The sequence below is a fragment of the Streptomyces sp. NBC_00223 genome (assembly GCF_036199905.1).
Classification (GTDB): domain Bacteria; phylum Actinomycetota; class Actinomycetes; order Streptomycetales; family Streptomycetaceae; genus Actinacidiphila.
Genome location: NZ_CP108109.1, coordinates 2410677 through 2468347, shown reverse-complemented (window position 1 = coordinate 2468347; position 57671 = coordinate 2410677). Strand labels below are relative to the sequence as shown.

Here is a 57671-nt window from a genome sequence, read left to right as displayed (position 1 = left end):
GCGCACGACCACCCCTTCCTCCTGACCAGCCGTTACGCCACGGACCACGCCGAGATCCGCTACTGGGAGGAGGCCCGCGACCTGCACGACGCCGCCGCCATCGCGCTGCGGCTGTGGGGCGAGCACCGCTCGACCGCGGGGCTGCCGCCGTGGGAGACGGTCGGCCTGGAGGTCATCGACCGCGTCACGTACCACCAGCGGCTGGCCGAGGGGTACGGTCACCCGCCCGCGGTCCCGGTGGGCGTCCACCCGTTCTGACCGAAGGCGGCCGAAGGCCCTGGGCCCGCCCGGTACCCTGCACCCTATGGACATCCCTTCGCCGCTCCCCAAGTCCCCCGTGCTGCTCGCGGCCTACCGTGCGCGGGCCGCCGCCGCGGAGCTGGCCCCGCAGCCCAGGTCGGCCAAGGACGACGCCCTGCTGGCCATCGCGGACGCCCTCATCGTCCGCACCCAGGAGATCGTCGCGGCGAACGGCGAGGACGTGGCCAAGGCCCGGGCCGCCGGCACCAGCGAGGCCATCATCGACCGGCTGACCCTCACCCGGGAGCGGGTCGCCGCGATCGCCGCCGACGTCCGGCACGTCGCGGGCCTGCCCGACCCGGTCGGCGAGGTGCTGCGCGGCTCGACCCTCCCCAACGGCCTGGACCTGCGTCAGGTCCGGGTGCCGCTGGGCGTCGTCGGCATCATCTACGAGGCCCGGCCGAATGTCACCGTGGACGCCGCCGCCCTGTGCCTGAAGTCCGGCAACGCGGTGCTGCTGCGCGGCTCGGCCTCCGCCTACGCCTCGAACACCGCGCTGGTCACCGTGCTGCGCGACGCGGTCGGCGGCGCCGGGCTGCCCGCCGACGCCGTACAGCTCGTCCCCGGCGAGAGCCGTGAGTCGGTCACCGAGCTGATGCGCGCCCGCGGCCTGGTGGACGTCCTGATCCCGCGCGGCGGCGCCTCCCTGATCCGTACGGTCGTCGAGGGCTCCACCGTCCCGGTGATCGAGACCGGCACCGGCAACTGCCATGTGTACGTGGACGCGGAGGCCGACCTGGACATGGCCGTCGCCATCCTGGTCAACTCCAAGGCCCAGCGGCCCAGCGTGTGCAACGCGGCCGAGACCCTGCTGGTCCACCGCGACATCGCGGACCGCTTCCTGCCCCGCGCGCTGGACGCGCTGGCCGAGGCCGGCGTCACCGTGCACGGCGACCCGCGGGTGGTGTCGCTCGCCGAGTCCTCCGGCAGCAAGGCCACCGTCGTCGCGGTCACCGCCGAGGACTGGGAGACCGAGTATCTGTCGTACGACATCGCCGCCGGGGTGGTCGACTCGCTGGAGGCGGCCGTCGCCCACATCAGGCTCTGGTCGTCGGGACACACCGAGGCCATCGTGACCACCTCGCAGCCCGCGGCGCGCCGCTTCACCCAACTGGTCGACGCGGCGGCGGTGATGGTGAACGCCTCCACCCGCTTCACCGACGGCGGCCAGTTCGGCTTCGGCGCGGAGATCGGCATCTCCACCCAGAAGCTGCACGCCCGCGGTCCCATGGGCCTGCCCGAGCTGACCTCCACCAAGTACGTGGTCACCGGAGACGGCCACATCCGCTGACCCACCCCTTCACCCGGGCACCGCACGGCACCCGGATGCGCACAGCCGGTCCACAGTCAGGCCGGAATCCCCTGCCCAAAGGGCCAACTTCCGCATTACTCTGGACGGATGCCGGACGATGACGAGTTCTCCTCCGTAGTCCTCGACGAAGCTTTCGTACGGTCGGCACTGTTCCATGAGCCCACGGCCAGGGAACGGTCGCTCGCCGTCGCCGAAGGTCCCGCGCTACCGCCCGGCAGGCCCGGACGGCACAGAAGAGAGTTGGCCCACGTCCCCGAACTGGACGACGGACCGGCCTTCACCACCGACGAGCTGTACGCGGCCGGGCATCCGTACCGCGGCAGCAACACCCGCTGGCACCGGCCGGTCGCCTGGGCGATGGCCGTGGTCATGGGCATCGGCGTGGTCGCCCTGACCTTCGCCGCGGTCTACCGCGGGGCGGGCGGCGGACGGCAGCCGGTGGTGCCCCCGACCACCGGCCCGGTCGGCACCAGGACCATGCAGCCCGTCGTCACCACTCCATTGCCCTGATCTGCCGTCAAGTTGACCGGTACGGAGACGTTTATTCACGTGTCCGGAGACTTAACCTTGTGATATGAGCGGGCCTGGAGAACCTCCTGAGGGCACGCCCGAGGGCGCCCCCGGCGGCGGTGACGACGAGTACCGATCCGTCGTGTTCGACGAGTCGTTCGTCCGGGCTGCCCGTATCCAGGAGTTCTCCGCCCGTGAGCGGCTCGACGACGCCGCCCGGCCGGTCCGCATCCGCCATGTGCTGCCGCGCGGCCTGGCCCGGCAGGCGATGGCGCTCGTCGTGCTGATCGCGACGGCCTTCGGCTTCGCGATCTACATGGGTGTACGGCACCCCTACCAGGCAGGGGACCCGGCGGCCGATCAGCAACTGCGGATCACTGTGATACCGCTGGTGCCGGCCGGCCGGGTGCCCGCCGTGTCCGCCGCCTCGCCCTTCGCCGGCGGCACCGCCGAGCACTACCCGGTCGGCGCCGCCGGCCTCACCCTGCCCCGGGGTGTCCAGCGGGTCGGCGGCTACGCGCAGAGCGAGGTGATGAACGCGCTCAAGACCGCGCGGGAATACCTCAAGGACTCCTCGATCAACCCCAGAACGGTGACCGGCGGCGATGTCGGGGCGGTGCGCAGCCTGATCGACCCCGGGCAGCTGGAGCAGTTCGACTCCAGCCTGAGCAACCCGGCCGCCGACGGCAGCCACGAGGCCACCGGCTGGCTGGTGCGCTTCGACCCCTCCGCGCAGGTGGCGCTGGTGCGCGGCGGCATCCGGGTGCACGGCACCCTCGACGTCACCGAGACCGGCGACAACGCGCTGGAGATCTCCTCCGACCACACCTTCGTCTACGCGCTGCGCGGCACCGGCGCGAACGCCACCGCCGTGTCGCTGTTCACCGTCCGGCGCCAGCTGCGCTTCCGCTTCGACCACGAGGACCTGCGGGAACATCACATCGAGATCGTCCAGGCCGATGTGGCCGCCGGGCCGCTGTCCTGCACCGCCTCGGTGGACGCGTACTTCGAGCCGATACTGGCCGGGCGCGCGGCGACCGGCACGGTCACCGGCGCGGACCCGTACGACCACGACCACCCGGTCGGCGCGGTCTGCGCGCCGCTGGGCAGCCGCGCGCAGCCGACCGCCGGGGTCAGCGGCTCCCCGGCGGCCGCCCCTCCGTCGGCCCGGACGACGCCGGTCCTCAATCCTCCGCTGCTTCTCCCGACGCCTGACCCGGCCCTGTGAAGCGGTCGCGCAGCTTGCCGCCGAGGTCCCCGGCGCCGTTCGACAGATCGCGTATCAGGCCCATCAGCGGGTCCTTGCTCTGCTTCACCGTGTCGGCGTAGTGGCTCGCGGACTCCTTGAAGGAGTCGTAGACCGAGGTGTCCTTGTCCTCGGTGCGCCGCGGGTAGTGGCCGTCCATCAGCCGCTGGTAGTCCCGCGAGGCGGCCCACGTGCGCAGCTCGGCGGCGCGCACGGTGGTGAAGGGGTGCGAGCGCGGCAGCACATTGAGGATCTTGAGCACCGAGTCGCGCAGATCGCCGGCCGCCTCGTACTCGTCGGCCTGCTTGAGGAACGCGTCCACGTTCATCTCGTGCAGATGGTTGCCGCCCGCGATCTTCATCAGGCCGCGCATCGACGCCTGGAGGTCCTGGCCGACCAGCAGCCCGGCCCGGTCCGCGGACAGCTCCGACTTGCGGAACCACTCGCGCAGCGCCGTGACGATTCCCAGCACCGCCAGATTGCCCAGCGGAATCCAGGCGACCCGCAGGGCCAGATTCGTCAGGAACAGCAGTATCGTCCGGTAGACCGAGTGACCGGACAGCGCGTGGCCCACCTCGTGGCCGACGACGGCCCGCATCTCCTCCTCGTCCAGGAGTTCCACCAGACCGGTGGTGACGACGATGATCGGCTCGTCCATGCCGACGCACATCGCGTTCGGCTTCGGGTCCTGCGTGACGTACATGTCCGGGACCTTCTCCAGGTCCAGGATGGAGCAGGCGTCCCGCAGCATCGCGTACAGATGCGCGAACTGCTCGTCGCCCACCCGCACCGAGTCCGACAGGAACAGCAGCCGCAGGCTCCGCTCGGGCAGCAGCCCGCTCAACGCCTTGAAGACGGTGTCGAATCCGCTCAGCTTGCGCAGCGCCACCAGCGCCGACCGGTCCGCCGGGTGCTCGTAGGCCCGCGACGAGATGTCGGGGAAGCTCCTGCGGGTGCGCCCGGGCAGCTTCTCGCCCGAGCTGCCTCCCGCGCCTTGTGCGTCGTTCGGTTCGTTCGGCTCGGACATACTGGCCCAACCCCCTGCTAGCCGTTCGGTACATAGACCTGGACGCGCGGAGCCTGCGCGAAGTTCCCTTCCGGCCGCCCGTACGATGTGCCGAGAGTCTTACCGCCCGTCCCCGAGTAAGCAAAGGGTCCTGCTGACCATGACGACTGCCGCAGCCTCCGCCCTGACCGCTCTCGCCGAGTCCGGCGGCGGTCACCACCACAGCCTGAGCCCCTACCTCACCGGTTTCGGCGCCCTGGGCGCGCTGTTGCTCCTGCTCTGGCTCGTCACCCGCTTCAACCGCGACTAACATGACCGCCGCGAAGCAGCGCATCGGTGTGATGGGCGGTACGTTCGACCCCGTCCATCACGGGCACCTGGTGGCCGCGAGCGAGGTGGCGAGCCTTTTCCACCTCGACGAGGTCGTCTTCGTGCCCACCGGCCAGCCCTGGCAGAAGGACCACCGCAAGGTCTCCCCGGCCGAGGACCGCTATTTGATGACGGTGATCGCCACCGCCTCCAACCCGCAGTTCTCGGTCAGCCGCAGCGACATCGACCGCGGTGGTCTGACGTACACCATCGACACCCTCCGGGACCTGCGCGCGGAGCACCCGGCGGCGGAGCTGTTCTTCATCACCGGTGCCGACGCGCTGTCGCAGATCCTGTCCTGGCGGGATGTCGGCGAACTTTTCTCCCTCGCGCATTTCATCGGGGTGACACGTCCTGGGCATACGCTGTCGGACCCGGGACTCCCCGAGGGCGGTGTGTCGCTGGTGGAGGTCCCGGCACTGGCCATCTCCTCGACCGGCTGCCGCGAGCGGGTGGCCAAGGGTGAACCGGTCTGGTACTTGGTTCCGGACGGTGTGGTGCGCTACATCGACAAACGCGCGCTGTACCGGAACGCGACCGGGTAGCGGCGAACGAAATACGTGAAGGGGTTCCTCGTGAACGACGCAAACCCCCGCGGGCACTACGCCCAGGGAGGTCCAGACGACGAGAGAGACCCCTACGCGCAGGAGCCCTACTACCAGCAGCAGCACTACGGTTACGACGCGTACGGCAGGCCGCTGCCGCCCCCGCAGCCCCAGGTCCCCCAGCAGGCACCGCCGCCGCAGCAGCAGACCTACACGGACCCGTACTACGCCGACCCCGCGCAGGGCTACGGCGGCCAGCAGCAGGGCTGGATCCCGCAGCAGCCCCAGCAGCCGTACTACGAGCAGCCCCCGCAGCCCCAGGGCTACGACACGGGTCAACAACCGGTCTACGGGACCGGTCAGCAGCCCCTGTACGACACCGGTCAGCAGCCGGTCTACGACACGGGCCAGCAGCCGGTCTACGGGACCGGGCAGCAGCCCCTGTACGAGACGGGACAGCAGCCGGTCTACGGCACGGGCTACGGCACCGGGCAGCAGCCGGTGTACGACACCGGACAGCAACCCCTGTACGACACCGGACAGCAGCCGGTCCACGAGACGGGTCAGCAGCCCGTCTACGGGACCGGGCAGCAGCCGCCCGTATACGACACCGGGCAGCAGCGGGCCGTCCCCGAGGAGCCGGCCGCAGGGCCGGAGTCCGCGCCCGGCCCCGGTGAACCCGGTTACCAGACCGAGCAGTTCGCCTTCGTCGACGAGGAGTCGGAGGAGTCCGACGAGGTCATCGACTGGCTGAAGTTCTCCGAGTCGCGCACCGAGCGCCGCGAGGAGGCCAAGCGCCGCAGCCACAACCGCAAGGTGGGCCTCGTGGTGCTGCTGGTGCTCGCCATGCTGGGCGGCGCGGGCTATCTGTGGCGCGCGGGCAAGATCCCCGGGCTCGGCAAGGACGCCGCCGTCACGGCCGCGCCCGGCGGCTCCCAGAAGCGCGATGTGATCGTCGTCCATCTGCTCCCGGTGCAGGGCGGCGCCAGCTCCACCGCGCTGCTGGTCGACAACGAGAGCAAGGGCCGCGGCACCTCCGTGCTGATCCCCAACTCCCTCCAGCTGAGCGGCGACGACGGTTCCGCGAGCACGCTCGACGCGTCCGTCTCCGACGGCGTCGGCCCGACCAGGGACGCGCTCAACGGGCTGCTGGGCACGAACATCAGCGGCAGCTGGCGGCTCGACTCGCCGTATCTGGAACTGCTGGTCGACGCGCTCGGCGATGTGATCGTCGACACCAACGCCGCCGTGAAGGGCACCGGCAAGGACCGCGACAAGACGCTCGTGAACAAGGGCGAGCAGCAGGACCTCAGCGGTCAGGCCGCCGTCGCCTACGCCACGTACCAGGGGCCTGGCGAGACGCAGACCGACCAGCTCGGCCGGTTCGGGCAGGTCATGGTGGCGGTGCTGAAGAAGATGCCGAGCGACCCGGACGACGCCACCAGGACCGTGCAGTCGCTCGGCCAGATCCTCGACCCGTCGCTGACCGACAGCCAACTCGGCGCATCGCTCGCGAAGTTGTCGGACCTGGCCAAGACCGGCGCCTACGACACGACGACGCTGCCCGTGCAGAAGGACGGCACGCTCAGCACGCAGGCCACCGACAGCGTGGTCAAGGACGTGCTCGGCGGCTCGGTCAAGCAGTCCACCGGCGCCTCCGCCCAGCCCCGGGTCCAGATCAAGGACGCCACAGGCAACGACAAGGCCGCCCCGATGGCGCAGGCCGCGATCGTCAACGGCGGCACGTACGTCTATGTGCCCGGCGGCAAGGCGGGCAGCACCCAGGCCGCTTCGGTCGTGTACTACGCCGACCCGGCCCGGGAGGCCGCGGCCCGGGACGTGGCCGCCACGCTGGGGCTCCCGGCGACCGAGGTCAAGAAGGGCACGGTGCCGGCGAACGCGGACATCACGGTGGTGCTCGGCCAGGACTACAAGCTGCCGAAGTCGGACTGAGCGGTTCGCCGGGCGCCCCGGGCGCCCACCGGGCCGGTACGGGCCCGCGGTCCTTCCCGGACCGCGGGCCCGCCGTCGTACCGGGGGCGGGTCCACGGCCGTACCCGGGCGGGCGGGTCCACGGCCGGGCGAAATCCGGTCGGGGGCTGTCGGAGGGTCGTGAGACCCTTGGGGGAGACCAGCCCCCGACCGGAAAGCCGCTTCTGTGACCGCCACTGACCGTTCCACCGAGCTGACCCGCGCCGCCGCACAGGCGGCCGCCGACAAGCTCGCGCACGACATCATCGCCTACGACGTCAGCGACGTGCTCTCGATCACCGACGTCTTCCTGGTCGCCTCCGCGCCCAACGACCGGCAGGTCAAGGCCATCGTCGACGGCATCGAGGAGGCCCTGTCCAAGGAGCTGGACGCCAAGCCGGTGCGGCGCGAGGGCGAGCGGGACGGCCGCTGGGTGCTGCTCGACTACATCGACATCGTCGTGCACGTCCAGCACTCCGAGGAGCGGGTCTTCTACGCTCTGGAGCGGCTGTGGAAGGACTGCCCGGAGATCGGGCTGCCCGCGGACGCGGTGGCCACCCGCGGCAAGGGGGCCGAGCACGCGCGGGCGAACGCGGCGGCCGAGGACGAGGGAGCCTGAGCTGAACGGGACGAGGAGTGGCCGGGGCCGCCGGATCGTACTCTGGCGGCACGGCCAGACCGCGTGGAATCTGGAGCAGCGCTTCCAGGGCAACACCGACATCGAGCTGACCGAGACCGGTGTGGCCCAGGCCCGCCGCGCGGCCCGGCTGCTGGCCGCGCTGTCCCCCGACGCGATCGTCGCCTCGGACCTGTCCCGCGCCGCCGACACCGCCGCCGAGCTGGCCGAGCTCACCGGCCTGCCGGTCACCCACTACGAGGGCCTGCGCGAGACCTACGCGGGCCTGTGGCAGGGGCTGACCCACGCCGAGATCCTGGAGCGGTACGGCGAGCAGTACCGGGCGTGGAAGCGCGGTGAGCCGGTGCGGCGCGGCGGCGGCGAGCTGGAGACCGAGGTCGCCGACCGGGCCGCGCCCGTCGTGCTCACCGCGGCCGACAAGCTGGCCGAGGACGGGGTGCTGGTCGTGGTCAGCCACGGCGGCACCATCCGTACGACCATCGGCCGGCTGCTCGGCCTCCACCCGGAGAGCTGGGAGGCGCTCGGCGGCCTGTCCAACTGCTGCTGGTCGGTGCTGGGCGAGGGCGCGCGCGGCTGGCGGCTCACCGAGCACAACGCCGGCACGCTCCCGGAAGCGGTCCTCGGCGACGACGCGTAGCCCTCGCGGGCGGCGGTTCGCCGTGCCGTCCCGGTGGCGGTTGCCGGGCTCCCGCCGGGCTCCCACCTGGCCGTCGGGCCGATTTCGTTTCCGGTCCGCTGACCGGCTATGCTTCTTCACGTCGCCGGGACATCCCGGGCGGACGCGGGGCTGTAGCTCAGTTGGTAGAGCGCTTGCATGGCATGCAAGAGGTCCGGGGTTCAATTCCCCGTAGCTCCACAAGCGAGAGGGCGAGATCTGTCCGCAAAAGGCGCGGACGGGTCCCGCCTTCTCCTTTTTGTGAGGCTTCGTCTCGCGCGGCGGGGGCTTCGCCATCGGCTGGCGGCCGGTCTTCCTGGTCAACGTGCCGATCGGCCTGGCCATGCTGGTGATCGCCCCGCGCGTCCTGCCCGCCGAAGAGCGCGGCGCGACCGGGCGGCGGCGCCGACCGGACCTGCCGGGGCTGACCGTACTGGCCGCGGCCGTCACGCTGTTCACCGTGCCGCTGGTGCTCGGGCAGGCGGAGGGCCGGCCGCTGTGGGGATGGGTGTGTCTGGCGCTGAGCGCGGTGTTCTTCGCGCTGTTCACGGTCATCGAGTCACGGATCGCGCGGCGCGGCGGCGCGCCGCTGGTGACCGGGCGGGTGCTGCGCGCGCCGGGGATGGCGAGCGCGATCACCGTGATCATCGTGACCATGGCGGTCAACGCGGGCTTTCTCTTCGCGGTCGCGCTGCACCTCCAGTCGGGGCTCGGGTACAGCGCGCTGCGCACCGGGCTGACCTTTGTGACCTGCGCGGTGACCTTCGGCGGCATCGGACTGACCTGGCGGCGGCTGCCGGTCTCCTGGCGGCCGTGGATGGCCGTGACCGGGCTGCTGCTCTCGGCGCTGTCCTTCGCGGGCCTCGGTCTGGCGCTGCGCGGCGGCGGGGACGGCGGCCCCTGGCTCTACGCGACGCTGCTGATGCTGGGCCTCGGGCTGGGGCTCGCGTTCAGCCCCACCTTCACCCTGGCGCTGTCCCGGGTCGCGCCGGGGGACGCGGCGGACGCGAGCGGGCTGCTGGCCACGGTCACGCAGCTCGGCCGGCTGGTCGGGGTCGCGACGATCGGCACGTTCTTCCTCAACCGGCTGGCCGGGGGCGGCGGCGCGCACGCCTCGGCGCACGCGTACGCGGTCACGGCGGTGGCGCTGACGGCGGTGTCGCTGGCCGGCGCGGGGTGCGCGGTGCGGTGGCGGGCGCGGCGGGCCTGAGCTTCAGGGCGGCCGGCGGCCTCTCGCGGCTCACCCGTCCAGGGCGCTCACTCGTCCAGGGCCGGGTAGTCGATGTAGCCGCGGTCGCCGCCGCCGTAGTACGTCGCCCGGTCGGGGGTGTTGAACGGTCCGCCCGCGCGGAGCCTGCGCGGCAGATCGGGGTTGGCGAGGAAGAGGGCGCCGTACGACACGATGTCGGCGGTGCCGTCCTCGATCAGCGCGAGTTCGGCCGGGCCCGACCAGGTGCCCGCCCGCTGGACGTTGAGGATCAGCACGCCGCCGAACCGCTTGCGCAGCTCCAGGGTCAGCGGGCGGTTGCCGTTCTCCACGACGTGCAGATAGGCGGGGCCGATCGGCTCCAGGGCGCGTACCAGGGCCAGATACGTGGCGTCCGGCTCGGGCTCGTCGATGTCGCCGAGGGTGTGGCCGGGGGAGACCCGCAGCCCCGTGCGCTCCGGGCCGATCGCCTCGGCCACCGCGCGCACCACCTCCACCGCGAGGCGGATACGGCCGTGCTCGTCGCCGCCCCACGCGTCGGTGCGGAGGTTGGCGTTCGGGGCCAGGAACTGGTGGACGAGATAGCCGTTGGCGCCGTGCACCTCGACGCCGTCGAACCCGGCGGCGACCGCGTTGCGGGCGGCGGACACATGGTCCTCGACGGTCTGCCGTATGCCGTCCTCGGTCAGCGGCTCGGGGACGACGTACTCCTTCGCGCCCTGCGCGGTGTACGCCTTGCCGCGGGCGGCGACGGGGGAGGGGCCGACCGGGATCAGCCCGTCGGGCAGCATCGAGGGGTGGCCGATCCGGCCGGTGTGCATCAGCTGGGCGAAGATCCGGCCGCCGGCCGTGTGCACGGCGTCGGTCACCTTGCGCCAGGCGGCGATCTGCTCGTCGCTGTGCAGCCCCGGGGTGTCGGGGTAGCCCTGGCCCACGACGGAGGGCTGGACGCCCTCGGTGACGATCAGTCCGGCCGAGGCGCGCTGCGCGTAGTACACGGCGGTGGCGTCGGTGGGGCTGAGCCCGGGCCCGTGCGCGCGGCTGCGGGTCATGGGCGCCATCGCGATGCGGTTGGGAAGGGCGAGTCCGGCCAGGTCGATGGGGTCGAACGCGGTGGTCAAGGGGCTCTCCAGGCTCGTCGTCCGGCCGTTTGCGGCGATAAGTCGACCTCACCGTAACCCCGCGCGGACCCGCGGAATGTTGAGGATTCATGAACACTGCAAGGTGGCCCCTTACAGCAGGGGAACCCCGAGGTCGCGGCGCCGCGGCGGCCCGGATACGAGTTGGCGGAGGGCCCCCGCGGCCGTGTAATGTAGCGCGGGTCGCCGGGCCTCACCGCCCGCCGAGGGGCTGTAGCTCAGTTGGTAGAGCGCTTGCATGGCATGCAAGAGGTCCGGGGTTCAATTCCCCGTAGCTCCACAAGCAAGAGGGCGAGACCGGTCCGCGAAAAACGCGGACCGGTCTCGCCCTCTCTTTTGCGCTCGGCCTCGCCTCGCGCGGCGGGGGTTCCGCTGGCCGCACCCCCCTTGAGGTCCCTCCGGCCGGACACCGGGGTCGGAGTACCCGGGGACAGCCTCCACGTTCGCGGTCGCGTCCTTCCGGACGGGACCGTCTCCGTATGGCCCGGGACCGTTTTCGTGCGGCCGGACGCGGGCGGGGCCGGCCGGGCGCGGCCACCGTGCAGCATCGCCCCCCTTCTCGCGGCGATCACCGCAGCGGCCGTCCCGCCGTCCCGCCGAAAGCCCCGGTGCGCGAGTGCCGGGCCCAACTCCGTGTGCACCGCGGGTGGTTTGGGTCGGATGGGGCCCTCTGGTCCCGTGTGCCGCACGCTGCTAGCGTCGAATCGTGCCCCCGCGAACCGGAGTACGCCCCTCCACGGACGGCTCAACTCCCCGTCGGAGAAGGTTCCTTGACCTTTTCTTGGGGAAACCATATCCCTGACATGAACCGATCAGCGAAAGAGTATCGCTCTGCGGTACGGCGTGTACGCATAGCGGCGACACCGCATCCGCGACAACTCGCTTCGCATGGGGGTTTCATGAGATTTGAGCGCAAAAGAACGCGTACGGGACTGGTGGCCGCCGCGGCGCTGCCCCTGATCGCCGGCGCGCTCGCGCTGAGCGCCCCGTCCGCCACGGCCGATCAGGCCGCCGGACGCCAGGCGTTGGCCGGCACCAAGCCGCAGTGGGCCACCGCCCAGGCGGACAAGGGCGCCACGTCCGACTCGAGCAAGGTGACCGTCCGGGTCTACCTGGCGGGCAAGGACGCCAAGGGCCTCGCGGCCTACGCCCAGTCCGTCTCCGACCCGAACTCGGCCGACTACGGGCACTATCTGACGGCCGCCCAGGCCAAGTCCCGCTACGGCGCCACCAAGGCCCAGGCCGACGCGGTGACCGGCTGGCTGACGTCGGCCGGCCTCAAGGTCGTCGGCTCCAACCAGCACTACCTCACCGTCACCGGTGAAGTGGCCGCGGCGGAGAAGGCCTTCGGAACCCAACTGCACAACTACGCCAAGGGCGGCCACACCTACCACGCCCCGGCGACCACGGCCTCCGCGCCCACCTCGCTCAAGGGCGCGGTCCTCACCGTCACCGGCCTGGACAACTCGCCGAAGAAGTCCAGCCACGACGACACGCTGCCGCCCCCGGACGACGCCTTCGTCAACTCCGGGCCGTTCTCCACGTACTACGGCTCCAACGTCGACAAGAAGCTGCCCTCGGCCTACGGCACCAAGGCGCCGTACACGATCAAGGGCTACACCGGCCAGCAGCTGCGGGCCGCGTACGGCGCGGGCAAGTACACCGGCAAGGGCGTCACGGTGGCGATCACCGACGCGTACGCCTCCCCGACCATCGACCAGGACGCCAAGAAGTACGCCAAGCGCAACGGCGACCAGAAGTACCGCAAGGGCCAGCTCACCCAGGTCCTGCCGGGCGCGTACACCGACACCGACGAGTGCGGCGCGGCCGGCTGGTATGGCGAGGAGAGCCTTGACGTCGAGGCCGTGCACGCGCTCGCGCCCGACGCGAACATCGTCTACGTCGGCGGCGCCTCCTGCTACGACGACGACCTGCTCGACGCCCTGAACAAGGTCGTCGACGGCCGGCTCGCCGACATCGTCTCCAACTCGTGGGGCGACATCGAGGAGAACTCGACCCCCGACCTGGCCGCGGCCTACGACCAGGTCTTCCAGAACGGCGCGGTCGAGGGCATCGGCTTCTACTTCTCCTCCGGTGACGCCGGTGACAATGTCGCCTCCTCCGGTGTGAAGCAGGTCGACACCCCCGCGAACTCCAGCTGGGTCACCTCCGTCGGCGGCACCTCGCTGGCGGTCGGCAAGAACGACAAGTACCAGTGGGAGACCGGCTGGGGCACGCAGAAGTCCGTGCTGTCCGCAGACGGCAAGACCTGGACGAACTTCCCCGGCGCCTACACCGGCGGCGCGGGCGGCGGCACCAGCAAGCTCTACGCGCAGCCGTACTACCAGCGCGGCGTCGTGCCCGACTCGCTGGCCCTGGCCAACGGCGGCAAGGTCAAGCAGCGGGTCGAGCCGGACATCGCCGCGGTGGCCGACCCGAACACCGGCTTCCTGATCGGCCAGACCCAGACGTTCCCGAACGGGTCGCAGAAGTACAGCGAGTACCGGATCGGCGGCACCTCGCTCGCCGCACCGGTGATCGCCGGCGTCCAGGCGCTCGCCCAGCAGGCCCGCCACGGCATCGCGATCGGCTTCGCCAACCCGCTGATCTACAACAAGTACGGCACCTCGGTGTTCCACGACGTCACCGACCACCCGCTGGGCCAGGGTCAGGGCCTCGCGGTCGTGCGCGTGGACTACGCGAACTCCGTGGACGCCTCCGGCGGTCTGATCACGTCGCTGCGCACGCTCGGCGTCGACGCGTCGCTGCACGCGACGGTCGGCTACGACGACGTCACCGGCGTGGGCACGCCCGCCAAGGGCTATGTGACCTCGTCGCTGCCGCAGAAGAACCGGCGCTAGACACCAAGCCGCCGGGTTTGCCGGGCCGCGAGGCAGCCCGGCCCGGGGTCAGGCCCGGGCCGGGCGCGGCACCACGTACGAACGGGCGGGGCCCGTACCGGGGAGCGGTCTCCGGTACGGGCCCCGGCGCGTCGGCGCGTCGGGGCGCCGGGTGCGCCGTACGGGTCCCGGGCCGCCCCGGGGACCCCGGCCGTCCCGGGCGCGGGTGTCGTACGGCCGCCGGGGCCGGTCCTCGGTGCGGGTGCCGGGCCCGCTGCGGTAACCTGAGGGCATGCGAGCCGAGAGCCTCCTGCTTAGCCAGCCGCGCTGACCACGAACCCCGTCAGTGCGGCACCCCTCCTGTGCGAGGGGCTTTTTTGTTTCCGCCGCAGGCGGCGGGCGCGCAGACGGGCAGCAGGCTCCCCGGCCGCGGCCGTCACGACATCGATGGAGTACCGAGGACGATGAGCGACACCACCCCGGCCGCCGAGACGGCTGCGCCCCACCGCTACACGGCCGAGCTGGCCGCGGACATCGAGGGCCGCTGGCAGGACTTCTGGGACGCGAACGGCACCTTCTTCGCGCCCAACCCGAGCGGGGAGCTGGACGGCGACCCCGAGCTGGCCGCGCGGCCCAAGAAGTTCATCATGGACATGTTCCCGTACCCCTCGGGCGCGGGGCTGCACGTGGGCCACCCGCTGGGCTACATCGCCACCGACGTCTACGCCCGCTTCCAGCGGATGACCGGCCACAACGTCCTGCACACCCTGGGCTTCGACGCCTTCGGCCTGCCCGCGGAGCAGTACGCCGTACAGACCGGCACCCACCCGCGGATCTCCACCGAGTCCAACATCGTCAACATGAAGTCGCAGCTGCGCCGGCTGGGCCTGGGCCACGACCGCCGCCGCTCCTTCGCCACGATCGACCCGGAGTACTACCGCTGGACGCAGTGGATCTTCCTGCAGATCTACAACTCCTGGTACGACGAGGAGGCCGACCGGGCCCGCCCGATCGACGAGCTGGTCGCGCAGTTCGCCGCCGGGACGCGAACGACCCCCTCCGGCGCCCCCTGGTCCGAGCTGACCGAGACCGAGCGGGCCGAGGTCCTGGGCGACCACCGGCTGGCGTACTCCGCCCAGTCGCCGGTCAACTGGTGCCCCGGGCTGGGCACCGTACTGGCCAACGAGGAGGTCACCGCGGAGGGCCGCTCCGAGCGTGGCAACTTCCCGGTGTTCAAGGCCAATCTGCGGCAGTGGCGGATGCGGATCACCGCGTACGCCGACCGGCTGCTGAACGACCTGGACGCGCTGGACTGGCCCGAGGCGATCAAGCTGCAGCAGCGCAACTGGATCGGCCGCAGCGAGGGCGCGCGGGTGGACTTCCCGGTGCACAGCGCGGATGTGTCGGGGGAGGGCGGGGGCAACGGCGGCGAGCACGCGATCACCGTGTTCACCACCCGTCAGGACACCCTGTTCGGCGCCACCTACATGGTGCTGGCGCCCGAGCACGAGCTGGTCGACGCCATCGTCCCGGCCGCCTGGCCCGAGGGGACGCACGGCGTGTGGACCGGCGGCCACGCCACGCCCGCCGAGGCCGTCGCCGCCTACCGCAAGCAGGCCGCGTCGAAGTCCGACGTGGAGCGGCAGGCCGAGGCCAAGGACAAGACCGGTGTGTTCACCGGCGCCTTCGCCGTCAACCCGGTCAGCGGCGAGCCCGTCCCCGTCTTCATCGCCGACTACGTACTGATGGGCTACGGCACCGGCGCGATCATGGCCGTCCCGGCGCACGACGGCCGCGACTTCGCCTTCGCCCGCGCCTTCGAGCTGCCGATGCGCTGCGTCGTGGAGCCCACCGACGGGCGCGGCACCGACCCGGCGACCTGGGACGACGCCTTCGCGTCCTATGACGCGAAACTGGTCAACTCCACGGGCGCGGACGTGTCGCTCGACGGCCTGGGCGTGACCGAGGCCAAGGCCGTCGTCACCGCCTGGCTGACCGAGCGCGGCATCGGCGAGGGGACCGTCAACTACCGCCTGCGCGACTGGCTGTTCAGCCGCCAGCGCTACTGGGGCGAGCCCTTCCCGATCGTCTACGACGAGGACGGCGTCCCGCACGCGCTGCCCGACTCGATGCTGCCCGTCGAACTGCCCGAGGTCGACGACTACAGCCCCCGTACCTATGACGCGGACGACGCGGACACCTCCCCGGAGACCCCGCTGTCCCGCCGGGCCGACTGGGTCACCGTCGAGCTGGACCTGGGCGACGGCAACGGCGTTCGCACCTATAGGCGCGAAACCAACACGATGCCCAACTGGGCCGGTTCCTGCTGGTACGAACTGCGCTACCTGGACCCGCACAACGCCGAGCGACTGGTCTCCCCGGAGGCCGAGGCGTACTGGATGGGCCCGCGCGAGGGTCAGCCGGCCGGCGGCGTCGACCTGTACGTCGGCGGCGCCGAGCACGCCGTACTGCACCTGCTGTACGCGCGCTTCTGGCACAAGGTGCTGTACGACCTGGGGCACATCTCGTCCTTCGAGCCGTTCCACCGGCTGTTCAACCAGGGCATGATCCAGGCGTACGTCTACCGCGACGCGCGCGGGATCGCCGTCCCCGCGGCCGAGGTCGAGGAGCGCGACGGCGCCTATTGCTACGAGGGCGAGCGGGTCTCGCGGCTGCTGGGCAAGATGGGCAAGTCGCTGAAGAACGCCGTCACGCCCGACGAGATCTGCGCGGAGTACGGCGCCGACACGCTGCGGCTGTACGAGATGGCGATGGGCCCGCTGGACGTGTCCCGGCCGTGGGACACCCGCGCGGTCGTCGGCCAGTACCGGCTGCTGCAGCGGGTGTGGCGCAATGTCGTCGACGAGACGACCGGCGAGGTCACGGTGGTCGACACCGAGCCCGACGAGGCCACCCTGCGGGCGCTGCACAAGGCCATCGCCGGGGTGACCGCCGACATGGCCGAGCTGCGGTTCAACACCGCCATCGCCAAGATCACCGAGCTGAACAACCATCTGACGCGGGCGGGCGGCCCGGTGCCGCGCGCCGTCGTCGAGCCGCTGGTGCTGCTGCTGGCGCCGCTGGCCCCGCACGCCGCCGAGGAGCTGTGGTCCCGGCTGGGCCACACCGGCTCGCTGGCCCACCACTCCTTCCCCGTCGCCGACCCGGCGCTGGCCCAGGACGAGGCCGTGACCTGCGTCATCCAGATCAAGGGCAAGGTCAAGGCCCGGCTGGAGGTCCCGCCGACCATCTCCGACGCCGAGCTGGAGGCGAAGGCGCTGGCCGACCCGGCGGTGGTCGCGGCACTGGGCGACGCGGCGGTGCGCAAGGTGATCGTCCGGGCGCCGAAGCTGGTGAACATCGTCGTCTGACGGTTGCGCGCGTTGGGCACGGTTGCGCGCGGTTGCGCGCGGTTTCGCGTCCCCTAGGGGGCGGACCGGGGAATCACCGGGTCGGATCGGGCGATCCGGGGATTCCTGCGGCCCGCCCCTGGCCGTACGGTGGAGAGAGGCGTGTCACGCGCCGACCGTCGAGGCGAGGAGTCGTCCGTGAGTGCCGCCGGTGTCATCGTGCTGCTGCTCTTCCTCGGCCTCATGACGCTGGGCGTCGTGGCGACGGTGCGGACCGTGCGCGCGGTCAAGCGCCGGGTCGAGCGCGGCGGCGCGCAGGCCCGGCGGGTGGTGGAGGACAGCCGGCTGCGGGCGCGGCGCTACACGACCGTGGGCCCGGCGGCCGAGCTGGCGCAGACGCGGCTCGACCTGCGGGCCGCCATCGACAGCACGTCCCGCGCCCTGGAGGAGGGACGCGGCGAGGACGCGTCCCTGTCGGAGGCCGTCGTGCTCTTCGCCCGCCTCAACGACCACGCCCGCGCGCTGGACGGTGAGCTGCGCCTGCTGGAACGCGAGCCGGACAAGGCGCGGCTCGCCGAACACCTCCCCGGCCTGACCGAACGCGCCCGCCGCATCACCCACTCCGCGGACACGCTCCGCTGGGCCGCCCAGGACCGCGCCCGCCGCTTCGCCGACGACGAACTGACCGCGCTCACCCGCGAAATCGACCTCGAATCCGGCGCCCTCCGCCACTGGGAACACACCAAGGCCAACCCAATCAGCCCGCCCGGCGCCTGAGGGCACGGTTGCAAAGGTGGCCGTCGACCTTTTTCAGCCCGTCCGGCGTTTGAGGGCAGCGCCTCGGGTGGGCGTTCACCCGAACTCAGCCCGTCCGGCGTTTGAGGGCAGCGTCTCGGGTGGGCGTTCACCCGAACTCAGCCCGTCCGGCGTTTGAGGGCAGCGTCTCGGGTGGGCGTTCACCCGAACTCAGCCCGTCCGGCGTTTGAGGGCAGCGCCGCCTCGGGGGCGTCCACGCGAACTCAGCCCGTCCGGCGTTTGAGGACTAGCCTGCCCGGCAATGAGGCCCCAACTGTCGCCCCGCCCACCACCCCGGTACCCTCCGGTTCATGTCCCCGCATGTCGCCATCGTCACGGATTCCACGGCCTACCTGGGACAGCACGCCCTCGTACGTCACCACATCTCCATCGTCCCCCTCACCGTCGTCATCGGTGACGAGGCCCTGGAAGAGGGCACCGAAATCTCCGCCCCGGCCGTCGCCCGCGCCCTCCAACGCCGCCATCCGGTCACCACCTCCCGGCCCAGCCCGGCCGAATTCGCCTCCGCGTACAAAGCCGCAGCCGCGGCCGGCGCGGACGCCATCGTCTCCCTCCACCTGTCCGCGGAGTTCTCCGGCACGTACGACGCGGCGACCGTGGCCGCGAAGGACGCGCCCGTCCCCGTACGGGTCGTGGACACCGGGATGGTCGCGATGGCGCTCGGCTTCACCGTCCTGGCCGCCGCCGAGGCCGCCGAGTCGGGCGGCACCCCGGACGAGGTGGTCGCCGCGGCGGAGAAACGTGCCGCCGACACCTCCGCGTTCTTCTACGTCGACACGCTCGACTACCTGCGGCGGGGCGGCCGGATCGGCGCCGCCCAGGCCCTCTTCGGCTCGGCGCTCGCGGTGAAGCCGCTGCTGCGGCTGGCCGACGGGCGGATCGAACTGCTGGAGAAGGTACGGACGGCGTCCAAGGCCATCGCCCGGCTGGAGGAGGTCGTGGTCGAGCAGGCGGGCACCCGGCGGGTGGCGCTCGCGGTACATCATCTGGCCGCCGCGGACCGTGCCGCCGCCCTCGCGGACCGGCTGCGCGAACGGGTCCCCGGCCTGGACGATCTCGTGGTCAGCGAGGTGGGAGCGGTGATCGGGGCGCACGCCGGGCCGGGTCTGCTCGGGGTCGTCGTCTCACCGCACTGAGGGCTTCCGCCCGGGCAACTCACCCTTCCGGGGGACGGAGTTATCCACAGGGCGGGTGTTGTCCACAGATTTCGACCAAGATCGTTCCGGGGTCGTCGGCGGGTCCAGCATCGAGTCATGGAACTCATCGACTCACCCACCGTCATCCGCCCGAACGGCGAGCCCGCCGGGCGCGCCACCCCCATCGACCCCGGCGCGGACGCCCGCCGCGCCGACCCCGGGTCCCTCGTACGTGAACGGGCGGCCGCGATCTTCGGGACGGCGGGGGAGAGCCCGCCGGGCCCGCCCGAACACCTGCCGGGCGTGCCGGTGTTCGGCGCCGGGCCGCTCGGGCGGGCCCGCGCGTGGCTGTATGTGCGCTGCGGGCTGGAGCTCAAGGCGGTGGTCGCCCTGGTAGTGGTCCTCGCGGTCGCGGGCGGGCTGGCCTTCCAGCACTACTGGTCGGGGCGTCCCCGTACGGTACGGGTGCCGCCGCCGGCCGTCGCGCCCCTCCAGCCCCTGGCCGTGAAGCCCGCGGCGGCGGCCGAGGTCACCGTCGACATCGCCGGGAAGGTCGCCCAGCCCGGGCTGCGCAGCCTGCGCAAGGGCTCCCGGGTCGCCGACGCCCTCGCCGCCGCGGGCGGTCCCCTCCCGGGCACGGACACCACGGCCCTGAACCTCGCCCGCCCCCTCACCGACGGCGAACAGATCCTGGTCGGCGTCACCCCGCCTCCTGACGCGAGCGCCGGCACGCCGACAGACGCGGCCGTGAGCCTCAACTCGGCCACACTCGCCCAACTCGACGCCCTCCCCGGCGTCGGGCCGGTCCTCGCCCAGCACATCCTCGACTACCGCTCCCAGCACGGCGCGTTCACCTCCCTCGACCAACTCCGCCAGATCCCCGGCATCGGCCCCCGCAAATTCGCCACACTCAAGCCCCTGGTCCACCCATGAAGCCCCCCACCGCCCCCAAGCCCCCACCGGCCCCCGCCGCATCTGCGGCGGGGGAGCGGACTGGGCCGCAAGGCCGTGCCGCGTCCATGGCGGAGTCCGACCCGCTTGGCAGAGACCCTGCCCCTGATTCCGCCGCAACGGCGCTCACCCGGGACGGCGTGCCCCGGCGGTTGGGAGCGCCGCCCAGCCCAGACCTCGGGGAGGTGTCGGCGTTACTCGAGCCGCGAGGCCGTGCCGCGTCCATGGCGGGGTCCGACCCGGTAGTCAGGGACCGTGCCCCTGATTCCGCCGCGACGGCGCTCGCCCGGGACGGCGTGCCCCGGCGGTCCGGAACGCCGCCCAGCCCGGCCCCCGGGGAGCTGCCTGGGCCGCGAGGCCGTGCCGTGTCTGCGGCGGGGTCCGACCCGGTAGTCAGGGACCGTGCCCCTGACTCCGCCGCGACGGCGCTCACCCGGGACGACGTGCCCCGGCGGTTGGGAGCGCCGCTCAGCCCGGATGCCGGGGAACTGCCTGGGCCGCAAGGCCGTCCCGCGTCCACGGCGGGGTCCGACCCGGTAGTCAGGGACCGTGCCCCTGACTCCGCCGCAACGGCGCTCACCCGGGACGACGCGTCCCGGCGGTCTGGAGCGCCGCCCAGCCCAGACCTCGGGGAGGTGTCGGCGTTACTCGAGCCGCGAGGCCGTGCCGCGTCCACGGCGGGGTCCGACCAGTTAGGCGGGGACCGTGCCCCTGATTCCGCCGCGACGGCGCTCACCCGGGACGACGCGTCCCGGCGGTCTGAAGTGCCGCTCAGCCCGGATGCCGGGGAGCCGATTGGGCCGCGAGGCCGTGCTGCGACCCTAACCGGGGCGGGTGCGGGAGGTGCAGCTGGCACCTCTCACTCCGCCGCGACGGCGCTCAGCCGGGACGGCGTGTCCCGGCGGTCTGGAACGCCGCTCAGCCCGGGCTACGGGCGGGAGGAGCCGGCCGCGCCGTCGGGGCGGGCGGCCGTGCACGTCGCGTCCGCCTCGCCGCTAGGCGCTTCGCATCCTCGACAGCACGACACCCCCACCGACCTCCGCCTGGTCGCACCCGCCCTGACCGCGTGGGGCGCGGCCGCGCTCGTACCACTGGTGGGAGCGGCCTGGACCCTCACCGCGGTGGTGGCGGCCACCGCCGGCGCCGCCGTGCTCGGGAGGGCGCGAAGGCGAGCCCCGGGCCTGCTCATGGCCGCGGTCGCCGCCCTGCTGTGCGGCAGCGTCGCCGCCGCGGTCACCGCGATGGACCGCGCCGACCTGACCAGGGGCCCCGTACCCGGCCTGGCCCGGCAGCGGGCCACCGCCGAGGTGACCCTACGGGTGACGGGAGACCCGTTCGAGGCCCGGCCACGCGTGCGCGGCGCGGCGAAGGCGCCGAGGACCGTCGTGGTCCCGGCCATGGTCGAGCGCGTGGACGGGACCCGCACCCGCACCCCCGTCGTCCTGTTCGCGGAAAGCACCCCGCAGGCGTGGCTGCGGCTGATCCCGTCGACCCGGGTCACCGTCACCGCGCGGTTCACCCCGACCGCCGCGCCCCGGGACGACGAAGCCGCCGTCCTCACCCCGAAGAGCCCACCCCGCGTCGTAGCCCGGGCCAGCCCGGCCCAGCGCTACGCCGCCGGCCTCCGCGAGGGCCTGCGCAAGGCCGCCGCACCCCTGCCGGCGGACGCCCGGGCGCTGCTGCCCGGCCTCGTGGTCGGGGACACGGCCGCGCTGACAGCGGAGTTGAAGGACGCTTTCCGGGCAACCGACCTCTCCCATCTGACCGCCGTGTCGGGCGCCAACCTGACCTTGATCCTCATCCTCCTGATCGGCCCGCCCGGCCTGGCCATCAGAACCGAACGCCGCGGCCTGGCCGCCTGGCTGGGCCTGCCGCTGCGGTGGACGGCGACCCTGGGCGCGGCCCTGACCCTGGGCTTCGTACTGGTCTGCCGCCCGAGCCCGAGCGTGCTGCGGGCCGCCGCCTGCGGCCTGATCACTCTGCTGGCCATCGGCACGGGCCGCCGCAGATCCCTGCTCCCGGCGCTCGCAGCGGCCGTACTGCTGCTGGTGCTGTACGAGCCGGACCTGGCACGGTCGTACGGCTTCGCGCTGTCGGTCCTCGCCACCGGCTCCCTGCTGACGCTCGCCCCTCGGTGGAGCGCGGCGCTGCGGGCTCGCGGCCTGTCGCCGCGGACGGCGGAGGCCCTGGCGGCCGCGGCCGCCGCCCAGGCGGTGTGCGGCCCGGTGATCGTGCTGCTCTCGGCCCGCCTCAGCCTGGTCGCCGTGCCGTGCAACCTGCTGGCGGAACCGGCGGTCGGCCCGGCCACGGTCCTCGGATTCGCCGCGCTGCTCACCGCCCCCGTGGCACTGCCCGCCGCCCGGGCCCTGGCCTGGCTCGCGGGGTGGCCGGCCGAGTGGATCGCCGCGGTGGCCCGGCACGGCGCCGCGCTGCCGGGATCGGGGATCGCCTGGCCCGCGGGATGGCCGGGCGCGGCCCTGCTCGCGGTGGGCACCACGGCCGCGGTGGTGTGCGGCAGACGCCTGCTCCGCCGCCCGTGGCTGAGCGCGGCCTGCGCGCTGCTGCTCCTGCTCGCGCTGCTGCGCCCACTGCCGTTGCCGCGCCTCATGGCCCGGTGGCCGCCTGCCGCTTGGCGGTTCGCGATGTGCGACGTCGGACAGGGCGACGCGCTGGCGCTGTCCACGGGCCCCGGCAGCGCGGTTGTCGTGGACACCGGACCCGATCCAGCCCCGGTCGACCGCTGTCTGCGCGACCTGCGGGTCACCACGATCCCGTTGCTGATCCTGACGCATTTCCACGCCGACCATGTCGACGGCCTCCCGGGGGTGCTGCGCGGCCGCCGGGTGGGCGCGATCGAGACGACCGTGCTGGACGAGCCGTCGGGCCAGGCCGCGGAGGTGAGGCGGGAGGCGGCCGCCGCGGGGGTGCCGATACTGCGCGCCGCGGCCGGGGAGAGCAGAAGGCTCGGCCCGCTGGAGTGGCGGGTGCTGTGGCCGCCGACGACGGCCGCCGCCCTGCCCGACGACGGTCCGAACGACGCCAGCATCGCCCTGCTGGTCCGCACCGGCGGACTGACGCTGCTGCTGATGGGGGATCTGGAGCCGCCGTCCCAGGAGGAGTTGCTGGCTCGGGTGCCGGACCTGCCCCGGGTGGACGTTCTCAAGGTCGCCCACCACGGCTCGGCGTATCAGGACCCGGACCTGTTCCGGCGGACGCGCCCGCGGCTCGCGCTGATCTCGGTCGGCAGGGGCAACCCGTACGGCCACCCGGCCGCCCGTACGGTCACGGCGCTGCGGGCCCTGGGCGCGACTGTGCTGCGGACGGACACCGACGGCCCGATCGCCGTGACCGGCGACAGCCCGGCCGAACTGCACGCCATCTCAGTGAAGAAGTCGTTGTGAGGAAGCCTGCGTGGCCGCCGAGGCGACGAGCGCACGCAGCACCGGCGCTGCTCACCGGGCGCAGTGTGCGGGCCACGGGCATCGGTCCGACGATCGTGCTCGGCTGCCCCGGATTCCCGGCGTGGCTGATCCTCGTACCGCTCGCGGGCGGGCCGACGGCGGTGATCCTCGCCGCGTTCTCCGCCGACGGCCCCGGCCCTCCGGGCCCGTCACTCGTGTTCGAGCCAGCCGTCGAATTCGGCGGCCAGGGTCTCCAGCGCCGCGGGGTCCAGCGCGGCGGTCGCGTTCTCGATCACGACCAGCCACTGGGCGTCCTCCGCGTCGTCCTCGCCCGCGAGGGCGTCCCGGACGAGTCGGGGCTCCTCGGCCAGCGGGAAACGGGCCGCCAGCAGTTCGGCGACCTCCTCGGCCGCGTCGCGGTCGGGCAGCACCAGGACATGTCGTACGTCGCTCACCGGGGCATTGTGCCCGATCGCGCCCGGCGGTCGGGACTGTCCGACCCCCGTGGGATGCTGGACGGCGATGGCCAGGAAGACCGCTTCAGACGACCTGCTCGCTCCGCTCACCCTCGCCGTGGGCCAGGAGGACCTGCTGCTCGACCGCGCGGTGCGCGAGGTGGTGACCGCCGCCCGCGCCGCCGACGCGGACACGGACGTGCGCGATCTCGCGTCCGACGCGCTTCAGCCCGGCACACTGGCCGAGCTGACCAGCCCCTCGCTCTTCGAGGAGCGCAAGGTCATCGTGGTGCGCAACGCGCAGGACCTGTCGGCGGACACCGTCAAGGACGTCAAGGCGTATCTGGCCGCGCCCCTGCCGGAGATCATGCTCGTGCTGCTGCACGCGGGCGGCGCCAAGGGCAAGGGGCTGCTCGACGCCGCCCGCAAGGCCGGTGCCCGCGAGGTGGCCTGCCCGAAGATGACCAAGCCGGCCGACCGGCTGGCCTTCGTACGGCAGGAGTTCCGGGCTCTCGGCAGGTCCGCGACGCCCGAGGCGACCCAGGCGCTGGTCGACTCCATCGGCAGCGATCTGCGCGAGCTGGCCAGCGCCTGCGCCCAGTTGACCGCCGACGTGGAGGGCACCATCGATGTAGCGGTGGTCGCCCGCTACTACACCGGGCGCGCGGAGGCCACCGGCTTCGAGGTCGCCGACTTCGCGGTCACCGGGCGTACGGCCGAGGCGCTGGAACGGCTGCGCTGGGCGCTGTCCATCGGCCAGTCCGCGCCCGGCATCACCTTCGCGCTGGCCTCCGGGGTGCGCGCCATCGGCAAGCTCGCGTCCGCGCGCGGCGGCAACCCCGGCCAGCTCGCCCGTGACCTCGGTATGCCCCCCTGGAAGATCGACCGGGTCAGGCAGCAGATGCGCGGCTGGACCGCGGACGGTGTCTCGGCCGCGCTGAGGGCCGTCGCCGAGGCCGACGCGGCGGTCAAGGGCGGCGGCGCGGACCCGGCCTACGCCCTGGAGAAGGCCGTCGTCGCCGTCTCCCAGGCGTCCCGCGCCCGCGGCTGAACGCCACCACCACCACCTCGCCCCCCGGCCGCAGCCCCGAACGCCTACCGGCCCGCACCCGGCCGTACACCTGACAGTGCCCCGCCCCGCGACCCGCCGCCGCTCGGCCTACCTCAGCTTCGCCGGCGTCCCCTTCGTCACCACAGCACGGCCCGCCGGGCTCCGCCCCGGCCCGGGGCCCCGGGAGGTGTGGCAGGCGCGTCGTACCCCTGTGGCTGCCCGTGGGGCCGGCCCCGCGTGGACGGGTGGTGCTGCGGCGGCAGTGGCGTGCCGTAGCCGTCGGCGGGTGGTGGTGAACCGGGTTGCCCGGAGGGGGAGTTCGGATACGAGGAGCGGGCCGGCTGCTCCGGCGGCGTCGACATGCCGTGACGGTAACGGCCCCGGCGCACCCCGCACCCCCCGGAAAGCGCCCCGGGAAGCCCCCGGACGTCCCCCGCACCCCCCGCCGGAGGCGGACAGCACACTGCCCGCCCGGGACACCCGGGCGGGCAGTGAAAGCGCTCGATGCGCCGCAGGCACGTGGCGAACGTCCGCGTGCGGCGCGCTGACCCGGGCGGTGCCGGTCCGGGCGGTAGAGGGGCCGCTGAGTCCGGTTTCCGGCGATGCCTCAGGTCGTGAGGCAGGTCGTGCGGGTCCTGCGGAGAAGGGTGATCAGCCCTGGAGCGCGGAGACCGAGGAGGCGATGGCCGACTTCTTGTTGGCGGCCTGGTTCTTGTGGATGACGCCCTTGCTGACGGCCTTGTCGAGCTTCTTGGCGGCCAGGCGGGCGGCGGCGGTGGCCTTCTCGGCGTCACCGGCGGCCACGGCCTCACGGGTGCGACGGATCGCGGTCTTCAGCTCGGACTTGACGGCCTTGTTGCGCAGGCGCGCCTTCTCGTTGGTCTTGTTCCGCTTGATCTGGGACTTGATGTTCGCCACGAAAGAGCCTTCTCAGGTTCGATGCATCCGAGATGTCCGGATGTGTCCGATGGAACGCGGATCCCACCGTGACCGGCGGGACCTGCGGGGAGTGTCTCGGGTCAAAGGGCACGAGGCACAGCGGCCCAGGCTACCAGCAGGGCGCTGACCCTCCCAAACCGACCTCCGGCGCCTCCCAAACCGACGTCTGGCCCCTCCCAAACCGACGTCCGGCGCCGGGCCAGGGGACTCCGGCCCCCGGCCATGGGACTATGGAGGCTACGTATCGATCCGATCCAGCAGAGACCGGCGTCTCGCGACAGCCAGAGACCGGCGTCTCGCGACAGCCGCTCAAGAAAATGGACCCTGCGTGCCCGCGATCCCTTCCCACGTCCCGGACCCGAGCCGTACCGACCCGGCGCTGATCCGCAACTTCTGCATCATCGCCCATATCGACCACGGCAAGTCGACGCTCGCCGACCGGATGCTCCAGCTGACCGGTGTCGTCGACCAGCGGCAGATGCGCGCCCAGTACCTCGACCGGATGGACATCGAGCGTGAGCGCGGCATCACGATCAAGTCGCAGGCCGTCCGGCTGCCGTGGGCGCCCGTCACGGGCGAGCAGGTGGGCACGACCCACATCCTGAACATGATCGACACCCCGGGCCACGTGGACTTCACCTACGAGGTGTCCCGTTCGCTGGCCGCCTGCGAGGGTACGGTCCTGCTGGTCGACGCGGCGCAGGGGATCGAGGCCCAGACACTGGCCAACCTCTACCTGGCGATGGAGAACGACCTCACCATCATCCCGGTGCTCAACAAGATCGACCTGCCGGCCGCCCAGCCGGAGAAGTTCGCCGAGGAGCTGGCCAACCTCATCGGCTGCGACCCGGACGACGTGCTGCGGGTCTCCGCCAAGACCGGCATCGGCGTGGACGTCCTGCTCGACCGGGTGGTCCGACAGGTCCCGCCGCCGGTCGGAGTCGCCGACGCGCCCGCCCGCGCGATGATCTTCGACTCGGTCTACGACTCCTACCGCGGGGTCGTCACCTACGTCCGTGTCATCGACGGCCAGCTCAGCAAGCGCGAGCGCATCCGGATGATGTCGACCGGCGCCACCCACGAGCTGCTGGAGATCGGCGTCTCCTCCCCGGAGATGACGCCCGCCGACGGTCTGGGCGTCGGCGAGGTCGGTTATCTGATCACCGGAGTGAAGGACGTACGGCAGTCCAAGGTCGGTGACACCATCACCTCCCAGGCCGCGGGCGCGGTCGAGGCGCTCGGCGGGTACAAGGACCCCAAGCCGATGGTCTTCTCCGGCCTGTATCCGCTGGACGGCTCCGACTACCCCGAGCTGCGCGAGGCGCTGGACAAGCTCCAGCTCAACGACGCGGCGCTGGTCTACGAGCCCGAGACCTCCGCGGCCCTCGGCTTCGGCTTCCGCGTCGGCTTCCTCGGCCTGCTGCACCTGGACGTGATCCGCGAGCGCCTGGAGCGCGAGTTCGGCCTCGACCTGATCGCCACCGCGCCCAACGTGGTCTACCGGGTGGTGATGGAGGACCGCGTCGAGCACGTGGTCACCAACCCCAGCGAGTTCCCCGAAGGCAAGATCGCCGAGGTGTACGAGCCGGTGGTGCGCGCCACCGTACTGGCCCCCACCGAGTTCATCGGCGCGATCATGGAGCTGTGCCAGAACCGGCGCGGCTCGCTGCTCGGCATGGACTACCTCTCCGAGGACCGGGTGGAGATCCGCTACACCCTGCCGCTGGCCGAGATCGTCTTCGACTTCTTCGACCAGCTCAAGTCCAAGACCCGCGGCTACGCCTCGCTGGACTACGAGCCCACCGGGGAGCAGAGCGCCGACCTGGTCAAGGTCGACATCCTGCTGCACGGCGACAAGGTGGACGCCTTCTCGGCGATCACCCACAAGGACAAGGCGTACGCCTACGGGGTCCGGCTGGTGGCCACGCTGCGCAAGCTGATCCCGCGGCAGAACTTCGAGGTGCCCATCCAGGCGGCGATCGGCGCCCGGGTGATCGCCCGCGAGACCGTGCGCGCCATCCGCAAGGACGTCCTCGCCAAGTGCTACGGCGGTGACATCTCGCGCAAGCGCAAGCTGCTGGAGAAGCAGAAGGAAGGCAAGAAGCGGATGAAGATGGTCGGCAGCGTGGAGGTGCCGCAGGAGGCCTTCATCGCCGTGCTGTCCACGGACTCCGAGGGCGAGAAGAAGAAGTAGGCCCCCGGGCGGGCGCCGGCACACGGCGCCCGCCCCGGCCCGCACGGCGCCCGCCCCGGCCTGTGCCCCAAGGACGACCCCGGCCGGGCACCCGCACCCGTCCCCGCCAGGCACGCTCTCGGGGCAAACCGCCCGCCTGACCCTCTTACGCGCCGGGCGTCGGCCCTCTACCCTGATCCGACGGACAGGTTACTGGTGAGTTAAGAAAATCGAGCGGGCCCGGAGGTTGTCGTGACCGACACACAGACGTTGATCGAGACCCGGCCGCCCTCCGTGGCCACGCTCTTCCTGGAGCGGGTCGAGGCGACGCCCGAGGCGGAGGCGTACCGCTTCCCGGTCCCGGCCGCGGACGGCGAGGGCCCCGAGGAGTGGCGGACGCTCAACTGGCGCGAGGCCGCCGGCCGGGTCTTCGCGATCGCGGCCGGTCTGATGGACCTCGGTGTACGCCCCGAGGAGCGCGTGGCCATCGCCGCCGGCACCTCCGTCGACTGGATCCTCGCCGACCTCGGGGTGATGTGCGCGGGCGCGGCCACCACGACCGTCTACCCGAGCACCAACGTCGCCGAGACCGCCTTCATCCTCGCCGACTCCGGCAGCCGGGTGCTCTTCGCCGAGAACGCGGCGCAGCTCGCCAAGGCCCGTGAGCAGCGCGCCGAACTGCCCGAACTCGTCCATGTCGTGGTCTTCGAGGCGGCCGACGCCACGGACACCGACGGCGACGGCTGGGTGCTCTCGCTCGCCGACCTGGAGAAGCGCGGCGCCGCCTATCTGGAACAGCACCCTTCCGCCGTGACCGACGCGGTGGCCGTGCTCGACCGGCACCAGCTGGCCACCCTCATCTACACCTCCGGCACCACCGGCCGGCCCAAGGGCGTACGGCTGTCGCACGACGCCTGGTCGTACATGGCCCGGGCCATCGTGGCGATCGACCTGCTCAACGAGAACGACATGCAGTACCTGTGGCTGCCGCTCGCCCATGTCTTCGGCAAGGTGCTCACCGCCGGGCACATCGCGGTCGGCCACGACATGGCGGTGGACGGCCGGGTCGACAAGATCATCGAGAATCTGCCGGTCGTCCGGCCGACCTACATGGCGGCCGTGCCCCGGATCTTCGAGAAGGTCTACAACGGCGTCGCCGCCCGGGCCCGCGCGGGCGGCCCGGCGAAGTACAAGATCTTCCTGTGGGCGGCCGAGGTCGCCCGTGAGTACGCCAAGGCCACCCAGAACAGCATGCGGCTGACCGGCACCCGTTCCGCGCCGCTGGCGCTGCGCACCAAGCACGCGCTGGCCGACAAGCTCGTCTACGCCAAGCTGCGCGAGGCGTTCGGCGGCCGGCTGCGCGCGGCCGTCTCCGGGTCCGCCGCGCTCGCCCCCGAGATCGGCTACTTCTTCTCCGGCGCCGGCATCCACATCCTGGAGGGCTACGGCCTGACCGAGTCCAGCGCGGCCAGCTTCGTCAACCCCGGCGAGCTGTACCGCACGGGCACGGTCGGCAAGGCCCTGCCCGGACTTGAGGTGCGGATCGCCGAGGACGGCGAGATCCTGCTGCGCGGCCCCGGCATCATGATGGGCTACCACGGGCTGCCCGAGCAGACCGCCGAGGTGCTGGAGCCCGACGGGTGGTTCCACACCGGGGACATCGGCGAGCTGTCCCCCGACGGCTTCCTGAGGATCACCGACCGCAAGAAGGACCTGATCAAGACCTCCAGCGGCAAGTACATCGCCCCGGCCGAGGTCGAGGGCCGGTTCAAGGCGGTCTGCCCGTACGTCAGCAACGTGCTGGTCGTCGGCGGCGGCCGCAACTTCTGTACGGCGCTGCTCTCCCTCGACGAGCCCTCGATCCTCGGCTGGGCCAAGGAGAACGGCCTCGGTGGCCGCGGCTACGCCGAGGTCGTTGCCACCGAGCAGGTCGGGGAACTGATCGACGGCTATGTGCGGACCGTCAACGAGGGCCTGCAACGCTGGCAGCAGATCCGGCAGTTCCGGGTCCTGCCGCGCGACCTGGACGTGGAGCACGGCGACCTCACCCCGAGCCTGAAGCTCAAGCGGCCGGTGGTGGAGCGCGCGTTCGCCGACCTCATCGACGACATGTACGCGGGCGCCCGGGAGGCGTGACCGGGCGGTCCGGGCCGCCCGGGGTGGCGCGAACCGGCCGCCGAGGAGCGCTCAGCCGCCCGTGGGCGCCGGACTGTAGCGGATCACGCCCGCGCGGGAGGCAGAACGCGGCTTTCCGGACCCGGAATGAGCGAACCGTCATCACGCAGCGCACCCGGGCCGGATCGCTCTGTCACGCTGAGGCATGTGAAGCTGATTTCACCCCGGTCCCGTCAAGGGGAGGCCACGGCGGCCCGGGGGCGCCCCGAGTACGTGGCCGGGACCCGGCTGCCGGGCGACGAGCCGGCCGCCGGCGCGGCCCGCAGATTTCTGCGCGCGGCCCTCGCCGAATGGGCCGGGTACGGGACCGAGGTCACCGACCGCGTCGCCGACGACGGCACCCTGCTGCTCAGCGAGCTGGTCACCAACGCCGTCGTGCACGCGGGCACCACCGTCGACGTACAGCTGCGCATCGACACCCTCGAACCGCCGTCCGCGCTGGTCATCGAAGTCACCGACCACCACCCCGCGCGCGTGCTGCGCCCCGACGACTCCCCGCCGTGCGAGGGCAGCGAGGGCGGGCGCGGGCTGCATCTGGTCGCCGCGCTCTCCGACGCCTGGGGGATCACCTACCGCCGCGACCGCAAGACGGTGTGGTGCCGTATCGACCTCACCGACGCCGGGACCGACCCGGACAGCGGCGACGGCGGCCCGGGCGACGGGACCTGCCCCGAGGCGGCCGGCGCCGGGCTGCTGGCCCCGACGCCGCCCGCCCCGGCCCGCCGCGCCGACGCCGACTGGATCAGCCGCGGCTCGCTCACCTTCCTCGCCGAGGCGTCCGATCTGCTCGCGGGCCAGCTCGACGAGGACAATGTCGTCTCGCTGGCCGCCCAGCTGCTCGTGCCGCGGCTCGCCGACTGGTGCGCGGTCTGGCTGTACCCGTCCGGCGCCGCCGCCCCCCGTCTCGCGCACGTCTGGCACAGCGCGGAGCACCGTATCGACACCCTGCGGACGGTGCTGGAGAAGTCGCCGCCCGCCCCTGTGCCGGGTGCCGGCGCCGAACGGCAGCCCTGGCCCACGTTTCAGGGCGCCGCCTGCGATCAGGGCGGCGCCCTCGCCGTGCCGCTGACCGTCGGCGGCCGCTGTCACGGCATCCTGCTGCTGGGCCGGGCCGGGCCGCTCGGCCTGCCCGCAGAGACCACCGGCCTGATCGAGGACTTCGCCCGCCGGGTCGCGCTGGCCCTGAGCACCGCCCGGCAGTACGCCCGCCAGGCCAGGATCAGCACGGTCCTGCAACGCGGCCTGCTGCCGCCCGCCACCGGCCGTATCCCCGGCGTGGCGCACGCGATCGTCTACGAGCCCGCGGCCGGCGACTGGGTCGGCGGCGACTTCTACGACCTCTTCCCCGCGGGCGACGGCCGCTGGTGCTTCGCCCTCGGCGACGTCTGCGGCAAGGGCCCGGAGGCCGCCTCCCTCACGGGACTCGCCCGCCCGGTGCTGCGGCTGCTCGCCCGCGAGGGCCGTACCGTCCCCGAGGTGCTCGACCGCCTCAACCGGGCGCTCGCCGACGAGGCCGCCGCCGCGCTGATCGGCGAGACCGCCGTCTGGGAGGGCGGCCAGGCCCGCTTCCTCTCGCTGCTCTACGGCGAGATCGTTCCGTACGCCAAGGGGCCGCACGCCGAAGGGCCGTACGCCGACGGCCCCGCGCGGGGCGCCCGGTGCACGCTCGCCTCCGCCGGGCACCCCCTGCCGCTCGTGCTGCGCCCCGACGGCACGGTACGGCCGGCCGCCACCCCGCAGCTGCTGCTCGGCATCTCCGACGACGCCCGGTACACCGGCGAGAGCTTCGACCTGTCGCCCGGCGACACCCTGCTGTGCGTCACCGACGGCGTCACCGAGCGCCGCCGTGGGTCCCGCCAGTTCGACGACGAGGACGGCCTGGCGGCCGTCCTGGGCGGCTGTACGGGCCTGGACGCGGCCGGGATCGCCGAACGCGTCCGGCAGGCCGTGCACGACTACGACGCGGCGCCGCCCGCAGACGACCTGGCGCTGCTCGTGCTCCAGGCCAGGTGACCGACCGGGCGAGGTCCGGGCCTGACGACCGCCGGTCCGGACAGTGGCCGCCGTCCAGCCGGGTGCCGCGCGCGGTGCCGGATACTGGGGTGTATGCCTTCCGTACTTCCCGACGGTGAACCCGTCCCCGCGGACGGCGCCCTGCCGCCGCACGCCCTGGACGGGGCCGCCGGCCGTCCGCTCGGCTTCTACCTGCACGTTCCCTACTGCGCCAGCCGCTGCGGCTACTGCGACTTCAACACCTACACCGCGAGCGAACTGCGCGGCTCCGGCGGCGCCCTGGCCTCCCGGGACAACTACGCGGACGTGCTGATCGAGGAGGTTCGGCTCGCCCGCAAGGTGCTCGGCGACGACCCCCGGCAGGTCGAGACGGTCTTCGTCGGCGGCGGCACCCCCACGCTGCTGCCCGCGGCCGACCTCGCGCGGATGCTCGGCGCGATCCGCGAGGAGTTCGGGCTGGCGCCGGGCGCGGAGATCACCACGGAGGCCAACCCGGAGTCCGTCGACCCCGCCTACCTCGCCGCCCTGCGGGCCGGCGGCTTCAACCGGGTGTCCTTCGGCATGCAGAGCGCCCGGAAGCACGTGCTGCGCGTCCTGGACCGCAACCACACCCCCGGGCGCCCCGAGGCATGCGTCGCCGAGGCCCGCGCGGCCGGTTTCGCGCACGTCAACCTCGATCTGATCTACGGCACCCCGGGGGAGTCCGACGACGACTGGCGGGCCTCCCTCGACGCCGCGATCGGGGCGGAACCGGACCATGTGTCGGCCTACGCGCTGATCGTGGAGGAGGGTACGGGGCTGGCCCGGCGGATCAGGCGCGGAGAGGTGCCGATGACCGACGACGACGAGCACGCCGACCGTTACCTCATCGCGGACGAGCGGCTGGCCGGCGCCGGTTTCTCCTGGTACGAGGTGTCGAACTGGGCGACGACCGGGGCCGCCCGGTGCCGGCACAACGAGCTGTACTGGACCGGCGCGGACTGGTGGGGCGCGGGCCCCGGCGCCCACAGCCACGTCGGCGGGGTGCGCTGGTGGAACGTCAAGCACCCCGGCGCGTACGCCCAGGCGCTGGCCGAGGGACGGACCCCGGGCGCGGGCCGGGAACTCCTCACGTCCGAGGACCGCAGGGTCGAGCGGATCCTGCTGGAGCTGCGGCTGTCGGCGGGCTGCCCGCTGGAACTGCTCGCCGAGCCGGGCGCCCGCGCCGCCGCCCGCGCGGTAAGGGACGGCCTGCTGGAGCCCGGTCCTTACGCGGCCGGACGGGCGGTTCTCACCCTGCGCGGGAGGCTGCTGGCCGACGCGGTCGTCCGCGACCTGGTCGACTGACGGGGGCGTGACCGGCTTCACACCGTAACCGCGTGATGCCGGAGGGGGTTGACCTGTCCTATGGGCGACCACCCGAACAGGAAACAAAGGAGCGGCGGCACATGAGGATTCTGCTGGCAGGCGGAAGCGGAGTGCTGGGGCGCCACGCCACCAAGGCGCTGACGGCGGCGGGACACGAGGTCACGGACCTGGGCCGGGGCCCGTCGCACGCGCTGCGCGTGGATCTGCTGGACCGCGAGGCGCTGCTGCGCGCGGTGGACGGCCACGCCTTCGACGTGGTGGTGCACGCCGCCACCGCGCTGGGCGGCAAGTCCATGGCCCGCCACCGTGACATGGCCCCCACCAACGTGCTGCGGGTGGACGGCACCGCGAACCTGCTGGCCGCCGCCCGCGCGACCGGCGCCCGCCGCTTCGTCGTGGAGTCGATGATGTTCGGCTACGGATACGGCGACCACGGCCCGGACCTGATCACCGAGGAGGGCACCCCGTACGGCCCCAGGAGCACGGACTCCCGGCAGGAGCGGCATGTCGGCGCGATGCGCTCCCTGGAGGCGCAGGCGTTCGAGGCGGAAGGCGTCGAAGCGGTCTCCCTGCGCTTCGGGCTCTTCTACGGCGCCGCGGTGACCGACACCTACGTGGTGCCGCTGCTGCGCAAGCGTGCCCTGCCCGTGGTGGCCGAGCGCGGCCGGGCGCTGTCGTGGGTCGAGGCCCGGGACGCGGGCCGGGCCGTGCTGCTGGCCGCCGAACACGGCCGTGCCGGGCAGGCGTACAACATCGTCGACGACACCCCGCTCGGCTGGGCCACCCACTTCCGGGCGGTCGCCGAGGCGTACGGCACACCGCGGCCGCCGACCGTACCGCTGTGGCTGCTCAGGGCCGCCCCGCTGGCGCACACCCTGATGACGACGGATCTGCGGCTGTCCAACGCCAAGGCCCGCGCGGAGCTGGACTGGGCGCCCGCCAGTGCGAGCAGCACGGACGGTGTGCGCCGGCTGGCCGACAGCCGCGCCGAGCAGGCCGCGTGACGCCCGTGACCGGCACGCGGCCGCACACCGACCCCGCCGCCGGCCCGGACCTCGACCCCGCCGCCGGCTTGGACCCCGACCCCGGTACCGGTGAGCGGGCCGTCGCCGACCCCGCCGCCGAGTTCCTGTCCCACCGCGATCTGCTCTTCGGCGTCGCCTACCGGATGCTCGGCAGCGTCGCCGACGCCGAGGACGTGGTCCAGGACGCCTGGCTGGCCTGGAGCGCGGCCGACCGCGCCGCTGTCCGCGCGCCGCGCGCCTATCTGGTCCGCACGGTCACCAATCTGTCGCTCAACCGCCTCACCAGCGCCCGCGCCACCCGCGAGACGTACATCGGCCCCTGGCTGCCCGAGCCGCTGCTGACCGCGCCGGAGACCGCCGAGACCGAGGAGGCCGCGGAGACCGCCGACACGGTCTCCACGGCGATGCTGGTGGTGCTGGAGACGCTGGCCCCGGTCGAGCGGGCGGTCTTCATGCTGCACGAGGTCTTCGGCTACTCGCACGCCGAGATCGCCGTGGTGCTGGACCGCACCGAGCCCGCCGTACGCCAGATCGCCTACCGGGCCCGCGCGCACATGCGGGCCCGCCGCCCCCGCTTCGACACCGACCCGGCCCGCCGCCACGAGGTGACCTCGCTCTTCCTCGACGCCTGCGCGGGCGGCGACCTCAACGCGGTCATGGAACTGCTCGCCCCCGACGTGACCGCCTGGTCCGACGGCGGCGGCAAGGTCACCGCGGCCCGCCGCCCGCTCCTGGGCGCCTCGGCGACCGCCCGCTGGCTGCTCGGCGTGCTGGGCAAGCTCCACCGCGACGGCTACGAGGTCCACCCGGAGCCCGCGCACATCAACGGCGAGCTCAACATCCTGTGGACCTCGGCCGGCCACCCGGTCGGGGTGCTGTCGTACGACCTCGCCGACGGCGTCATCAGCGGACTGCGGCTCCAGGTCAACCCCGACAAGCTGAGCGGTCTGCGGGCCGCTCCCGTCACTCCGGAGCCGTGACGAAGTCGATCAGGTGCTCCACGGCCCCCAGCAGCTCGGGCCGGAGGTCCTTGTAGGTGCGGACCGACGCGAGGATGCGCTGCCACGCCTCGCCCGTGCTCAGGTGCCCCCAGCCCAGGGCCCGGCAGACGCCCGTCTTCCAGTCCTGGCCGCGGGGCACCACCGGCCATGCCGCGATGCCCACCGAGGACGGCTTCACGGCCTCCCACACGTCGACGAACGGGTGTCCGACGACCAGTACGTCGGGGCCGCTCACCGCGTCCGCGATCCGGGACTCCTTGGAGCCCGGGACCAGATGGTCGACCAGCACCCCGAGCCGGGCGCCGGGCGCGGCCGCGAAGTCCTCGACGATGGCGGCGAGATCGTCCACGCCCTCCAGGTACTCCACGGCGACGCCCTCGATCCGCAGGTCGTGGCCCCAGACCCGTTCGACGAGTTCGGCGTCGTGCCGGCCCTCGACGTAGATCCGCCCGGCCCGCGCCACCCGCGCCTTCGCGCCCGGCACCGCGAGCGAGCCCGACGCGGACAGCAGCGGACCGCGCGGCCCCGGCGGGCCCTGCGGGCGGACCAGCGTGACCGGCTTCCCGTCGATCAGGAAGCCGCGCGGCGCCATCGGGAAGACCCGCAGCTTGCCGAACCGGTCCTCCAGCGTGACCGTCAGCCCCTCCGCGGTCTTCTCCACCCGCACCACGGCCCCGCAGAACCCCGTGTCCGCCTCCTCGACCACCAGGTCGGGCTCCGCGGCCACTTCCGGCACCGGGGTGCCCCCCTTCTTCCACGGGGGCGTCAGATCCGGGTCGTAACTCCTGCTGCGCATGAGGGCGATCGTAGCGACGCGGCTACGCCGTACCCCCGAAACGGGCCGTCAGCGCGTCCCGCTGGGCCCGGACGAAGCGCGCGTCCACCACCGCGCCGTGGCCCGGCACATAGCGGGCGGTCTCCCCGCCGAGGGCGAGCAGCGCGTCCAGTGTGCCGGGCCAGCGGGCCGGCACCGCCTCCTCGTCGGCCTGCGGTTCGCCGGACTCCTCGACCAGGTCGCCGCAGAAGACCACCGCGGGGTCGCTGTCGGTCGCGCCCGGCACGTACACCACCAGGTCGTGCCCGGTGTGCCCCTCGCCCGGGTGCACCAGCCGCACCGGGCGGTCGCCGAGGTCGAGCGCCAGCTCCCCGAGCACCGTACGGGTCGGCAGGACCAGGGTCCGCGCCGCCTCGGCCGCCTCCCGCGGATCGGTGCCGTACCGCACGGCCGCCGTGCTCATCGTGTCCCGCCCGCGGCGCAGGAAGCCGTCCAGCGCCGTGTGCCCGTACACCTCGGCGCCCGGGAAGGCGGACGTGCCGCCGACATGGTCGAAGTGGCCGTGGGTGAGCACCACATGGGTCACCGCGCGCCCGGTCAGCGCCTCGACCTGTCCGCGCAGCTCCGCGCCCTCCCGCGGGGTGGAACCGGTGTCGATCAGCAGCACCGCGTCCGCGCCCACGACCAGGCCGATCGTCACGTCGAGATGCGGCAGCCGGCGCCGGGCCACCCCGATCGCCACGTGCTCCCAGACCGAGCCGCCGGCGCCCGGCTCCTCCGTGTTTGCCGCCGTGTTTTCCGCGGGTTCCTCAGATTCCACGAGCCGACGCTATCGCCGTGCCCCATTCGTACGGGAGCCGGTCTTGCCGACCCCTTGCCGCCTCGCCGTACACTGGCTGCGGGAAAGCTGGCACTCGAAATAGTGGAGTGCCAGGCGAGGCGATCGAGGTCCCACGGCAGGAGGTGCGCGATGCTGAGCGAACGCAGGCTTGAGGTGCTGCGTGCCATCGTCCAGGACTATGTCGGCACCGAGGAGCCGGTCGGGTCCAAGGCGCTCACCGAGCGCCATCAGCTCGGTGTCTCCCCGGCCACCGTGCGCAACGACATGGCCGTGCTGGAGGACGAGGGCTATATCGCCCAACCCCACACCAGCGCCGGCCGTATCCCCACCGACAAGGGCTACCGGCTCTTCGTCGACAAGCTGGCGGGCGTCAAACCGCTGTCCTCCGCCGAGCGCCGCGCGATCCAGAACTTCCTGGAGGGCGCGGTCGACCTCGACGACGTGGTGGCCCGTACGGTACGGCTGCTCGCCCAGGTCACCCGGCAGGTCGCGGTCGTGCAGTACCCGTCGCTGACCCGTTCCTCGGTCCGCCATGTGGAACTGCTCCCGCTCGCGCCCGCCCGTGTCATGCTCATCCTGATCACCGACACCGGCCGGGTCGAGCAGCGGCTGATCGACTGCCCGGGGCCGGTCGGCGAGATCGTGCTCGCGGATCTGCGGGCCCGGCTCAACAGCCGGGTCATCGGCCGCCGTTTCGCCGATGTGCCGCCGCTGGTGCAGGATCTTCCGGAGAGTTTCGACCCGGACGACCGGCCGGCCGTCGCCGGTGTGCTCGCCACCCTCCTGGAAACCCTCGTCGAGGAGAAGGAGGAGCGGATCATGCTGGGCGGCGCGGCGAATCTGACCAGGTTCCACCACGACTTCCCGCTGACGATCCGGCCGGTGCTCGAAGCACTCGAGGAGCAGATGGTGCTCCTCAAACTCCTCGGCGAGACCGAGGACTCCACCATGACCGTACGGATCGGTCATGAGAACTTTCACGAGGGCCTGAACTCCACCTCAGTGGTGGCGGTCGGCTACGGTTCGGGCGACGAGGCAGTCGCCAAACTCGGCGTGGTCGGACCGACCCGCATGGACTACCCCGGAACGATGGGAGCGGTACGCGCAGTGGCACGTTACGTCGGACAGATCCTGGCGGAGTCGTAGGTGGCCACGGACTACTACGCCGTACTCGGCGTGCGCCGCGACGCGGGCCCGGACGAGATCAAGAAGGCGTTCCGCCGACTCGCCCGCGAGTTGCACCCGGACGTCAACCCGGACCCCAAGACGCAGGAGCGCTTCAAGGAGATCAACGCCGCGTACGAGGTGCTCTCCGACCCGCAGAAGAAGCAGGTCTACGACCTCGGCGGCGATCCGCTCTCCTCCACCGGCGGTGGCGGCGGCGCGGGCTTCGGCGGCGCGGGCTTCGGCAACTTCAGCGACATCATGGACGCGTTCTTCGGGCAGTCCCAGCAGCGCGGGCCGCGGTCGCGGACCCGGCGCGGCCAGGACGCGATGATCCGGCTGGAGATCGAGCTGGACGAGGCCGCCTTCGGCACGACCAAGGACCTCCAGGTCGACACGGCCGTGACCTGCGGCACCTGCAACGGGGAGGGTGCCGCGCCCGGCACCTCCGCGCAGACCTGTGACATGTGCCGCGGCCGCGGTGAGGTCTCGCAGGTCACCCGGTCCTTCCTGGGCCAGGTCATGACGTCGCGGCCGTGCCCGCAGTGCCAGGGTTTCGGCACGGTCGTGCCCACGCCGTGCCCGGAGTGCGCGGGTGACGGGCGGGTCAGGTCCCGCCGGACGCTCACCGTCAAGATCCCCGCGGGGGTCGACAACGGCACGCGGATCCAGCTCGCGGGCGAGGGCGAGGTCGGGCCCGGCGGCGGGCCGGCCGGTGATCTCTACGTCGAGATCCGCGAGGTGCCGCACCCGGTCTTCCAGCGGCGGGGTGACGACCTGCACTGCACGGTCACCATCCCGATGACGGCGGCCTCGCTCGGCACGAAGTGCCCGCTGGAGACGCTGGACGGGCTGGAGGAGATCGACATCAGGCCGGGCACGCAGTCCGGGCAGTCGATCCCGCTGCATCAGCGGGGCATCACGCATCTGCGCGGGGGCGGGCGCGGGGATCTCGTCGTGCACGTCGAGGTCGTGACGCCGCACAAGCTGGATGCGGAGCAGGAGGATCTGATGCGGAGGCTTGCGCAGTTGCGGGGGGAGGAGCGGCCCACGGGGCAGTTCGCCCCCGGGCAGCAGGGGCTCTTCTCCCGCCTCAAGGACGCGTTCAACGGCCGCTGATCCGTTCCACGGCGGGGAGTTCGGCGACGGCGCCGGCGCGGGGCCCGGTGTCCCGGGTGCGGGTCGGTTGGGCGCCGCCGGGCTGCGGCGTTTCGCTTCCCGCCGTTGCGGCGGGTTTGAAGGGGGGCGCCCTTCGTCCCCGGCGCGGGGGTGGTGGGGGCCGTGCGGCCCCCTCTTTCCGCCGCGACGGTGCTCAGCCACGGCAGCGTGGTCCGGCGGTGCCGTTCCGGGCGGGGCCCGGTGTTCCGCGTGCCGTGCGGGGCGGTTGGGCGCCGTCGGGCTGCGGCGTCCAGCGTCTCGCCGTTGCGGCGGTTCAAAGGAGCGCCCCTTGCCCTGCCCCGGCGCGGGGGTGGTGGGGGCCGTGCGTCCCCCTCTTTCCGCCGCGACGGTGCTCAGCCACGGCGGTGTGGTCCGGCGGTGCCGTGCGGGGCGGTTGGGCGCCGCCGGGCTGCGGCGTCCAGCGTCTCGCCGTTGCGGCGGGTTTGAAGGGGGTGCCCTTCGTCCCCGGCGCGGGGTTGCGGGGCGGACCCCGGCGTCCCGCCGGGTGGGGGCGCGAACTGTTCGTGGGGGCGCATGGCACGATGGCCGCATGCCCCCGCAAACCGCCCTCCCCTCCTTCTCGGCGTACCCGATCGTCCAGGCGCCGATGGCCGGCGGCCCGTCGAACCCGCGGCTCGCCGCCGCGGTCGGCGCGGCCGGGGGCCTCGGCTTCCTGGCCGCCGGGTACAAGACGTCCGAGGCGATGTACGAGGAGATCCGCCAGCTGCGCGACCTGAGCTCGCAGCCGTTCGGCGTGAACCTGTTCATGCCGCAGCCCGACACCGTCGACCCCTCCGCCGTCGCCGTGTACGCGGAACAGCTCGCCGGAGAGGCCGCCTGGTACGCCACCGCTCTCGGCGACCCCGACACGGGCGGCGACGACGGCTACGACGCCAAGGTCGCGATCCTCCTGGAGGACCCCGTCCCGGTGGTCAGCTTCACCTTCGGCTGCCCCGACCGCGCCGTGCTCGAAGCCTTCGCGAAGGCGGGCACGTACACCGTGGTCACCGTCACCTCGCCCGCCGAGGCGCTGGCCGCGCAGTGGGCGGGCGCCGACGCCGTGTGCGTCCAGGGCGTCGAGGCCGGCGGCCACCAGGGCACGCACCGCGACGACCCCGAACTCGACACCGCCGGCATCGGCCTGCTCGCCCTGATCCCGCAGGTCCGCGAGGCCGTCCACCTCCCGCTGATCGCCGCGGGCGGCCTGATGCGCGGCGGCCAGATCGCCGCGGTGCTCGCGGCGGGCGCGGACGCGGCGCAGCTCGGCACGGCGTTCGTGGCCTGCCCCGAGTCCGGCGCGCACCCCCTGCACAAGAAGGCGCTCACCGACCCCGTGTTCGGCCGTACCGCGCTCACCCGGGCCTTCTCCGGGCGCCCGGCCCGCGGCCTGGTCAACCGTTTCCTGCGCGAGCACGGCCCGTACGCCCCGCCCGGCTACCCGCAGATCCACCACCTGGCCGCGCCGCTGCGCAAGGCTTCGGCCGCGGCGGGCGACCCGCAGGGCATGGCCCTGTGGGCGGGCCAGGGCCATCGGCTGGCCCGTGAACTGTCCGCGGGCGCGCTCATGGAGACCCTTGTCGCCGAGTTCGACGCCGCCCGGGAGGCCCGCGCATGACCGCGCCCGTTTTCCTCGTCGAACCCGCCGTGCTGGACGGCTCGCCGTCCCGGCTGACGCTGTCCGGTTCTGAAGGTCGGCACGCGGTCTCCGTACGGCGGCTCCAGCCCGGCGAGGAGGTCGTCCTGACGGACGGGGAGGGGCGCGGCGCGTACGGGGTCGTCGCCTCGGTCACCGGCAAGGACGTACTGGACGTGGACGTCCGCACCCTGCGGGAGGAGGCCGAGCCCGCCGCCCGTATCACCGTCGTGCAGGCCCTGCCCAAGGGCGACCGGGGCGAGTTGGCCGTCGAGACGATGACGGAGGCGGGGGTCGACGCCGTCGTGCCGTGGGCGGCGGCGCGCTGTGTCACGCAGTGGCGGGGGGAGCGGGGGGCCAAGTCCCTGGGCAAGTGGCGTTCCACGGCCCGCGAGGCGGCCAAGCAGGCCCGGCGCCTGCGGTTCCCGTCCGTGGCGGAGGTGTTGACGACCCGTCAGGTCGCCGCGCTCCTCGCTGACGCGGACTTCGCGGGGGTCCTGCACGAGGAGGGCTCCGCCCCCCTGGCGACGGCCGAACTGCCATCGTTCGGCTCGGTCGTCCTGGTGGTCGGGCCGGAGGGCGGGGTCTCCCCGGACGAACTGGCCGCCTTCGCCGCCGCCGGAGCACCGGCCTACCGGCTGGGCCCGACGGTCCTGCGGACGTCCACGGCGGGAGTCGCCGCGGTCTCCCTACTGCTCGCCCGCACCGGCCGCTGGTCCTGACCACCCCGTCGAGACGGCCCGCCGGGGCGACAGCCCCCACCCCGTGCGCGCCGCCGGATGTCAGCCTGCGCGTGAAACGTCCGCTGGTCGTAAGTCCCATTCCTGCACCCGCCTCTGGGCGGCAGCCCTCGGCGCGGGCCTGCGGCCGGGTCTCAGCCCCCCCGCAGGCTGGCCGCTGGTCGTAGCCACCTCGTCGAGACCGGCCGTCGGGCGGCAGCGCCCACCCCGTGTGTGCCGCTGCCGGGTGTCAGCCGCGCGGATCGGCCGCCGGGCGTAAGTCCCGCGTCTGCGCCCGCTTCTGGGCGGCAGCCCCCGCGCGGGCCCGCGGCCGGGCCTCAGCCCTCGCGCGGGCCCGCCGCTGGTCGTAAGTCCCGTGCCTGCCTGCCGCCTGTGGGCGGCAGCCCCGCGCGGACCGTTCGCTGGTCGTAACCACCCCATGGGCACCCGCCGCCCGGCGGCAGCCCCGCGCGGGCCCGACGCCGGGCGTCAGTCCCTCGTCCGCCGGCCGCAGGCCACAACGCAGCGGCCGTCGCGCGTACTTCCGCGCGTACACCTGCCGCCGGCCGCAGGCCACAACGCGGTCCCTGGGGACGAGGGCGGCCGACACGTCCCTTAAGGGCGGGTCCGCCGTATGGGGGATGGACCCGGAACCCCCGCGCCCCCACCGTGGAAGCATGCGCCGAAACGTAAGCACTTGGCCCCATCTCGCCGCGGCCGCGGCCGTCTTAACCGTCCTCCTGGCCGCCACCGGGTGCGAACCCGCCGACGGCCTGGCCAGCAGCACCGTGTCCATCACCACCGACCAACTCGCCACCCACGCGCTGAAGAAGAACGACGTGGACGTCCAGTGGCTGTCGTGCAACGCCTCCACCGCCAAGAACGAGGCGAAGGTCGACTGCCTGGGCCGTACCAACGACCAGAAGAAGATCACCGTACGGGGGGAGGTGACCGAGCAGTGGGCCCAGACATGCGTCAGAGGCCATCTCACCGCGGTGGTCGGCGGCCGTACGGTCTTCGACGTACGGGGCCTGGGCAACTGCGGCAGCCGCACCACGTCGACGAGTTGATCGTGATTAGGTGGGCGCTGTGACGCACCCGACGCCGAAGCCCACGCCGAAGCCCGCGACGAAGTCCACGACGGGACACGACGCCACGACGCCGCGGTCCGGCGAGCCCTCGTATCTCAGAAGCCCTCATCCGCACGGCGACCTCATCGCCTTCACCGCTGAGGACGACGTGTGGGTGGCGCCGCTGGACGGCGGCCGGGCGTGGCGGGCCAGCGCGGACAACATGCCGGTGGGCCGGCCGAGAATCGCGCCCGACGGCGGGCTGATCGCGTGGACGTCGAGCCGTGACGGCGCCCCCGAGGTGCATGTCGCCCCCGTGCAGGGCGGCCCGTCCCGGCGCCTCACGTACTGGGGCAACGTCCGTACCGGTGTGCGGGCCTGGACCCCCGAGGGCGATCTCGTCGTCATCACCGCCGAGGGCGAGGCGTCGCTGCGCCGGACCTGGGCCCGGCGGCTGCCGCTGGACGGCGGGCCCGGCGAACGGCTCCCGTACGGCCCGGTCGGCGACCTCGCCTACGGCCCGGACGGCGCGGTGCTGCTCCAGACCGTGACGATGGGCCGCGAGGCCGCGTACTGGAAGGGGTACCGCGGCGGCACCGCGGGCAAGCTCTGGCTCGCGGCCGACGGCGAGCGCGCGGCGAGCGGTGAGTTCACCCGGGTGCACGCCGACCTCGACGGCAACATCGAGTGTCCGCTGTGGGTCGGCGGGCGGATCGCCTTCCTGTCCGACCACGAGGGCCAGGGCGCCCTGTACTCCAGCCTGCCCGACGGCACCGACCTGCGCCGGCACAGCCCGCTCGGCGAGTTCTACGCCCGGCAGGCCGCGACCGACGGCACCCGGGTCGCGTACGCCGCGGCGGGCCGTATCCACCTGCTGGACGACCTCGACGGCGCCGAGCCCCGGCCGATCGACATCGCGCTCGGCGGCCAGCGCGCCGACCTCCAGCCCCACCCGGTGCGCGCCGCCCACCACTTGGGCGACGCGCGGCCGGACCACACCGGCCGCGGCAGCGCCGTGGAGATCCGCGGCACCACGCACTGGGTGACCCACAGGGGAGGCCCGGCGCGGGCGCTGGCGGCCGAGCCCGGTGTACGCACCCGCCATCCGCGGGTCTTCGCCCAGGGCGGCGGCGACGGCGACCAGCAGGTCGTCTGGGTCACCGACGCCGGCGGCGACGACGCGCTGGAGGTCTCCCCGGCCACCGGACTGCCCGCGGGCACCGCCCCGCGCAGGCTCGCCGCGGGCCGGATCGGCCGGGTGCACGAGATCGAGGTCTCGCCCGACGGCCACCGGATCGCGGTCGCCTCGCACGACGGCCGGGTGCTGCTGGTCGAGACCCAGACCGGCGAGGTACGGGAAGTGGTGGCGGGCGACGCGGGCGACGCCACCGACCTCGCCTTCTCACCCGACTCGGCGTGGCTCGCCTGGTCCCACCCCGGCCCCGGCTCGCTGCGGCAGCTCAGGCTCGCCTCGACCGCCGACCTGACCGTCATCGACGCGACCCCGCTGCGCTTCAACGACTTCGCGCCCGCCTTCACCCTCGACGGCAAGCACCTGGCGTTCCTCTCCGAGCGCGCCTTCGACCCGGTGTACGACGCCCATGTCTTCGACCTGTCCTTCCCCAACGCCTGCCGCCCGTACCTGATCACGCTGGCCGCGACCACGCCCTCGCCCTTCGGGCCGCAGCGGCACGGGCGGCCGTACGACACGGACCACGACGAGCCGGACACCACGGCGGAGGAGAAGGAGAAGGCCGCCGAGGACGGCGACAAGAAGGGCGACCGGCCGCGTACGCCCGCCACCAAGGTGGACGCCGACGGGCTGGCCGACCGGATCGTGCCCTTCCCTGTCGAGGCCGGGCGCTACTCGGGGCTGCGCGCGGCCAAGGGCGGGGTGCTGTGGCTGCGCCACCCGCTGGTCGGCACCCTCGGCTCCTCGCTGGCCACGCCCGAGGCGCAGCCGCCGGGGACGGCCCTGGAGCGTTACGACCTGGGGCAGTTGCGCACCGAGGAGATCGCCGAGGACGCCGACGACTTCGCGGTGACCGGCGACGGCGCCAGGGTGCTGATCTCCGGCGGCGGACGGCTGCGGGTGGTGCCGGCCGACAGCAAGGCCGATGACGACTCGGACGGTTCGGTGTCGGTCGACCTGTCCCGTATCCGGGTGACCGTCCGGCCCGCGCGCGAGTGGCGGCAGATGTACGACGAGGCGCACCGCCTGGCCCGCGACAACTTCTGGCGCGCCGACATGGGCGGTCTGGACTGGGACGCGCTCGGCGAGCGCTACCGCCCGCTGCTCGACCGGATCGCCACGCACGACGACCTGGTCGATCTGATCTGGGAGCTGCACGGCGAACTGCGCACCTCGCACGCGTATGTCACCGCACCCGGAGGCTACCGCGACCCGCTGCACCGGCAGGGGCTGCTCGGCGCGGACCTCGCCCGCGCGGAGGACGGCAGTTGGCGGATCGCACGGGTGCTGCCCGGTGAGTCCTCCGACCCGCAGGCGCGCTCCCCGCTGGCCGCGCCGGGCGTGGCGGTCCGCGCCGGGGACACGCTGCTCGCGGTCGACGGCCACCCGGTGGACCCGGTGACCGGTCCTGGACCGCTGCTGGTCGGTACGGCGGGCAAGCCGGTGGAGCTGACGGTGGCGCCCGCGGCGGGCGGTCCCGTACGGCATGTCGTCGCGGTGCCGGTGGCCGACGAGGAGCCGCTGCGCTACCACGACTGGGTGGCCGGGCGCCGGGCCCATGTGCACGAGGCGTCCGGCGGGCGGCTGGGCTATCTGCACGTGCCGGACATGGTCAGCAGCGGCTGGGCCCAGCTCCACCGCGACCTGCGGGTCGAGGTCGCCCGCGAGGGCCTGGTCGTGGACGTGCGGGAGAACCGCGGCGGGCACACCTCGCAGCTCGTCGTGGAGAAGCTGGCCCGCCGGGTGATCGGCTGGGACCTGCCGCGCGGCGGACGGCCGTTCAGCTATCCGCAGGACGCGCCGCGCGGGCCGGTGGTCGCGGTCGCCAACGAGTTCTCCGGCTCGGACGGGGACATCGTCAACGGGGCGATCCGCGCGCTCGGCATCGGCCCGGTGGTCGGCACGCGCACCTGGGGCGGGGTCATCGGGATCGACAACCGGTACCACCTGGTGGACGGGACGGCGGTCACGCAGCCGAAGTACGCGATGTGGATGGAGGGGGTGGGGTGGGGCGTGGAGAACCACGGCGTCGATCCGGACGTCGAGGTGCCGCACGGCCCGGCCGACTGGGCGGCCGGCCGCGACCCCCAGCTGGACACGGCGATCGCCCTGGCCCTCTCCGCCCTGGCCTCCTCCCCGGCGAAGACCCCGCCTTCCCTCCCCTGACGCGGCGCAGCGGCGGGGGCCCGCCCGCTGGTTTGACCCTGAGAACTTGAAGCGCTGGGAGACCGAGCGCCGCTTACCGATCCCCGCCCGGCACGCGCTGTTGGCCCAGGCGTACGGCATGTCGGTCGAGGAGATCACCCAGGCGGTGCGGGTGAGCAGGCAACTGCGGAGGCTTCAGCGTCTGGCCGGGGCGGATTCGGGAGAGGAGGGCACGGAGGTGGATCGGCGAAGGTTCCTGGGCGTGGCGGCTGTTGCGGCGACGGGTGCGGTTGCGCTGCCGGGGATCGCTGAGGCGCGGCAGGGGATCGACGCGGCGCTGTCCGGGTCCGATGCCGGTGATCTCGCGTATCTCGACGGGGCGTTCGAGCGGCATCGCGGTGGCTATCGTGGTCGTCCACCGACTGTTGTCCTGGCGCAGATGCGCGGTGACCTCGATCTGCTGCGGGACGTGCTCAGCCGTCCCCATGCTGCCGGGGTGCGGGCGGACTTGGCCCGTACGGCGGCCGGGATCACGGGGCTGGTGGCGATCATCCAGCATGACCGCAGTGACCAGCGCGACTCGCACGGTTGGTTCACCACCGCCCAGCAGGCGGCCCGTGAGTCCGGTGACCGGCAGATGCTGGCCTGGGCGCTGGCCCGGCACGCGATGGTCCCCCTCAACTACGGCGCCCCGGAGGCGGCGGCCGACCTCGCCACCCGGGCCCGCGCCGAGGCCGGCCAGACCCCCTCGGCCGCAGCGGCCCTCGCCGCTGCCGTCACCGCCCGGGCTCTCGCGTCAACGGGCGACCAGCAGGGCGCACTTCGAGCGGTCGCCGACGCCCGTCTCATCGCGGAACACCTGGACGGTACTCAGGCCGCCGACACATGGTTCGGTTACCCGCAACAGAAGCACCACGTCCACCTGTCCCAGGCGTTCACCCTCCTGGGCCGCACCCGCGAGGCTTACGCCGAGCAGGAAGCCGCGCTCGCCCTCACCCGCTCGCCATCCGTCATGACCCGCGCCCTGCTGGAGATGGACGCCGCGACCTGCCTGAACGCGGACGGCGACCCGACCGCGGCAGCCGACAAGGCGGTCGGCGTCTGGGAGCGGCTGCCGGAGGCGTACCGCGACGGACTCGTCCGGTCCCGGGCCGAAACCCTGCACCAGTCGCTTCCCGGCGCCGCCCACGCGAGGCTCGGCCAGGCGCTCGCGAGCTGACGCCCGAGTCGCATGTCGCTCTCACGGAAGGCGAAGACGGCCTGCACTTGTTCCAGCGGCTGCTCGTCTGCGGTGATTTCTACGGACGATCTCACCGCGGGCGCCGGGGCTTGTCAGCCTCGGCCAGCGTGACTTGGGGCGGAGGCTGCGGCGTCCTCGTGTGTCCCGAGCGAAGAGATGCAGCGCCGAGGACCGTAGTCGCGCTGCCTCGACCGCCGGGTTGGGGGCGGGCGGTGTACCGGCGTCCACCGCTGCCTGGTACTCGTCCACGGGCACGTCCCCGTCCGGCCGCGTGGCCGCCAAGACAGTCGTGCTCGTCCTGGCCCGGGAAGGCGAGAGCATCCGGCCGGCGGCTACCATCCGTGGCGAAGCGTGCCCGCGTACCCACCCCGGGGGTGAGTCACATGCGTAAGGAGCCAGTCATGGCCTACCGCGGCCTGATCCTCGACTTCGGGGGCGTCCTCACCATCCGGATGCGGCTCAACGGCGAAGCCTTCGAGCGCAGCGAGGGCCTGGTCCCCGGCACCTACTTCCACGCACTGGACGAGCATCCGGACGGGGTGGCGATCTACAAGGCACTGGAGGTCGGCGAAGCCACCCAGGAACAGTGGAACCAGGTCATCGGCGGCATCCTCCGCATCGACCCCACGGACCTGATGCGACGCGCCCTGGCGAACCTCCCCCTGGAACCCCGCATGGTCGACGCCGCACGCCGCGCCCGCGCCGCCGGCATCAAGGTCGCCATGCTCTCCAACAGCTTCGGCCTGACCCCCTACAACCCCTACCAGGCACTCGGGATGTGGGACGGGGAATGGGACGCGATCGTGCTGTCCGAGCAGATCGGCGTACGCAAACCCGATCCCGGCATCTACCAGCACACCCTTGAACAGCTACAACTACCGGGCGAAGACTGCGTGTTCGTCGACGACCACGCGATCAACCTGCCACCCGCCGAAGCCCTGGGCATCCACACCATCCACCACACCGACGCCACCGAGACGGTGACGCAACTGGACACGCTGCTCAACTGCGCCACGCCGGCCACCTGATCATCTGCGCCGCCCACCCCCGAGAAGGACCACAGACCCGCCCAGTGGCCAACGGGCGAAGCGCTCCGGAGAAGGGCTCCGGAGCGCGCGGCGGCAGCGGCGACGCGCTCGGTCGCTCGTCGGCGCTGGCGCGATGCTTGGGTTCAAGTGGATGGACGTCGGCTTCGACCCTCCCCTGACGCGGCGCGCGGCGGGCACGCGGCGGCTCGCCCGCTGTTTCTTCCGCTCCTTCCGCTGCGGCGGTGCTCAACCATGGCGGTGTGGCCCGGCGGTGCCGAGCCGGGGGCAACTGCTCGTCCGGGAGTTCGGATATACGTTGGGTGTTCGGCCAACAGCGGACGGTGCGCTCAGCCGGGAGGCTGTCGCCGGGTGATCTGTCGTTCTCGTGAACTCGCACCAATCGGAGAGCCATGGCCGGCCCCCGGGGCTTGCTGGTCAGGTGATCGTCACTCGTCCACGGGTGGTTGCCTTGGCGAGTTCGTTGTCGAGGTCGATGACGGTTACTTGGTTGAGTTGGATGGCGTATTGGGCGCCGAGGAAGTAGTGGCGTTGGGGGTGGTTGAAGGGGATGATCGCCGGTTTCGCGGCGGTGCCGTTGGGGGTGCGGGCGGGGGTGAGGGTGAGGCCGGTGATGGTGTAGGGGGTGCCGAGCATTCCGACCAGGCGGGGTGCGGCGACGCGCATGGCGACGAAGGTGTTGCGTCGGAGGTGGGGGCACAGGTCGATGGCGGTTTTGGCGTGGCGCAGGCAGACGGGCGGCTGGAACGTCCGCATCCCCTCCAACCGGGCCGCCTCGGCACGGCCTTTGGGGCCGAGAACATCGATGAAGAGAATGCCCAGTTCGTTGCGGCTGGGCTGTTCCTTGCAGACGTGGCACAGCATGTCGGAGGCGCATTCGCGCTGCCGGGCGGGGTGAACCTGTTTCCAGTGGGGTTTGCCGGTGGGCCAGTTGGTGGGGTTGCGGGTTTGGGTGACGCGGGCGTAAAGGATTCCGCTGGGGTCGCGGTCGTCGTCCTGCTCGTCGGCGTAGCACAGTCCCAGGCCGTTGCGGAACGGTCGCAGGGCCAGCGAGCGGTCGGAGACGTCGTGCTCGTTCTCGCGCAGGGTGATGAAGGGAACGGGGGTCGCGCCGGGCAGTCGGTGGCTGGAGGTCACTGGAGTGGGGTCTTCCTGGCGGTGGCGGTGGGGTGGGGTGTTGGCGGGCGGAGGAGCGCAGATCCGGTCCTCCGCCCGCTGTGTGTGCGCTATGCGGCGGTGCGGGTGAGGTGGTCGGTCAGGCGCGCGATGTGGGGGAGGGGGAGGCCGTGCAGGAGGATGGCGGCTTCCTCGCTGCAGCGGGGGCAGTACGGGGTGTAGGTGGCGTTGACGTCGCCGCCGCCGGTGACGGCTTTCACCGCGTCGGTGATCCGTGCGGCCAGTTCCTCGCACCCCTGGGGGTCGTCGGAGTAGTCGGGGCCGTTTCCGGTCTCGCCGGTCAGCAGGCGCAGGAGGGTGCCGGCGTCGGGTACGTCGATGGAGCCGAAGACCACGGTGCCGGCCTCGGTGGTGACCTGTTCGGCGTTGAGGCCGTGGGCGACCAGGACGAAGCGCAGGTCGTCGGCGGCCAGGTGCAGGCGGGTGTGGCCGGTGGTGATCAGGTCGGCCAGGCGGGACACGGTGGTGTGGTCGGCCTCGCCCAGGGGGTAGCGGGGTCCGTCGGGCCCGGTGCGGGGTGTGCCGGGGTTCAGTTCCAGACCGACCGCACGTGCGGCCTCCCGCAGCCGCTGACCGGCACTCCCGGTGGAGGGCGGGGTGACGGGCACCGGCGTGGCGTGCCGGGCGGCGACGATGAGGTCGCCCAGCGCTCTCACGGTCGTCTCGTCCGCCTCCCCCAGTAGGATGCGCCCGCCGTCCGGGGAACGGTCGGACTCCTGGGGCGACAGGTGCAGGCCGGCGGTACGGGCCACGGTCAACAGCCGCACCCGCGCCCGCACACCGGTGTGGGGCGCTGCGAGGGCGGCGGTACTACCGCCATGAGAAAGAGCTGACGGGGTGTGATGAAGCGGGTGCATGGTCGTTCCTCCGTTTGGGATGGGGATGGGTTGCTCCGGTCGCGGACGCAACCGAAGAAGTCAGTGGGGTGTGGCTTCCGGCCGCCAGCGACGGACGTGGAAGGCGGAAAGGGCGGGCCGGTCCCGGCCAGGGGCCCGCTACTTCAGGAGGGGAAGCAGTTGGTGCACGGCGCAGAGCGCCGGAACGGTGATCAGGACAATGGGCGCGCCGGGACGATGCCGGGACCGCCGCACTCCATTCCTTGCCCCCTCTGCGGGACCACCGGCAGGCGCCGCTTCAGGAGATGGCCGCGTGCGTCGCAGTAACCGCATCTGGGGGCGGATCGCTTGCGGCTCACCCGGTGGCGTCGAGCGGGCGAGCTTTGCGTGACTCGGCGACGCGGAGGGTGTCGCCCAGGCACTCGGTCAGACGGTTGGCGAGCCGGCGCAGTTCGTCAGCGGACAGGTCGGGACCGAGGCCATCGGCACTGAGCATCTTCCGGGCATGTCCGAGTACGCCGCGGCCCATGCCAAGTTGGACGCTTTCGATCTGGTCGACGACCGTTGCCAGACGATTGTCGTCGGTGAGCAGGTAGCAGGGGCGGCCGTCTTCAGTACGCCAGGGCAGCAGGCGGGCCACCGGGTGCCCGGTTGCTGCGTCGGCGAGGTTGCGTCGGCGCTGGTGCTCTCCGTCTGTACGGTGTGCCATCTCGGCCCCTCTTACGCTGTGCGGCTGAACGCATGCACAACGTAAGAGAAGGGTGGAGCGGCAGGTACTCATGCGGAGTTCGCGTTCCTGGCACGCCTTCAGGTACTGCTACGTTGCGTTGTAGTCAGCCGATGATGCCCAGGTGGCGGCCTACTTCGCGCATCTCGGCGGGGAGGCTGCGCTTGCGCTTGGCGGCGATCTCCTGCCATGCGTCGACGGCGGCCTTCTGGTGGAGCAGCCAGTCGGGCGCGGTGCGGTAGAGGTGGTGCAGGTCTTCTCCCGCGCGCGTCGTGTCGCCGGTGCGGGCGTAAGCGCGGGTTACGTCCAGGGCGAACCGGTTGCGATCGCCACGGCTTGGGCCTCCTGTGCGCTTCCACGTTTTTGGGGAAAGTGCTTCTTCGTTTTCGGCTCTGCGCACGACCGTTCGTACGTCGCCGATGACCATCGCGTCTTCCACGGACTTCATGGCTGCTGTGACGGGACCGAAAGGGCCTTCGATGCCATGCAAGTCGTATTCGTGCTGGCGTCCGATAGCAGCGGCGGCGACAGAAGCCGCGCGGCGGTATTCCTTTGCTTCCTTCGGCCGGTTGTTGCGGACAGCTGCTGCGGCGGCCTCCATCGCCACCGCACCCCACACGGCGTATTGGCCGGGTTCGGAGTCCATGAGCTTGGGCTCTACCAGGTCCATGGCCCGGACTGCGGCGTCCTCGGCTTCGTCGAACCGGCCGGTCCGCAACAGCACGAAACACAGCCCCCGTACCTGAGCGGCTGTCACCCGGGGGTCTTGGGCGTTACGTGCGTCGGTGATCGCGCCCCGGATCGCGGTATGGGCGATGTCGAACTGGCGGACCTGGGTGAGGTACCGGCCGGTCAGGCCCAGCACATCCACGCGGGCCAGCAGCGCGTGCCGGCGTTCCTCACCATCGCTGTAACAGGCGACGGCGGCGTCGGCGTCACGGACCAGGCCGGGCAGGACGGCGGCGAGGCTTTCGTACCGTCCCGCCGGGTAGAGCAGGGCGGCATCCTGCGTCCTGCGCCGCAACCGGTTCAAGCTGGGCTCCTCGTCGGCTGACGGGATGCGGGAATCCGCCGTGAGGGTCAGCGCGAGAGGCGGAGTCAGGGCGATACGCAGGGCCTGGAGACTGAGGCGTTCGCCTGGGACATGCCGTTGCGGATTGGGCGGGTCTTCGGCGAGAAGCTGGGAAGTCCTGATGCCCAGAGCACGGGCGATGGTGTGGAGGGTTTCGATACGGACGCTGCCGCCCTGTTCGACTTTTTGAATGGTGCCGGTGGACAGTTCGGCTTCGTCGGCAAGCTGTTCCTGGCTGAGCCCGGCCATACGCCGGAACTTGCGGACGTTGTCGCCGAGATCTGCGGTCATGGCGACCCCCTTTCACCATTCAGAGTACGGCCGTTGAGCAGGGCCAGCAGCAAGCAAAAGGCCACGCAACGTGGGTGGTGCGGTGCGGGCGAGCGGCCGGGTGGAGGGTGTTCGGCCGGTGTCCTGTCCCGGGTGGGGCCAGGCATGGTCAGGGGGCCGTAGGCTTTCCGGCAACCTGGGCAGGCTGTGGACCTGCCCGCCAGGGGCCCGGATGACCCCCTGGGCCTGCCCGGCGAGGGGCCCCGCCTCGGGAAATGGCTCAAGACCCGCAGGCCGTCCACTCCAGGGGGGCAGCGAAGACCGGGACGAACTCCACGACGACATCGGAGGAGAATTCGGCTTTCCGGCGGCGAGAGTCGCAATGAGCAATGCGACAACGTATCTGCTGCTCAGGGACCCGGATGGTGCCCATGAGGCCGCCAGTAGTGCACTTCGGCTGCTGAACGCTGCCCCGGAGGGGGATCGCGAGGTGGCTGTTTCGGCGCAGGCATCTGTTGATCTCGCCCGCGCCCGGCTGCTTCGGAGGGACTTGGACGGTGCGCAGGAGGCCCTGGAACCGGTGTTTCAGGTGCCCGCCGGGTGGCGCGGAGCCGGCATTCTGGAGCGCATCTCCGGTGTGCGTTCCGAGCTTTGCCGCCCGGATTTCCACGGAGCGCACATCGCCGAGAACTTGGGAGAGCGGATCGAGGACTTCGCGGCCGCGTCGACTGCGAGGCTGACCAACGGAACCTCCGGGTTCGCTATCGAGGCGTGATCTCACTGTCCGAGTCGAGTGAGGATTCTCCTCTCCTTCTCCGGTGTGATCCCGTGATCCAGCCAACGGGGATGTTCTACCGGGACACCGCCCCGGCGCAGCCAGTCCCAGGTGTCCGCGACAGTGTCGGCGAGCGGCCGGCAGGTGAGGCCCGCCGTCTGAGCCCGTTCGGACGAGACGCGCCAGACGCCGGCGTTCGTCCGCCACAGGGGCAGTTCCGTCCACTGCTGAACGCGTTCGTTGGTGAGAACGTCATCGGGTGCCCAGACGAGGTGGCCTTCTGCGCCAGTGGCGTTCAGACATGACTCCAGGAGAGTTCTCATGGTGTCCCGACCGAGAGGAGCGACGACGTTGAACGTTCCCGCACCAACCGTTGTGGCCTGATCCAAGGCGAAGCTGGCGACATCTCTCACATCTACAGGCTGGATGTCCTTGTCCGGGTGACCGGGCGCGAGTATCGCTCCGCCCCGCGCGGCGCGATTCAGCCACCAGGGCAGGCGGCCTACGTATTCACCGGGGCCCAGGATGACGCCGGGGCGCAGAATTGACACACGTTCAGCCCCGAAGGCGGCCTGAACGGCCCGCTCCGCACCGGCTTTCTGGCGGCCGTAGTACCAGTCGGGGCCATCCCAGTCTGCTGGAAGGCGTCCGTAGTCAATGTCGGCGTCGGCAGGCCCGTCCAGGACCTCCGAGTTCTCCGTCAGTGGCTCGTCCGGCCAGCCCTTGTAGGCATTCACGGTGGAGATGTATACGTAACGTCCCGTCACAGGTGCCAGGTATTTCGCAGCTGCGAGGACATCGCGCGGCGCCAGTTCGGACGCAGACGTGTCGACCACCATGTCCCAGGGGCCAGACCCGGACCTGGCAAGCCGTGCGAGATCAGCGGCGACCGTGCGGTCTCCGTGTATCTCCCGGACACCGTGGGCTGCCGCACCGGATCTGCCCCGGTTGAAGGCGGACACCGTCCAGCCCCGGGCAACCGCCTCCTCCGTGACCGCTTTGCCCAAGAACCAAGTCCCGCCCAGCACAAGAACGTTCATGCGTACGATCTTCCCCGCCCGCAAGCTACTGGCGCCATGGCCCCGCGCGACCACGCGTCGTCCCCGTCCGGCCGCGTGACCGCCAGGACAGTCGTGCTCGTCCTGGCTCGGGAAGGCGGGAGCATTCGACCGGCGGCTACCATCCGTGCTGACGCGTGCCCGCGTACCCACCCCGGGGGTGAGTCATATGCGTAAGGAGCCAGCCATGACCTACCGTGGCCTGATCCTCGACTTCGGGGGCGTCCTCACCATCCGGATGCGGCTCAACGGCGAAGCCTTCGAGCGCAGCGAGGGCCTGGTCCCCGGCGCGTACTTCCACGCGCTGGGCGAGCATCCGGACGGGGTGGCGATCTACAAGGCGCTGGAAGTCGGCGAAGCCACGCAGGAGCAGTGGGGGCCACGGAACTTCGGCACCCGTACGAGAAGCCCGCGCTAGGCTCCGCGAGCAACTCGCCGACTGACAGGGGACACTGTGACCATCCTCGCCGTGACCGGCCACATGGACCTCACTGACGCTTCCGTACCTCTTGTTCGAGCTGCCCTCGGCCGGCTCGTGCGCGAGCTGGCCGACGGCGAACTCGTCGGTGTCCCCTGTATTGCCGCTGGGTCGGACTCCTTGTTCGCCGAGGCTGTCCTGGACGCGGGCGGGCGCCTCGTCGCCGTGATCCCGTCCCGCGACTACCGAGAGACGAAGGTCAAGAAACCGCACGCCGCACAATTCGACCGGCTCCTGGCGGCAGCCACGGAGGTGGTGGTGATGGACCATGACACCGCCGGCCGAGAAGCCTACGAGGCCGCCAACAGCGAACTGCTGCGTCGGGCTGACAGGCTCGTCGCAGTCTGGAACGGCATGCCTCCCGGCACCAAAGGGGGCGGCACCGCCGATGTGGTCGAGGAAGCTCGCTCCCTCGGCCTCCCCGTCGAGGTCGTCTGGCCGACCGGCACCGAGCGGCGTAACGGGTGAACTTCTCACCGGGGCTGACCGCGGCCCCAGTACGGGCAGAAGGAACGGTCCACGTGGGGCGGGTCGCCGCGGCGGCCGGATGCCGCCCGGCAGCGGGCCGGGCCCGGGACGCGAGCGGTTGTATTCCGGCTGCACCCCGCGTAAGGGGCTCGCGCGGATACGATGCCAGCGCACGTGAATTCGCGACCACGAGGGGACCGCCATGGCGGGAGAACCGCAGGCCGACTGCCTGTTCTGCAAGATCGCCGGTGGGGAGATCCCCGCGACCGTCGTCCGCGAGACGGCGACCACCCTCGCGTTCCGCGACATAAACCCGCAGGCCCCGACGCATGTCCTGGTCATCCCCCGGGTGCACTACCCGGACGCTGCCTCGCTCGCCGCGGGCGACCCGGCCGTGACCGCCGACGTGCTGCGGGAGGCGGGCGAAGTGGCCGCGCAGGAGAAGATCGACGGCACGGGCTACCGGATCGTCTTCAACACCGGCCCCGGCGCGGGCCAGACCGTCTTCCACGCGCACGCCCATGTCCTGGGCGGCCGCGACCTCCAGCGCCTGGTCTGAGCGAACGGCCCGCGAGGGCCCGGACGGCCCGGGCCGCTCCGAGGCTCCCGACCGACGGCCCGGCCCGCCCCGACCGACGGCGCGCCCCGACCGGCGGCCCGCGCCGCCGCCCCTTCCGACGGCCCGGCCCGGGCCGCCCCTTCCGGCGGCCCGGTCCGCCGGCCAGACCCCGACGCCCCCACAACCCAAGGGCCCCCGTGCGTGAACTGATCGTCCTCGGCACCGCCAGCCAGGTCCCCACCCGGCAGCGCAACCACAACGGTTATGTGCTGCGCTGGGACCGCGAGGGCATCCTCTTCGACCCCGGCGAGGGCAGCCAGCGCCAGATGCTGCATGCCGGGGTCGCGGCGCACGACCTGACCCGGATCTGCGTCACCCACTTCCACGGCGACCACTCCCTGGGCCTCGCGGGCGTCGTCCAGCGGATCAACCTCGACCGCGTCCCGCACCCGGTCACCGCCCACTACCCGGCGAGCGGGCAGCGCTATTTCGACCGTCTGCGCTACGCCACCGCCTACCGCGAGACCGCCGATCTGCGCGAAGTCCCGGTCACCGGGGACGGCCCGGTGGCCGTCACCCCCGCCTTCACCCTGTCGGCGGCGCTGCTGTCGCACCCCGTGGAGTCGTACGGATACCGCCTCACCGAGCCCGACGGCCGCCGGCTGCTGCCCGAACTCCTGGCCGCGCACGGTATCTCGGGGCCCGCGATCGGCCGCCTCCAGCGCGAGGGCGCGGTCGACGGCGTCGCCCTGGAGGAGGTCAGCGAGCACCGCCCCGGCCAGGTCTTCGCCTTCGTCATGGACACCCGTATGTGCGACGCGGTCGGGCAACTGGCCGAGGGTTGCGACCTGTTGGTCATCGAGTCGACTTCCTCGACGAGGACGCGGAACTCGCCGAGGACCACGGTCATCTGACGGCAGGTCAGGCAGCGGAGACCGCCCGCGAGGCCGGTGTCCGCCATCTCGTGCTCACCCACTTCTCGCAGCGCTACCCCGACCCGGAGGTCTTCGAGCGGCAGGCCCGAGCGGCGGGTTTCACCGGTGAACTCACCGTCGCCCAGGACCTGATGCGCGTCCCGGTCCCCAAGCGCCGCTGAGAACCGGGACGTTGGGCGGGCCCGCGCCAGGCCGTACCCGGGGCCCGGGCCCGCCCGTACCGGAACCGGCTACGGCTAGGGCAGGTAGTACATCGGGTTGGGCAGCTTGAAGGACTTGTCCGCGTGCCCGCCGGACAGATCGCTGTACTGGTCACCGAAGTTGGCCACGATGTTGTACCCCAGCGACTCGATGTGCGCCCGGGTCCCGGCCTTGTACTCGATCGTCGTACAGCTCGCGCCGCACGCCAGATACGCGGGCGGGGTGGCCGTGTTCTTCAGGTAGAGGTGGGCGGTGTCGACGGGCGCCCTGTAGCCGACGGCGGTCAGGTTGCGTACGGTGTCGGCGCGCTGCGACTCCGGGCGGCCGGTGATCCAGAAGACCGTGATCCCCTTGGCGGCCGCCCAGTTGGTGAGGGTGGCCATGCCGAAGACGGAGCCCATGTTCTTGGTGTCGAGGTACGTCTGGTTGCTCGCCGGGGTGTAGTTGAAGCCCACCTCCAGCTCGTAGTTGTACGTCAGCAGGCTGGTGTCGTCCACGTCGAGGACGATCGCGGGCTTGGCGGCGTGCCCGCCGTGCCCGGCGTTCCGCGTGGTGGCGTGGGA

Annotated in this window: 47 protein-coding genes, 2 tRNA genes and 1 pseudogene (2 of these 50 cut by a window edge); 38 read left to right on the top strand and 12 right to left on the bottom strand. The window is 72.5% G+C overall.

Going from position 1 to position 57671, the window contains the following annotated elements:
• From OHA30_RS10340 to OHA30_RS10325, 4 genes are all read left to right on the top strand, one after another.
• A protein-coding gene (locus OHA30_RS10340; protein ID WP_328913524.1) for a hypothetical protein crosses the window boundary here: on the top strand, window positions 1-258 show its 3' portion. The gene continues 192 nt to the left of window position 1, outside the view; only the last 258 of its 450 coding nucleotides appear in the window; the start codon falls outside the window, past its left edge; the stop codon is at window positions 256-258.
• 46 nt (window positions 259-304) lie between these two features.
• A complete protein-coding gene (locus OHA30_RS10335; protein ID WP_328913523.1) occupies window positions 305-1591 on the top strand; it encodes a glutamate-5-semialdehyde dehydrogenase in 1287 nt (428 codons plus the stop codon).
• A 108-nt stretch (window positions 1592-1699) separates the two neighbouring features.
• A complete protein-coding gene (locus OHA30_RS10330; RefSeq protein ID WP_328913522.1) occupies window positions 1700-2122 on the top strand; it encodes an SCO2583/SCO2584 N-terminal domain-containing protein in 423 nt (140 codons plus the stop codon).
• Between the two features lie 64 nt (window positions 2123-2186).
• Window positions 2187-3350, top strand: coding sequence for an SCO2583 family membrane protein (locus tag OHA30_RS10325; RefSeq protein ID WP_328913521.1), 1164 nt, complete (start codon window positions 2187-2189; stop codon window positions 3348-3350).
• On the opposite strand, the gene OHA30_RS10320 is transcribed toward OHA30_RS10325, so the two are convergent.
• Entirely contained in the window at window positions 3307-4395 is a 1089-nt protein-coding gene (locus OHA30_RS10320; protein WP_328913520.1) for a M48 family metallopeptidase, read from the bottom strand. The genes OHA30_RS10325 and OHA30_RS10320 overlap by 44 nt on opposite strands.
• Window positions 4396-4534: 139 nt before the next feature.
• Between OHA30_RS10320 and OHA30_RS10315 the strand changes: the two genes are divergently transcribed.
• The 7 genes from OHA30_RS10315 (at window position 4535) to OHA30_RS10285 (ending at window position 9761) form a co-directional block, all read left to right on the top strand.
• Window positions 4535-4684 (top strand): hypothetical protein, encoded by a 150-nt coding sequence (locus OHA30_RS10315; RefSeq protein ID WP_328918106.1) that lies wholly within the window; start codon window positions 4535-4537, stop codon window positions 4682-4684.
• Between the two features lies 1 nt (window position 4685).
• The gene (gene nadD / locus OHA30_RS10310; protein ID WP_328913519.1) at window positions 4686-5288 is read left to right on the top strand and encodes a nicotinate-nucleotide adenylyltransferase; all 603 of its coding nucleotides are present in this window, start codon (window positions 4686-4688) and stop codon (window positions 5286-5288) included.
• A 30-nt stretch (window positions 5289-5318) separates the two neighbouring features.
• Window positions 5319-7241 carry an LCP family protein gene (locus OHA30_RS10305; RefSeq protein ID WP_328913518.1) on the top strand — a complete coding sequence of 641 codons (1923 nt, stop codon included), beginning with the start codon at window positions 5319-5321 and terminating at the stop codon, window positions 7239-7241.
• 205 nt (window positions 7242-7446) lie between these two features.
• Window positions 7447-7878: a ribosome silencing factor gene (rsfS, locus tag OHA30_RS10300; RefSeq protein ID WP_328913517.1), complete on the top strand. Its 432-nt coding sequence runs from the start codon at window positions 7447-7449 to the stop codon at window positions 7876-7878.
• A 1-nt stretch (window position 7879) separates the two neighbouring features.
• A complete protein-coding gene (locus OHA30_RS10295; RefSeq protein ID WP_328917804.1) occupies window positions 7880-8533 on the top strand; it encodes a histidine phosphatase family protein in 654 nt (217 codons plus the stop codon).
• A 146-nt stretch (window positions 8534-8679) separates the two neighbouring features.
• Window positions 8680-8752: transfer RNA gene (locus OHA30_RS10290), tRNA-Ala, on the top strand.
• Window positions 8753-8846: 94 nt separating this feature from the next.
• Complete coding sequence (locus OHA30_RS10285) at window positions 8847-9761, top strand: MFS transporter (RefSeq protein ID WP_328917803.1); 915 nt, start codon at window positions 8847-8849, stop codon at window positions 9759-9761.
• Window positions 9762-9808: 47 nt separating this feature from the next.
• On the opposite strand, the gene OHA30_RS10280 is transcribed toward OHA30_RS10285, so the two are convergent.
• The gene (locus tag OHA30_RS10280; RefSeq protein WP_328913516.1) at window positions 9809-10879 is read right to left on the bottom strand and encodes an alkene reductase; all 1071 of its coding nucleotides are present in this window, start codon (window positions 10877-10879) and stop codon (window positions 9809-9811) included.
• 225 nt (window positions 10880-11104) lie between these two features.
• On the opposite strand from OHA30_RS10280, the gene OHA30_RS10275 reads away from it, so the two are divergent.
• From OHA30_RS10275 to OHA30_RS10245, 7 genes are all read left to right on the top strand, one after another.
• Window positions 11105-11177, top strand: a tRNA-Ala gene (locus OHA30_RS10275).
• A 619-nt stretch (window positions 11178-11796) separates the two neighbouring features.
• Window positions 11797-13758: a S53 family peptidase gene (locus tag OHA30_RS10270; RefSeq protein ID WP_328913515.1), complete on the top strand. Its 1962-nt coding sequence runs from the start codon at window positions 11797-11799 to the stop codon at window positions 13756-13758.
• A 443-nt stretch (window positions 13759-14201) separates the two neighbouring features.
• Entirely contained in the window at window positions 14202-17108 is a 2907-nt protein-coding gene (leuS, locus tag OHA30_RS10265; RefSeq protein ID WP_328913514.1) for a leucine--tRNA ligase, read from the top strand.
• A gap of 177 nt (window positions 17109-17285) precedes the next feature.
• Window positions 17286-17864, top strand: coding sequence for a hypothetical protein (locus OHA30_RS10260; RefSeq protein ID WP_328913513.1), 579 nt, complete (start codon window positions 17286-17288; stop codon window positions 17862-17864).
• A 329-nt stretch (window positions 17865-18193) separates the two neighbouring features.
• Window positions 18194-19039, top strand: a complete 846-nt coding sequence (locus tag OHA30_RS10255; protein ID WP_328913512.1) for a DegV family protein — start codon at window positions 18194-18196, stop codon at window positions 19037-19039.
• Between the two features lie 117 nt (window positions 19040-19156).
• A complete protein-coding gene (locus OHA30_RS10250) occupies window positions 19157-19972 on the top strand; it encodes a ComEA family DNA-binding protein (protein ID WP_328913511.1) in 816 nt (271 codons plus the stop codon).
• A gap of 989 nt (window positions 19973-20961) precedes the next feature.
• On the top strand, window positions 20962-23391 hold the full coding sequence (locus OHA30_RS10245) for a ComEC/Rec2 family competence protein (protein ID WP_328913510.1): 2430 nt from the start codon (window positions 20962-20964) through the stop codon (window positions 23389-23391).
• Window positions 23392-23600: 209 nt separating this feature from the next.
• Here OHA30_RS10245 and OHA30_RS10240 read toward each other — a convergent pair whose 3' ends face one another.
• Window positions 23601-23846 carry a hypothetical protein gene (locus tag OHA30_RS10240; protein WP_328913509.1) on the bottom strand — a complete coding sequence of 82 codons (246 nt, stop codon included), beginning with the start codon at window positions 23844-23846 and terminating at the stop codon, window positions 23601-23603.
• A gap of 67 nt (window positions 23847-23913) precedes the next feature.
• Between OHA30_RS10240 and holA the strand changes: the two genes are divergently transcribed.
• Entirely contained in the window at window positions 23914-24897 is a 984-nt protein-coding gene (gene holA / locus OHA30_RS10235; RefSeq protein WP_328913508.1) for a DNA polymerase III subunit delta, read from the top strand.
• A 651-nt stretch (window positions 24898-25548) separates the two neighbouring features.
• On the opposite strand, the gene rpsT is transcribed toward holA, so the two are convergent.
• Window positions 25549-25815, bottom strand: a complete 267-nt coding sequence (rpsT, locus tag OHA30_RS10230) for a 30S ribosomal protein S20 (RefSeq protein ID WP_328913507.1) — start codon at window positions 25813-25815, stop codon at window positions 25549-25551.
• A 349-nt stretch (window positions 25816-26164) separates the two neighbouring features.
• Here rpsT and lepA point away from each other — a divergent pair, with 349 nt between their 5' ends.
• The 6 genes from lepA (at window position 26165) to sigJ (ending at window position 35549) form a co-directional block, all read left to right on the top strand.
• Window positions 26165-28030 carry a translation elongation factor 4 gene (lepA, locus tag OHA30_RS10225; protein WP_328913506.1) on the top strand — a complete coding sequence of 622 codons (1866 nt, stop codon included), beginning with the start codon at window positions 26165-26167 and terminating at the stop codon, window positions 28028-28030.
• Window positions 28031-28261: 231 nt separating this feature from the next.
• Window positions 28262-30145, top strand: coding sequence for an AMP-dependent synthetase/ligase (locus OHA30_RS10220; RefSeq protein ID WP_328913505.1), 1884 nt, complete (start codon window positions 28262-28264; stop codon window positions 30143-30145).
• 126 nt (window positions 30146-30271) lie between these two features.
• Window positions 30272-32197, top strand: a complete 1926-nt coding sequence (locus OHA30_RS10215; RefSeq protein ID WP_405785628.1) for a SpoIIE family protein phosphatase — start codon at window positions 30272-30274, stop codon at window positions 32195-32197.
• 93 nt (window positions 32198-32290) lie between these two features.
• On the top strand, window positions 32291-33523 hold the full coding sequence (gene hemW / locus OHA30_RS10210; RefSeq protein ID WP_328913504.1) for a radical SAM family heme chaperone HemW: 1233 nt from the start codon (window positions 32291-32293) through the stop codon (window positions 33521-33523).
• Between the two features lie 101 nt (window positions 33524-33624).
• The gene (locus OHA30_RS10205) at window positions 33625-34548 is read left to right on the top strand and encodes an NAD-dependent epimerase/dehydratase family protein (protein ID WP_328913503.1); all 924 of its coding nucleotides are present in this window, start codon (window positions 33625-33627) and stop codon (window positions 34546-34548) included.
• A gap of 164 nt (window positions 34549-34712) precedes the next feature.
• Window positions 34713-35549 carry an RNA polymerase sigma factor SigJ gene (gene sigJ / locus OHA30_RS10200; RefSeq protein WP_405786123.1) on the top strand — a complete coding sequence of 279 codons (837 nt, stop codon included), beginning with the start codon at window positions 34713-34715 and terminating at the stop codon, window positions 35547-35549.
• On the opposite strand, the gene OHA30_RS10195 is transcribed toward sigJ, so the two are convergent.
• A complete protein-coding gene (locus OHA30_RS10195) occupies window positions 35533-36366 on the bottom strand; it encodes a DUF3097 domain-containing protein (protein WP_328913502.1) in 834 nt (277 codons plus the stop codon). The genes sigJ and OHA30_RS10195 overlap by 17 nt on opposite strands.
• A 22-nt stretch (window positions 36367-36388) precedes the next feature.
• The gene (locus tag OHA30_RS10190) at window positions 36389-37087 is read right to left on the bottom strand and encodes an MBL fold metallo-hydrolase (protein ID WP_328917800.1); all 699 of its coding nucleotides are present in this window, start codon (window positions 37085-37087) and stop codon (window positions 36389-36391) included.
• 228 nt (window positions 37088-37315) lie between these two features.
• Here OHA30_RS10190 and hrcA point away from each other — a divergent pair, with 228 nt between their 5' ends.
• From hrcA to OHA30_RS10150, 8 genes are all read left to right on the top strand, one after another.
• On the top strand, window positions 37316-38332 hold the full coding sequence (gene hrcA / locus OHA30_RS10185; protein ID WP_328913501.1) for a heat-inducible transcriptional repressor HrcA: 1017 nt from the start codon (window positions 37316-37318) through the stop codon (window positions 38330-38332).
• Window positions 38333-39469, top strand: a complete 1137-nt coding sequence (gene dnaJ, locus OHA30_RS10180) for a molecular chaperone DnaJ (RefSeq protein ID WP_328913500.1) — start codon at window positions 38333-38335, stop codon at window positions 39467-39469.
• A 589-nt stretch (window positions 39470-40058) separates the two neighbouring features.
• Window positions 40059-41123 (top strand): nitronate monooxygenase, encoded by a 1065-nt coding sequence (locus tag OHA30_RS10175; RefSeq protein WP_328913499.1) that lies wholly within the window; start codon window positions 40059-40061, stop codon window positions 41121-41123.
• The gene (locus tag OHA30_RS10170; RefSeq protein ID WP_328913498.1) at window positions 41120-41863 is read left to right on the top strand and encodes a 16S rRNA (uracil(1498)-N(3))-methyltransferase; all 744 of its coding nucleotides are present in this window, start codon (window positions 41120-41122) and stop codon (window positions 41861-41863) included. The genes OHA30_RS10175 and OHA30_RS10170 overlap by 4 nt, the downstream gene beginning before the upstream one ends.
• Before the next feature lie 674 nt (window positions 41864-42537).
• Window positions 42538-42930 carry a hypothetical protein gene (locus OHA30_RS10165; protein ID WP_328913497.1) on the top strand — a complete coding sequence of 131 codons (393 nt, stop codon included), beginning with the start codon at window positions 42538-42540 and terminating at the stop codon, window positions 42928-42930.
• 145 nt (window positions 42931-43075) lie between these two features.
• Window positions 43076-46288 (top strand): S41 family peptidase, encoded by a 3213-nt coding sequence (locus OHA30_RS10160; RefSeq protein WP_328917799.1) that lies wholly within the window; start codon window positions 43076-43078, stop codon window positions 46286-46288.
• A 46-nt stretch (window positions 46289-46334) separates the two neighbouring features.
• Window positions 46335-47486, top strand: coding sequence for a transcriptional regulator (locus OHA30_RS10155; RefSeq protein WP_328913496.1), 1152 nt, complete (start codon window positions 46335-46337; stop codon window positions 47484-47486).
• Between the two features lie 422 nt (window positions 47487-47908).
• The gene (locus tag OHA30_RS10150; protein ID WP_328913495.1) at window positions 47909-48535 is read left to right on the top strand and encodes an HAD-IA family hydrolase; all 627 of its coding nucleotides are present in this window, start codon (window positions 47909-47911) and stop codon (window positions 48533-48535) included.
• A gap of 435 nt (window positions 48536-48970) precedes the next feature.
• Here the strand turns inward: OHA30_RS10150 and OHA30_RS10145 are convergent, their stop codons facing one another.
• The 4 genes from OHA30_RS10145 to OHA30_RS10130 all read right to left on the bottom strand — a co-directional run bounded on the left by OHA30_RS10145 (window position 48971) and on the right by OHA30_RS10130 (window position 52655).
• Window positions 48971-49690, bottom strand: coding sequence for a hypothetical protein (locus OHA30_RS10145; RefSeq protein ID WP_328913494.1), 720 nt, complete (start codon window positions 49688-49690; stop codon window positions 48971-48973).
• A gap of 89 nt (window positions 49691-49779) precedes the next feature.
• Window positions 49780-50586, bottom strand: a complete 807-nt coding sequence (locus OHA30_RS10140; RefSeq protein WP_328913493.1) for a hypothetical protein — start codon at window positions 50584-50586, stop codon at window positions 49780-49782.
• Between the two features lie 334 nt (window positions 50587-50920).
• Complete coding sequence (locus OHA30_RS10135; protein ID WP_328913492.1) at window positions 50921-51274, bottom strand: hypothetical protein; 354 nt, start codon at window positions 51272-51274, stop codon at window positions 50921-50923.
• 124 nt (window positions 51275-51398) lie between these two features.
• Window positions 51399-52655 carry a helix-turn-helix domain-containing protein gene (locus tag OHA30_RS10130; protein ID WP_328913491.1) on the bottom strand — a complete coding sequence of 419 codons (1257 nt, stop codon included), beginning with the start codon at window positions 52653-52655 and terminating at the stop codon, window positions 51399-51401.
• Between the two features lie 361 nt (window positions 52656-53016).
• On the opposite strand from OHA30_RS10130, the gene OHA30_RS10125 reads away from it, so the two are divergent.
• Entirely contained in the window at window positions 53017-53409 is a 393-nt protein-coding gene (locus OHA30_RS10125) for a hypothetical protein (RefSeq protein ID WP_328913490.1), read from the top strand.
• Window positions 53410-53411: 2 nt separating this feature from the next.
• Here OHA30_RS10125 and OHA30_RS10120 read toward each other — a convergent pair whose 3' ends face one another.
• Entirely contained in the window at window positions 53412-54449 is a 1038-nt protein-coding gene (locus tag OHA30_RS10120) for an NAD-dependent epimerase/dehydratase family protein (protein ID WP_328913489.1), read from the bottom strand.
• A gap of 205 nt (window positions 54450-54654) precedes the next feature.
• Between OHA30_RS10120 and OHA30_RS10115 the strand changes: the two genes are divergently transcribed.
• From OHA30_RS10115 to OHA30_RS10100, 4 genes and pseudogenes are all read left to right on the top strand, one after another.
• On the top strand, window positions 54655-54885 hold the full coding sequence (locus OHA30_RS10115) for a hypothetical protein (RefSeq protein ID WP_328913488.1): 231 nt from the start codon (window positions 54655-54657) through the stop codon (window positions 54883-54885).
• A 36-nt stretch (window positions 54886-54921) separates the two neighbouring features.
• On the top strand, window positions 54922-55413 hold the full coding sequence (locus OHA30_RS10110; protein WP_328913487.1) for a hypothetical protein: 492 nt from the start codon (window positions 54922-54924) through the stop codon (window positions 55411-55413).
• A gap of 202 nt (window positions 55414-55615) precedes the next feature.
• Entirely contained in the window at window positions 55616-55972 is a 357-nt protein-coding gene (locus OHA30_RS10105) for a histidine triad nucleotide-binding protein (protein ID WP_328913486.1), read from the top strand.
• A 197-nt stretch (window positions 55973-56169) separates the two neighbouring features.
• A pseudogene (locus OHA30_RS10100) lies at window positions 56170-57068 on the top strand (ribonuclease Z).
• Window positions 57069-57143: 75 nt separating this feature from the next.
• Here OHA30_RS10100 and OHA30_RS10095 read toward each other — a convergent pair.
• Window positions 57144-57671, bottom strand: the 3' portion of a protein-coding gene (locus tag OHA30_RS10095; RefSeq protein WP_328913485.1) for an HAD family acid phosphatase. It continues 279 nt past the right edge of the window; the window shows 528 of its 807 coding nt (coding positions 280-807); the start codon falls outside the window, past its right edge — the gene reads right to left on this strand; its stop codon occupies window positions 57144-57146.

Coding starts and splice junctions, on each gene's coding strand:
- OHA30_RS10335 (WP_328913523.1), top strand. CDS start 305: ATGGACATCCCTTCGCCGCTCCCCAAGTCCCCCGTGCTGCTCGCGGCC.
- OHA30_RS10330 (WP_328913522.1), top strand. CDS start 1,700: ATGCCGGACGATGACGAGTTCTCCTCCGTAGTCCTCGACGAAGCTTTC.
- OHA30_RS10325 (WP_328913521.1), top strand. CDS start 2,187: ATGAGCGGGCCTGGAGAACCTCCTGAGGGCACGCCCGAGGGCGCCCCC.
- OHA30_RS10320 (WP_328913520.1), bottom strand. CDS start 4,395: ATGTCCGAGCCGAACGAACCGAACGACGCACAAGGCGCGGGAGGCAGC.
- OHA30_RS10315 (WP_328918106.1), top strand. CDS start 4,535: ATGACGACTGCCGCAGCCTCCGCCCTGACCGCTCTCGCCGAGTCCGGC.
- nadD (WP_328913519.1), top strand. CDS start 4,686: ATGACCGCCGCGAAGCAGCGCATCGGTGTGATGGGCGGTACGTTCGAC.
- OHA30_RS10270 (WP_328913515.1), top strand. CDS start 11,797: ATGAGATTTGAGCGCAAAAGAACGCGTACGGGACTGGTGGCCGCCGCG.
- leuS (WP_328913514.1), top strand. CDS start 14,202: ATGAGCGACACCACCCCGGCCGCCGAGACGGCTGCGCCCCACCGCTAC.
- OHA30_RS10255 (WP_328913512.1), top strand. CDS start 18,194: ATGTCCCCGCATGTCGCCATCGTCACGGATTCCACGGCCTACCTGGGA.
- OHA30_RS10250 (WP_328913511.1), top strand. CDS start 19,157: ATGGAACTCATCGACTCACCCACCGTCATCCGCCCGAACGGCGAGCCC.
- holA (WP_328913508.1), top strand. CDS start 23,914: ATGGCCAGGAAGACCGCTTCAGACGACCTGCTCGCTCCGCTCACCCTC.
- OHA30_RS10215 (WP_405785628.1), top strand. CDS start 30,272: ATGAGCGAACCGTCATCACGCAGCGCACCCGGGCCGGATCGCTCTGTC.
- hemW (WP_328913504.1), top strand. CDS start 32,291: ATGCCTTCCGTACTTCCCGACGGTGAACCCGTCCCCGCGGACGGCGCC.
- OHA30_RS10205 (WP_328913503.1), top strand. CDS start 33,625: ATGAGGATTCTGCTGGCAGGCGGAAGCGGAGTGCTGGGGCGCCACGCC.
- sigJ (WP_405786123.1), top strand. CDS start 34,713: ATGCTCGGCAGCGTCGCCGACGCCGAGGACGTGGTCCAGGACGCCTGG.
- OHA30_RS10195 (WP_328913502.1), bottom strand. CDS start 36,366: ATGCGCAGCAGGAGTTACGACCCGGATCTGACGCCCCCGTGGAAGAAG.
- hrcA (WP_328913501.1), top strand. CDS start 37,316: ATGCTGAGCGAACGCAGGCTTGAGGTGCTGCGTGCCATCGTCCAGGAC.
- OHA30_RS10175 (WP_328913499.1), top strand. CDS start 40,059: ATGCCCCCGCAAACCGCCCTCCCCTCCTTCTCGGCGTACCCGATCGTC.
- OHA30_RS10170 (WP_328913498.1), top strand. CDS start 41,120: ATGACCGCGCCCGTTTTCCTCGTCGAACCCGCCGTGCTGGACGGCTCG.
- OHA30_RS10165 (WP_328913497.1), top strand. CDS start 42,538: ATGCGCCGAAACGTAAGCACTTGGCCCCATCTCGCCGCGGCCGCGGCC.
- OHA30_RS10150 (WP_328913495.1), top strand. CDS start 47,909: ATGGCCTACCGCGGCCTGATCCTCGACTTCGGGGGCGTCCTCACCATC.
- OHA30_RS10140 (WP_328913493.1), bottom strand. CDS start 50,586: ATGCACCCGCTTCATCACACCCCGTCAGCTCTTTCTCATGGCGGTAGT.
- OHA30_RS10135 (WP_328913492.1), bottom strand. CDS start 51,274: ATGGCACACCGTACAGACGGAGAGCACCAGCGCCGACGCAACCTCGCC.
- OHA30_RS10130 (WP_328913491.1), bottom strand. CDS start 52,655: ATGACCGCAGATCTCGGCGACAACGTCCGCAAGTTCCGGCGTATGGCC.
- OHA30_RS10125 (WP_328913490.1), top strand. CDS start 53,017: ATGAGCAATGCGACAACGTATCTGCTGCTCAGGGACCCGGATGGTGCC.
- OHA30_RS10120 (WP_328913489.1), bottom strand. CDS start 54,449: ATGAACGTTCTTGTGCTGGGCGGGACTTGGTTCTTGGGCAAAGCGGTC.
- OHA30_RS10115 (WP_328913488.1), top strand. CDS start 54,655: ATGACCTACCGTGGCCTGATCCTCGACTTCGGGGGCGTCCTCACCATC.
- OHA30_RS10105 (WP_328913486.1), top strand. CDS start 55,616: ATGGCGGGAGAACCGCAGGCCGACTGCCTGTTCTGCAAGATCGCCGGT.